This window comes from Bacillus sp. NMTD17 (assembly GCF_002998735.1).
In the GTDB taxonomy this organism is placed as follows: Bacteria; Bacillota; Bacilli; order Bacillales; family Bacillaceae; genus Bacillus.
Window position 1 is genome coordinate 460,417 of the sequence record NZ_PVRH01000001.1, and the last position, 57,671, is coordinate 518,087.

Here is a 57,671-nt window from a genome sequence, read left to right on the forward strand (position 1 = left end):
GGTTATGAACATGAAAAATCGGAATGGATGGCTTTATTTCTTCGGCGCACTTGGCGGCGCCTTATATGGCTATGATACAGGTGTCATTTCTGGCGCCATCTTATTTATGAAAGAGGATTTAGGGTTAAACGCGTTTACAGAGGGACTTGTTGTCAGCTCGATTTTAATCGGAGCGATGCTCGGTTCCTCTCTTTCTGGAAAGCTGACAGATCAATTTGGGCGGAAAAAAGCCATCATCGCCGCAGCAATTTTGTTTATTATCGGCGGATTTGGTACAGCCCTTGCTCCGAATACGGAAGTGATGGTCTTATTCCGAATTGTACTAGGGCTTGCTGTCGGGTGCTCAACAACGATTGTTCCATTATATTTATCTGAACTTGCTCCAAAGGAATCGCGAGGAGCATTGTCCTCATTAAACCAACTCATGATCACATTTGGTATTCTACTCGCCTATATTGTGAATTACGCTTTAGCGGATGCAGAAGCATGGCGCCTGATGCTTGGAATTGCGGTCGTACCTTCTGTGCTTTTATTATGTGGGATTTTATTTATGCCGGAAAGTCCCCGCTGGCTGTTTGTCCATGGACAGGCAGACCGTGCAAAAGAGATATTATCTAAACTCAGAAAGAGTAAGCAAGAAGTTGAAGAAGAAATTTCTGATATTCAACAGGCGGAAAGTGAAGAAAAAGGCGGTTTTAAGGAATTATTTGAGCCGTGGGTACGTCCAGCATTAATCGCTGGTGTCGGTCTTGCCTTTCTGCAGCAGTTTATCGGTACCAATACGATTATTTACTATGCACCAAAAACATTCACAAGCGTTGGCTTTGGCAATTCAGCGGCTATTTTAGGAACCGTCGGAATTGGGGCAGTGAATGTCGTCATGACGTTTGTGGCGATTAAAATCATTGACCGTGTAGGGCGTAAAGCGCTGCTCTTATTTGGGAATGCTGGCATGGTCCTAAGTTTAATTGTCCTGTCAGTGGTCAATCGATTTTTCGAGGGGTCAACAGCTGCAGGATGGACGACGATTATTTGTTTAGGGCTCTTTATCGTCATCTTTGCTGTCAGCTGGGGTCCTGTCGTTTGGGTAATGCTTCCAGAGCTGTTCCCAGTACATGTTCGAGGAATCGGGACAGGCGTCTCTACCTTCCTCCTTCATACAGGGAATTTAATCATCTCGCTTACCTTCCCAACTTTACTAAGCGCGATGGGGATCAGTAATCTTTTCCTCATTTATGCGGTCATCGGCGTAGGTGCCTTCTTATTTGTGAAATATATGGTGACTGAAACGAAAGGGAGAAGTCTTGAAGAAATTGAAGACGATTTAAAAAAGAGGAACCGTGCCTTCGTAGATGACGAAGGAAAAACGGTGTGAACAATGACCAGCTGCCCGCATGCAGCTGGTTTTTCTTTGTTAAACAAACGTTTAATCAAGAAAGGACAATCTCTCATCTTCTGAATGTGCTGCATATGACATACATATGGAACAGGCGAGCGAAAGGTGGAAATGAGATGAAAGGGAAAACGAGCATTGTCATGCTGACGTACAATGAACTGCATTTAACGAAAAAATGTATCGACAGCATCAAGCAGCATACCCGAAGTGACCAATATGAACTCATCATCGTTGATAATGCGTCAACCGACGGGACGAAGGAATATGTGAGAGAGCTGAACGATGTGATTTTCATAGAAAATGCAGAAAATCGAGGCTTTGCAAAGGGCTGTAATCAAGGAGCGAAAAAAGCGACAGGGGATAGCATTCTCTTTTTAAATAACGACACGATCGTAACGGAAAACTGGCTTTCTCCATTAAAAGAGGCGTTATTTGCATCAGAACGTATTGGGATGGTAGGACCTGTCTCCAATTATGTGAGCGGTCCTCAAATGGTCGAGCCATCGTATACAGATGTGAAGGAGCTCCCAGCCTTTGCGAAAAATTATACGGCTGCGAGAAAAGGTCAGAGAACATATGTACATCGGCTTGTGGGGTTTTGTCTGCTGGTGAAAAGAGAGCTCATTGAAGAGGTGGGGTTATTTGATGAGCGGTTCGTGTATGGATCATTTGAGGATGACGATCTTTGTTTGAGATCCTTGCTCAAGGGATATCAGCTGCAAATCGTCCACGATTCATTTGTGCATCATCACGGTCATGCAACCTTTCGTGCGAATCAAGAAACGAACATCTCTACACTGTTTGCTGAGAACAGGCTTCGGTTTTTAGATAAATGGGGCATTGATCTCAATCTGATGACCCCCCATCCGTACTTTGCGGCTCTGCTGCCTGAAGACGCTGCATGTGTACTTGATGTGGGATGCGGCGCAGGGGCCACAGGGCTTGAACTAATGAATCGGCAGTCTGTTGACATGTACGGGGTAGAGGCCGATCCATTAAAAGCAGCAATCGCAAAGGCATATTACGAAGAAGTCATCGAGGCAAAAGCGGATGAGTACCCATGGTTAGAGAAAGAGGCCTTTTTTGATGCCATCATTTTTTCTGATGTTTTAGAGCATGTGTCAGATCCTTGGAACATCATTGAACAAGCGCACGCATCTTTAAAACCGGGCGGCGTGATCATTTGCTGCCTGCCAAACATGATGCATGCGGAGGTGCTTCTCCCGTTAATGACAGGGGATTTTACGTATCAAGATGTAGGGATTTTAGACCGAACCCATCTGAGGTTCTTCACACCAAACACGATGCGTGCGCTTTTCCCAAACCATTTGTTTGAACGGGTGATCGAGCAGCGCATCAATGTTCAGATTGATCAGAACGTCCAATTGTTTTTTGACGAGGTGGCGAGAGTAGGAGCGTCACTTGGCTTTCAAACAAAAGCGTTGTCTGATCAAGTGACCCTATATCAGCTTTTAATTGTCGTGCGTAAAAAAGGCGGCTAACCGCCTTTTGCATTACCATTTGAAGCTTTTTGTTGCGCCTTCTGCCCCAAAGTTTAAAATGCTGACTTTGACATCATATTCGATATCCGCTTCTTGAAAGAGCGTATCCCATTCGTTTCGATGCTTTTCCCAATAGTCAGGGTATTTAATACGAAACTGCCGGCTTAAAAATATGGGATCAACGCCCACCTCTTTTTGCACATGATGGACTGCTTTTTGAATTCGCTGTTTGATTTTATTCGCAAAAAGAAGCTCATATCTTTTGATGTACTGCTCATCGTATGAATTTTCTGCAGGGTACTGATCCTCTGAGAGCTTTCCTTGGGTGTTGACATTAATTTTAAAGGAAATATGTCCATCCTTCAGATAGGGTTCAATCTTGGTTTTTGATTTCTTAATTTCATACGTGATCGGAAAGTCTTTGTAGGTGGCAGGTACAACGCCGCCTGAAATTCGGTCCATCACCCAATTTAAAGATTGGACATCCTTCGCAGGGATGAAGCCGATCAGCTTTCGTGTTTTTCCATCAATGATTCCTGCTCCATCATAAATCAGTTCACCGTCTATCGCATCTACACTTTGGACAAGGAAGCTAGCACCCATCTGGAAGTAATCAGATGCCCGGCCAATACGGGTTGGCAGCAAAATCTTTCCGTTAAAGCTTCGGTTTTTGGATGTTTCAAAGATATGTTCAACCGGAACCTTTTGCTGTGATTTCAATTTTTGGTTGATCACTTTTGACGCATCATCTCGTGACACGAGAAGGTAGCTGCTTCGCCGAACCTCATCATCTCGTATAAAGTGGTTGAGCGTTCCTTGAATATCGTGATGCTCTGCCTGATTTTTGCCGAACAAGAAAATTTTCAGATGATCACTATAGATCGGCGGGTCCTTTAAGGCGACATTACTGACAGCCTCCAGCACATTTTTCCCTTTTGAGACGACATTCACATGGCCAGGAGAATCAGCCTCTTGTGTCCCGCCCATCTTCGGAACCAGGTTTTGGTAGGTGAGCTTGACTCCTTGCTCCTCTTCCTCGTCAATGCCAACGCCGCGTACAAATGATAATTTTTCAATATCCTTTAAGTCCCAGCAACCTGCTGATAGAAGGAAAAGACAGCAGGATAAAAAGATGAACAATACACGCCTTCCTCTCATGCAGAACGACCTCCCCATTTTTTACGTATCATCAGCAGAACAGCTGTAATAAAAGGAATGGCTAAAACCGCGAACAATGCGTAGCCGAGTAAAGTAGAGAAGTAAAAGACTTCATTGATATTTCTCGGAAATAAAGAGAGGGCAGAGGTAATCAAAAACAGCAGCCAAAGCAGTCTCGTTACATTGGTCGTCTTAAAGACTGTGTGGCACCCTTTAATGGCAAATTGGAAAAAGCCAAGCATACAAATGAACTGCTGGCAAGTCCAGATCGTCAGTAAAAAAATATCAAATCGTTCAATGAAAACCCCTTCAAGTTCTAGTGCTTGAATGAGTGAGACAGTGGGCCAGGTGAGGGATTTCGTTTCTCCAACGGTCATGGAACCAATCACAATAAAGAGCGTGAGAGAGTAGATAAGTGAGGTAATTCCGACCCCGATCGCAGCGGCCCATTTCGCCTTCGACCATTTGTCTTTATAAATGAGTGGTACAACAAACAAAATGACCTCAAAGCCTGTAAATTGAATAAATGTTTGAGAGAACAAATTACTGAAATCTTTAAACCCGTTCGCCATCACCGGGCGTAAGTAATCAAAATCGAATATTTTCAAACTAAACAGCATGAGCCCAATATAAATGATCATCGTCATCGGATATATGTATGTCACCATTTTCACTATTGGAAAGATACCACTTTTCAAATGATAGATCGCCACAAGAAGAAAAATCATCACAATCACTGCCATGGGAGTCGATTGCAGCAGGAAAAACTGAACAACCTCTCCGAGAACACGCGCTTCAAAGCCGACAATGCCTAGTAAATAGGCAATCAGCATTAAATTAAAGAACGTGCCAAAGATTGCACCGGCTCCTTTAGTATTTGACTCAAAAATGGTGTCCGGTGCATTCTTTTCAGCAATCCATCCTAACAAAAAAGCAACGAAAGCAAAGATGACTCCCTGTATTAATACAATGATCCAGCCATCAGGGAACCCTGAATTGGCAGAACTGCGTGGAATGGTTAAAATTCCAGCGCCTATCATTGTAGAGCTGCACAGAATGGTGACTTGTAACAATGATAGCTTCTCAGCTCTGTACATCGTTTAATCTCCTTGTCTTTTGAGATTTTTTATTTTTGCTGTTTTCGGTCTCGATTTAAATAGCCCAATTGGTAAACGTACGTACGTATCCTTTAAATCTGAAAACGGTGAAGACAAAACAGGTGTGAAATAGTCAAAACCAAAGGTCTTTAATTGCATCAGGTGACAAAGCACAAATAAATAACACATGATCAAGCCATATAACCCAAACATCGCTGAACTGAAAATGGCCATAAAGCGCAAGATGCGCAGCGGGAAACTAAAGTCATACGAAGGGGCAGTGAAATCGGCCAAGGCGGTCAGCGACACAATAATCACCATTAAGGCACTGACGATATTGGCTTGGACAGCCGCCTGACCAATGATGACGCCGCCAATGAGCCCAATTGTCTGCCCGATGGCTCTAGGAAGCCGAAGTCCAGCTTCTCGCAGCAGCTCAATCGTAAAAGACATAAGAATCGCCTCGACAACAGGAGGAAACGGAACATTCTGCCGGCTGCCTGCGATGGTGATTGCCATTCGTGTTGGTAATAAACCGGGGTGATATGAGACAAGAGCGATGTAGAGCCCTGGTAAAAAAATCGTTAACAGTACGGCAAAATAACGAAGTAGGCGCAAAAGAGTCGCACTTGTCCATCTTTGATAATAATCCTCCGGTGATTGCATCAAGGCTGTAAGTGTCATAGGCATGATGAGGGCAAAAGGTGTGCCGTCGAGCAAAATGGAGACTTTGCCTTCAAGCACAGATGCAATCACCCGGTCAGGACGTTCTGTATTTTGAATCTGCGGAAAAATGGAGATGTGGCTGTCCTCAATCAGCTGTTCAATATAGCCGGTTTCAGGGATGTCATCCATTTTGATTTCGGTCATGCGTGATAGAACATCTTCTACTAATTTGGGATCAACAATATCACGAACGTACACAAGGGCAGCAGACTTTTTATTGCGAGTACCTACATTTACCTTTTGAATGACAAGGTTAGGGTCATTTGCCCGCTCACGGATTAAAGCTGTGTTTTTTTCAAGATTTTCAATAAAACCGATCCGCGGCCCTCTTACAAGGACTTCCGATTGCGGCTCTTCTACTTCTCTAAATTGAAAAAGATTCGTTTGGAGCGCAAGCGCTTGTGTTGCCCCATTTACAAATAAAATAGCCCTGCCGTTATATAACTGCTCGATGGCAAGGTTCATATCTTCCAGCACGTCATTTTGAATGCCAAAGAACGTTTTAGACAGGGACGGAAGCGTAGTAGAATCAACCTCGGTGATGTCCAGTTCCTTTTGCATGGGTGAAATGATTTGCTTGGAAAGCATCTCAAATTCTGTGAGTCCTTCAACGTACATGAGACATGCAGAGATAGCAGAAGGGCCAAATGAAAAAGAGTGGAACACGATATCATCACTTTTCCCGGCAAAGCTTTTGACGCGCTTGATGACGGACGCTATATCTTGTTCAATACGACTTTTCATAATACCTCACCCTCATGTCATGTTTTTTATAGAGTGACTCGGAATGAGGAGAATTATGCAAATAGAAAAAAAGAGAATCCCTGCAAATAGGAATTCTCTCGTCTGTTTATCTCGCAAGCCAGCCGCCATCAACAGCTAAAATATGACCGTTCATATAATCAGAGGCTGGTGAGCTAAGGAAAACAGCAGCGCCGGCTAGATCCTCAGGCTTACCCCAGCGCCCGGCGGGGATTCGTTTGAGGATCTCTTCATTTCGATTTTCATCGTCTCGAAGGGCTTGTGTGTTATTGGTCGCAATGTAACCAGGAGCGATCGCATTCACTTGTATATGCTGGTTCGCCCATTCGTTTGCAAAAGCCTTCGTCAGCCCTGCGACTGCGTGTTTACTTGCTGTATAAGCGGGGACAAAGATGCCGCCTTGAAACGATAGAAGGGAGGCGATATTGACGATTTTCCCTTGACCATTTTTCAGCATCTGCCGCCCAACCCTTTGGGTAAGGAAAAAGAGACTATTGATATTCACATCCATGACCGTATGCCAATCTTCCTCTGAATAATGAGCGGCCTGCTCTCTTTTAATGGTGCCAGCATTATTGATTAAAATATCGATCGTATGCTTTTGTAACATGGCATCGACAGCCTGCTTTGCCGTTTGAGGATCGGAAAAGTCAACCTGAACCGCATGAAATGAGCGGCCCGCCTGTTCGACAAGCGCTTTCGTTTCCTCAAGCGGTGTGTGATGGTATGTGCCGATGATATCTGCGCCTGACCGGGCAAGCGCCACAGCAATGCCCTGCCCAATGCCGGTTCCTGGACCTGTCACAAGGGCTGTTTTACCTTCAAGAGAAAAGAGGGACGCTACATAGGATGTCGTCGTCATCACATTACCTCAGCTGGTCCATTGGGACAAAGTCCATATCTTTGAACGTATAGTTCTCGCCCGCCATCGCCCAAATAAATGAATAATTCGCTGTACCCGAGCCTGAATGAATGGACCAGGCAGGAGAAATGACCGCTTCCTCATTTGCGACAACGAGATGTCTTGTTTCAGATGGCTCTCCCATAAAATGAAAGACACGAGCATCTTCTTCGATATCAAGATATAAGTACACTTCCATACGCCGATCATGAATATGAGCGGGCATCGTATTCCACGTGTTATTGGTTTCCAGCTGAGTGATTCCCATCATGAGCTGACAGCTTTGGATGCCGTTTGCGTGAATGACTTGATACAGGTTTCGTACGTTTGAAGCAGACGCTTCCCCTAAGTGATTTGGTGTTAATTCAGCGATGGCTGCTTTTTGTGTAGGGTACGCTTGATGAGCCGTGGCTGATACAAGATAGAACTTGGCCTCTTCGCCTGATGAACTAGCAAACTGTACATCTTCGTGTCCAAGCCCAATATATAAGAAATCTTTGTGCTCCAGTACAAAGGCTTCACCATCGACAGTGACCGTTCCTTGACCGCCAACATTTACAATGCCGATCTCGCGTCTTTCAAGGAAATACTCCGTACGTAAAAAGTCACCGGCATCTAATTTGAGCGGCTCTGCAGACGGCATGACTCCGCCAATCACCACGCGGTCCTCATGCGAATAGTAGAGCTTTAATTCACCACTGACGAATAGCGTAGGAATATGAAAATGACGACGAAGTTCCTCTGTTGTAAAACGTTTGACCTGCTCAGGGTGTACAGCATAACGATTTTCCATTTGAGATAAGCCTCCCTTTCCATCTGAAACAAAATATTGATGTTTTATTTGGTATCGGTTTCAAGGAAAATTCTAGAGGAAAAAGAGAACGCCGTCAACCGTTATTTTGAAATCGTTTTCTTTTTATTTATTTAGATGATTTTTTGCCCTCTTCATGCAAAAAAATCTTCTGAAATGCATGAAATTATGATATGCTCTTTTTAAGTTATTTGAAATCGGTTTCGAAACAAATGAGAAGATATCGATTGTGGGAGTTTTTTGAATGAAAGAGAAAAAGCAAACGAAAGTGACCATCAACGAAGTGGCCGCTTATGCAGGTGTTTCAAAATCAACTGTATCCAGATATATCAATGGCAGAACAAATGAAATTTCTACTGAAAAGGTCAAAAAAATTAAAAAAGCCATTGAGGAACTGCATTATCGTCCGAGTCAGCTCGCCCAAGGTTTGAAAGTAAGAAAAAGCAAGGTCATTGGGTTTATTGTAGCCGACATTACGAATCCATTCTCTGTAGCGACACTTCGCGGAGTCGAAGAAATTTGTGATGAATATGGATACAGTATCATGGTATGCAACACAGATAACCGACCAGAAAAAGAACGGGAAATGCTCCTCAAGCTGAATGCGCATTATATTGAAGGGCTCATCATCAATACGACAGGCCAGAACAATGACATTCTGCAGGATTTTAAGAAAAACGGTGTACCAATTGTCCTTGTTGACCGGAAATTGCCAGAACTAAAAGTCGACACAGTGACAACGAATAACCGTGATATCACGATCCGGTTGCTTCAACAAATGTATGAGAAAGGCTATGAGCACATCGCTTTCTTTACTGAGCCGGTCGATGGGATCAGTCCTCGTGAAGAACGAAAAGAAGCATATGAGCAGACAGCTATGAGTAAACATAAGAAGCCGCTCACTGCAGAAATTGATTTGAAGCAAAAGGAACAATTGCGAGAAGAGCTTGTCCGTTTTGTACAATCAAACCAACAGAAAAAAGCGATTTTAGCAGCCAATGGATTACTCATGCTGAAACTGATTAGTGAGCTTGTAGAGCTTGGGATAAAGATTCCAGAGGAGATAGGCATCGCAGGCTTTGATGATACAGAATGGTATAAGCTGATTGGGCCTGGAATCACAACGGTTGCCCAGCCATCTCATGAAATGGGGAAAGCCGCCATGCAAAAAATCAAGACTCGGCTTGAAGGGGATGAAAGTGCGCCCCAAACCATTCAGCTTGACGGAGAAATCATCGTAAGAAAATCTTTATAAACAACAGACAGAGAAGAGTATACATACGTGCATACTCTCTCTTTTTTAACTAATTTGAAACCGGTACCAAGAAAGGGGAGAAATGAGTGAAAGCATTGGATGCGGTCACATTTGGGGAATCAATGGCGATGTTTTACGCAAAAGAAGCCGGAGAGCTTCATCAAGTGCATACATTTCAAAAGGCGCTTGCTGGTGCCGAAAGTAACGTGGCAGTGGGTTTGGCGAGGCTAGGTTTTGATGTGGGATGGATGAGCAAAGTCGGAGCAGATTCACTTGGCACATTTATTTTAGAAGAGCTTCAAAAAGAAGGAGTCGATACAAGTGCAGTGATCCGTTCAAATGACGGGGCTCAAACAGGGATATTACTTAAATCCAAAGTGATGGATGGAGACCCTGATGTCACGTATTATCGTAAAGGCTCTGCTGCGAGCACAATGAGTCCAAGCGACTTTCCCACCAGCTATTTCAAACAGGCAGGACACCTCCATATGACAGGTATTCCGCCTGCATTATCCAGTGAAATGAGAGCGTTTTCTTTTTGTGCTCTTCAAAAAATGAAAGAAGCAGGCAAAACCATTTCATTTGATCCAAACCTTCGGCTGCAGCTATGGGAAGAGGAAGAAGATATGATCCATACGGTGAATCAAATGGCTTTTCAAGTGGATTGGTTTTTTCCGGGGCTTGCAGAAGGGCAAAGGCTCACAGGCTGTCACGAGCCGGAAGAGATTGCCGATGTTTATTTGCAAAAAGGCGTCAAGCTTGTGGTCATGAAGCTCGGTGCAGAAGGTGCCTTTTATAAAAGTGCAGCCAGTCAGGGGATTGTGAGCGGATTTTATGTGCCAGATGTCGTTGATACAGTCGGTGCCGGTGATGGATTTGCCGTGGGGGTCATCAGCGGCTTATTGGACGGTTTATCATATGAAAAATCTGTGACAAGAGGCAATGCTGTAGGGGCTCTTGCGGTGATGTCTCCTGGCGATAAAGACGGCCTGCCTACTCGGGAAGAGCTTCAAGCTTTTATGAAAGAAGCCAAACGATATCACAGACGGGAATATATGAAGGGGGACGAAGGATATGGGAAAGTCAGCAAGTTTGAGCGTTAAAGAGCGTCTCGCGGCTTGTAAGCTAATCGCAGTGGTGAGAGCGGAGAGTGAAGCGGAAGGCATTGAGATCATTCAGCGTTTAAAGAAAAAGGGCGTTCGTGCCATTGAAGTGACGTATACCACGCCCAATGCTGAACGCCTCATTGCATCCTTTCAGCATGAGCAAGATCTGATTGTAGGAGCAGGCACAATCACCACCCTTAAGCAGGCGCAGTCAGCCATTGACGCAGGCTCACAATTTATTGTCAGTCCAGGATATCTCCCTGTGATCGGAGAGCATCTCTCATTTCACGACACACTCTATGTACCAGGTGTCCTCACCCCAAGTGAAATCATGCAGGCAAAAGCAGATGGCTACTGCTTGCTCAAGCTTTTTCCAAGCGGTTCCTTCGGTTTATCCTATATGAAAAACTTACAAGGTCCGTTTCCAGAGATTGAATTTATTCCAACGGGCGGTATTCATCCAGCCGATGTGCCAAAATGGCTGAAAGCAGGTGCAGTGGCAGTAGGAGTCGGAAGTCAGCTTGAAAGCAGTACAGCAGAAGAGTTACAAGCGGTACTTTCTTCATAAATAGTTGATATCAAACGAACAACTGGCGGATGGATGCCGGTTGTTTGTTCGTTTATCTGACATAACAGCAGGTGAATGCTGACTCTTCACGTACAATGATCGTGAAGGAGTGATAGATGTATACATTCAACAAGATACACTCACGGATGGACAAATAGAGCAGCTGATTACCGCTCATATAGAAGAAATGAAAGAGCATTCCCCGCCAGAAAGCATTCATGCCCTTCCGTTAGCTGATTTGAAAAAGCAAGATGTCACAGTGTGGAGTGTGCGGGAAGGAGAGGAGCTTCTTGGCTGCGGAGCGTTAAAGGAGCTGTCAAGTGATCACGGCGAAATCAAATCAATGAGGACCGCAGCTCTCCATATGCGAAAAGGTGTAGCAAGGTATATGCTGAACCATCTTCTCCAAGAGGCAAAAAGGCGCGGCTATTCACGTGTCAGCTTAGAGACAGGTGCGATGTCTTTCTTCGAGCCAGCAAGAAAACTATATGAGAGTGTTGGTTTTTATATTTGCCCGCCTTTCGATTCATATCAAGAAGATCCAAACAGTTTATTTATGACAAAGGAATTATAGAGGTCGAGAGAGTATGCTTATAAGCAGCTCTTTTTTTTATGCGCAATATTTGAAAGGGGGAGGATGTGGTGAAAAGATTAAAGTGGATCGGGATGGGCGCCTTTCTCATTTTTTGTGTCGTATCTGTCATTTTTTTAACATTATTAGGTCAAGATTTATTTAAAATTGAAAGCGCTTCCAAAAAAGCGTCATCAACCTATCAATATCACTTTGTCCTTGTACCGGAGGAACTTGATAATGAATATTGGCAGCTGGTACAAAGGGGAGCTGCTGATGCGTCAGCCGTTCATCACGTGTATCTAGAATATTTGGGTCCGAAGCAAGCAGATATAGACGATCATCTGAAAACCATTGATATGGCGATCGCAGGGCATGTCGATGGCATTATGACACAGGGACTTGATGCGAAAAAATACAAACCGCTTTTTCAGAAGGCGAGGGAAAAAGGCATTGATGTTGTCACCGTCGATACGGATGCAGAGGGGAGCAAGCGTCAAGTGTATGTAGGCACGGACAATTATTATTCAGGCTTTATCGCAGGACAGGCACTCATCGCAGATACAAAAGGCGAACAGTATGTAGGAATTGTCACAGGCAGGCTTGATGCCGTTCATCAAAAGCAGCGTGTCAAAGGATTTCGAGATGCCGTCGCCGCTGAAAAACGTATTCATATTGCTGGAATAGAAGAATCAGCCATTACGAAGTCAGGGGCCTCCGGTGCCGCGTATAAACTATTAAACGATCATGCGAAGCTCACCGCATTTTACGGCACGAGTGCATTAGATGGTGCAGGCATCATTCAAGCAACAGCACAATATCGATCGCCCACAGATTTTTATGTGCTCGCATTTGACACATTGCCAGATACGATTCAGGCGCTCGATGATGGAAAGATTGATGCAGTGGTTGTTCAGCATCCTTATGAAATGGGCTATCAAGCAGTGGAATCGCTTGTGCGTTTGCAGAAAGGTGAAAAAGAAGAACCACTCCAGTACACAGGAACGAGTGTGATTCGGCGCGAGGATCTGCCGCTACAGCAAACAGACAGAAGGCAGGGGGTGCAGCCGTGAGAAGGATTCGAAGTAAATTGTTACTGGCATTTTTAATCCTTGTGTTCCTTGGCAACGTGGCCGCTTTTTTCGTCTATTGGAGCAGCTCGAATATCGTATCGGAATATAGCAGAAGCTTTCGTTCTTTTCTCCTGCTTAATGATATATCGACAGAGGCAAAAACGATGTATGAAAAGGTCAATGCGTATGCGATTGAAAAGGATCGGCAGTTTGCCAAAGAATATCTGGCCTCAAAACAGAAAATGAAATCCTATGATCAGGCATTGCGAAAGGATGCCGGGCTTCATGCGGCGATTCCTTCTATTGAAAAATACCAATATATGATGCGGACGCTCATCAATGAAAGTGATGCGACCATGACACATGTAAAAGAAGGGAAAATCAAAGAATATGCAGCAAGTGTAAAGGAGGTGAGAACCGTCTCCTCCTACATACAAGAGCAAACGATGACCCTGCTTGATGATGAATTGTCTGAGTATCAAGTACTCTATCAATCTCTGCAAAAAAGACACCAAACCTATGCACTCTTTACCTTATGTTTGTTTACGCTATCCATTGGGGTCGCATTATGGATGGCGTATATGATTGCTGGAGGGATATCAAGGCCGATCGTCCATCTGTCTCGAAGCGTAAAGGAAGTATCAGAAGGGAATTTTGATGGAGCGGACTTGCATGTCACCTCAAAGGATGAAATTTCTGTATTAAATGAGGCCTTTCAGCGAATGCGTCAAGAGATGAAAATGATGATTGAAGAGATGAAACAAAAGGCAGCCTTAAATCAAAAAATCAAAGACATGAAGCTGAAAACGCTGCAAAACCAAATGAATCCACATTTTTTATTTAATACATTAAACATCGTCTCACGCATGGCTTACTTAGAATCAGCGGATGCCACATCGAGGTTGATCCAATCCGTTTCCACGTTGATGCGGTATTCGCTGTCAGCTCTCAGTGCATCTGTTACGTTGGAGCAAGAAGTAAAAGTGGTCAAAGAATATTTTCATATACAAGAAACAAGATTTGCCGATCGTATTACATGCAAAACGACCATAGATGAATCATGTTTATCTGTACATATCCCAAGTCTCACCTTACAGCCGCTTGTCGAAAATGCCTTTATTCATGGCGTTGAACCAAAGGAGGAAGGCGGGCTTGTCGAACTCTCGATCTATCAAGAAGGCGGCTATGTGATGATTCGGATTCGGGACAATGGGATGGGGATCAATGAACAAGAGATAAGGAGATTGCTATCAGAAAAAGAAGAGGAAAGTCCAAACACCTTGAGTAAAGGGCACTCGACAGGGATCGGTCTTCGAAATGTGATGTCAAGGCTGCATTTGTTTTACGGGGTAAAAGATGCCCTACAAATTGATTCAAAGCCAAACGAAGGCACCACCATTCAATTGGCTATTCCGATGAAGGAGGGACCGGCATGCTGAACGTGCTGATTGTGGATGATGAAAAAATAGAACGACTAGCGATGCGGAAATTCATGACCGATTGGCTTCCAGAGTGTCATATAGCAGGAGAAGCTGAAAATGGAAAGAAGGCGGTTGAATTCGTGCGAACTGAGCCCGTTCATCTTGTGCTCATGGATATTCAGATGCCTGGAATGGACGGATTGACAGCGATCAAGCAGATCAAAGCGAGCAGTCCTCATACAAAATTCATTATGCTGACAGCGTACGATACGTTCGATTATGCCAAGCAAGCGATGCAGGAAGGGGTGAAGCAATATCTCGTTAAACCGGCTGACAAAGATGAAACCATCGCCGCCATTCGAACGGTTGCGGCAGAGATTCAGCAGGAGGCGTCTCAGCGGCAGGCGGTGGCGGCTGGTCAGCAGTCAAAGTGGCTCGAAGCTCATGTCATAAATGGTCAGTCCTATACCTCCACGGAGTTTCAACAAATGTTTCACGAATATGAAGCAGGTCTTGTCATCGCTGTTCAGCGGACAATCGGGGATCAACTGTTGATTGATTTACAGACATCTCCCCTTTTTCATACGGTACCGATTCAGGTGAGTGGTGAGCTGTTTACATGTCTCATTTATCGTCACCAAGCGCCTGGTCAGTTAAAGGCAGATGTCCTGCATGCGATTCGAACTGCCACAACAAACGATCAGCCTTCACCTGTCGTTGGCATGGGACACCCGGTCTCAAACCCGCTTTATCTTCAGAAAAGTGCAGCAGAGGCGAAGCTTTCCTATTATCAGCGAAAAAAGAGTCCCGGCGTTGTTCGTTATGGTTTTTACCAAACAGAAGAACAGTCCCATCCATTGATCCATCTGCCGGAGCTTGCAGACGATATGATGCAGGCAATGGAAGAAGGGAGAAGAGAGGATGCGCTGGCTTTATTCGATGCATTTGAACTGGAGGGAGCGACCATTTCACAACTAAAAGAGCTGCTGATTTTATTTAAATCACGGCTCCGAACAGACTGGCCAATATTAACGATCAGCACCGCAGCTGAATGCCGTGAGTGCTGTGAACACTTATTTGACGTGTACGAAGCGAGAACCCAGACTGTGAATGACATTGAGCGGGCAAAACGCTACATCAAAACGCATTTTTGTGAACAGATCACGCTTGAGCAGACTGCCGCCTATGTTGATTTAAGTCCAACCTATTTCACAAAGCGCTTTAAAGACGAGACAGGGCTGACATTTAAAGAGTATGTGACAACCTGCCGGCTGGATAAAATCAAAAAGCTTCTCAAAGACAGCTCGCTTAGTTTAAAAGAAATTACCTATCAGGCAGGATATACAGACCCCAATTACGTCAGCCGTGTGTTTAAGAAGATGGTCGGCTGTTCACCGAAGGAATATCGAAAACAGACCGTAAAAAAGTGAAGAATTTCATAAAAAAGTGAAGAAGTTTGCTGAAAAAAAGCGAGGATCTGCCATTATACTTATTTTGATAACGCTTACAAAATAGGGATGGGGGATCAATCATGAAGTTCAAATTAGGTTTTACGCTGTTAGCGCTCTGTATGCTTATTGTCACTGCCTGTAGTTCATCGACCAACTCAGATGCAAAAAAAGAGGGCGGAGCAGAGAAACTAGACATTTTCTCTTGGTGGACTGGAGCAGGTGAGGAGGACGGACTGAAAGCACTCATTCAATTGTTTGAAGAGAAAAATAAAGACATCCCAATTGAAAATGCAGCCGTCGCAGGTGGTGCTGGTACAAATGCAAAGGCTGTTCTGACTAGCCGGATGCAAGGGAATGACCCGCCAGCTACGTTCCAAGTACATGGCGGAGCGGAGCTGAATGAGAGCTGGGTCGCAGCAGGCAAAATGGAGCCGCTGGATGATCTATATGAAAAAGAAGGCTGGAAGGACAAATTTCCGGAATCACTCATCGACCTTGTCAGCAAAGATGGGAAAATCTATTCAGTACCAGTGAATATTCACCGAGGCAATGTGCTTTGGTATAACAAGAAGGTATTTGATGATGCAGGCTTAGAGCCGCCAACGACCTTTGATGAATTTTTCAAAACAGCAGATGCCTTAAAGAAAAAAGGCATTACACCGCTTGCACTTGGTGATAAAGAGCCTTGGGCAGCGACGCATTTGTTTGAGAGTGTGCTGCTCGGCGTTTTAGGCGCTGACGGATATCAAAAACTTTGGGCTGGCGACATGAAAATGGATGACGCAAAAGTGAAGGAAGCGGCAGACATCTTTGGGCGTATGCTCGAATACGTCAATAATGATCACAGCTCCCGTAACTGGCAGGATGCCTCGCAGCTCGTGGCAAAAGGGGAAGCAGCAATGAATGTCATGGGAGACTGGGCAAAGGGGTACTTTGTGAATGATCTCGATCTGAAGGTGAATCAAGACTTTGGATACGCGGCGACTCCTGGAACCGAGGGAAGCTTTATGGTGATCACCGATACATTCGGACTGCCAAAGGGCGTGAAACAGCCAGAAAACGTGAAGAAATTCTTATCTGTTTTAGGATCTGTGGAAGGACAGGATGCATTTAATCCGCTGAAGGGATCGATTCCGGCACGTGTGGATGCAGATGTTTCTAAATATGATGAATACGGAAAATCGGCGATGAAGGCATTTAAAGAATCAAAGCTGGCGCCGTCTCTCGCACATGGTTCAGCTGCTGAAGAAGGGTTTGTGACAAAAGCGAATCAAGCCGTGAATATCTTCGTCACGCAAAAAGACAGCAGCCAGTTTGTTTCATCTTTAAAAGATGCAATGAAATAAAGACGAGGAGGCGGCTAAGCACCGCCTCTTTTTTGAAAAGGAGTGTAGCTTCATGCGCATGGACACATCGCCGATCACAAAAGCAGCAACACCTAAAGTCAAACGTGTTCGGAAAAAATGGAATGGGGATCAGCTGCTTGCGCTGCTATTTTTAACCCCGTCGGCTGTTTTATTATTCATCTTTGTTTACGGCTTTATTGGCTGGACAGGGTATGTGTCATTATCAAACTGGACCTCGCTTGTTCCGAATTTCTCTTTTGCAGGTCTTCAAAATTATATCATGCTGTTTCAAGATTTCCGCTTTCAGTCAGATCTTCGAAATACGGTCTTTTTTACTCTATTTTTTATTGGAGCCGTCATTGCCTCTGGACTCGCACTTGCGATTTTACTAGATCAGAAGATCAAGGGTGAATCTCTATTTCGGAATTTATTTTTCTTTCCGATGGCCCTTTCCTTCGTTGTGACAGGGGTCGTCTGGCAATGGATTTTAAACCCGTCAACTGGGGTGAATCTGTTTTTAAAAACGCTTGGTATCCAGCCTAAGTGGTACACGGATACGAACATTTTAGCCGGATTTGTCTGGGGGAAAATTGAGTTTGGTGTCCCTGCGGCAATGATTGCAGTCGTGATTGCAGCGGTTTGGCAGATGACTGGATTTTCTCTAGCGATGTATTTGGCGGGTTTGAGAGGAATTCCAGAGGAAGTAAGAGAGGCTGCTAGAATGGATGGCGCAACCGAATGGCAGATTTACCGGAAGATTATTTTTCCTCTATTGAAACCGATTACTGCAAGTGTCATTATCATCATGGCTCATATTTCATTAAAGATTTTCGATTTGATTTACTCGATGACAGGACCGGGTGCAAACTTTGTCACAGATGTTCCGGGCGTTTACATGTTTGAAATGACCTTTAGAGGAAACCATTATGCAGGCGGTGCCGCCATTGCAATTGTTATGCTGATCTCTGTTGCTGTCTTTATCGTGCCGTATCTCCTGTCGAGCCGGAAGGGGGCGTCATCATGACAGCTAGATGGTTTGTCCGTCCAGTCCTTTATGCTTTATTGATTTTGTGCAGTCTTTTTTTTCTGATGCCAGTCTATGTCATGCTCGTCACAAGCTTGAAGCCATTAGGTGAAGTGACCCTTGAGAAAATGTGGGCACTGCCATCAACACTCGATTTTTCAAGCTATCAAATCGCATTTGAAAAGCTAGCGCCCAATTTAATGAATTCACTTTATCTTGTCATTCCGGCTACCTTATTGTCAGCTGTACTAGGAGCGATGAATGGCTATGTCCTATCAAAATGGCGTTTCAAAGGGTCAGAAGTGGTCTTTACGCTGATGCTGTTTGGGATGTTTATTCCATATCAAAGTATCCTCATACCACTCATTCAATTTTTGCGTGAAGTCGGATTGTATAATTCGATTCCAGGTCTGGTGCTTGTCCATGTCGTATATGGACTCCCGATCACAACGCTCATGTTCCGAAACTTCTATGTGAGCATCCCTGATGAAATGATTGAATCGGCAAAAATGGATGGCGCAGGGTTTATCGGGATTTTCAGACATATGATTCTTCCGCTTTCGATCACAGGGTTTGTTGTGGTCGCCATTTGGCAGTTCACAAATGTGTGGAATGAGTTCTTATTTGCAGTCACGATGACCACTGCGGAGCATCAGCCGGTGATGGTCGCCTTGCAAAATCTATCAGGCAGTCAAATTGTGCAATGGAACGTCCAAATGGCAGGGGCGATATTGGCCGCACTGCCGACACTTTTGGTCTATATTCTGCTCGGAAAATACTTTGTCAAAGGGCTTCTCGCAGGCTCTGTCAAAGGATGAAATATTTTTGTGTTATCGTTTTCATTTGGTGTACTGAAAGGATTGACTTCTCTTTAGATAGCGTCATAATAAAAGTTGAGACTTGCTAGTTTTCATCAAGCTTGGCAAGGATTATCAAAGGGTAGCAAAGGGAGGAGTCATCCTGAATGAAGCAGTCACCAATTTTTTTACTGCCTGAATTGAAGGAGAGAATATGGGGAGGTACAGCCTTAAGGGATCAATTTGGCTATGATATTCCTTCTGATCAAACGGGAGAATGCTGGGCAATTTCTGCTCATCCAAACGGACCAAGTGTCGTGCAAGACGGTCCATATAAAGGGAAAACGCTGATCGAACTATGGGACAATCACAGAGAATTGTTCGGGGGAATAGAAGGCGATCGATTCCCGCTGTTAACCAAAATTTTAGATGCAAACCAAGACTTGTCCGTTCAAGTTCATCCGGATGATGATTACGCGGAAAGACATGAAAATGGCGAGCTTGGAAAAACAGAGTGCTGGTATATCATTGACTGCAAAGAAGGAGCAGAAATGATCTATGGGCACAATGCAAGAACAAGAACTGAGCTTGTGACCATGATGAACAGTGGAGATTGGGAAGGTCTTTTGCGTCGTGTGAAGATTAAGCCTGGTGATTTTTATTATGTGCCAAGCGGAACCATTCATGCGCTGTGCGAAGGAACGCTTGTCCTTGAAACGCAGCAAAGCTCAGACACAACCTATCGGGTATATGATTATGAACGAAAAGATCAGGATGGCAATGAACGTGAACTTCATTTTGTGCAAGCCATTGATGTCACAACGGTTCCTCATGTAGACGGTTATACAGATGAATCAGTTGAAACACGCCGTGGGCTGACCATTCGAACTTTTGTTGAAGCAGAGTATTTCTCTGTGTATAAATGGGAAATTGATCAAACAGTAGAGCTTTCGCAAGATTATCCGTTTTTGCTGTGCAGTGTAATTCATGGAGAAGGGTCTTTAACGCATGATGGACATACATATCCACTGCCTAAAGGAGCTCATTTTATCCTGCCGGCTGAAACAGGGAGCTTCTCAATTGAAGGAACTTGTGAACTGATTGTGTCGCATATATAAAGGAAAAGAGGACTTCGAAGGGGTCCTCTATTTTTCTATTGCATAAATGACTTGAAAGAGTACTTGTTTTTGTCGATAAAGAGATTAGTAGACTATTATGCAAAGTTAAGAGAGGGACAGGGAACGTGAAAAAAACCATCAAGATTATGTTACTCGCAGCTGCCTTTGGTATGACAGTACAGACGGGCAAAGAAGCGCAAGCAGCCTCCTATGTCGATCAATCCATTTATACGATGAACACCTCAAAGGTATTTACAACAGAATCAGAAGTGAAAAAAGCAGTGGAAACATTGAAGAAGGACAAAAAGTGGACAGCCACTTATCAAACCTCAGGAAACACGTCGACCTATCAGCTCACTGCCTCAGGATATGAGTCGCAAACAGCAGCGAGTGCAAGTGCAGCTGCATTAAAAAAAGAGACGGGCATGAGCGGTACGGTGTCTCCAGTAGGTGACCGCCTGCCTTTACAAAAGGTCATATCTGACCCAGTCAATGATGAAGCTCAGGCAAAAAAGCTCTCGCTCGAGCTAACGAAAACATCAGGGCTCAATAGCACCTATGAAGTCATCAATCAAAGCAGACCTTCTTATCAGGTCATATCAGGAACCATTGATTCTGAAACGAAAGTCAAAAATATTCAAACCGAATTACAAAAGCAGGCCGGTGTCACCAGTACATACCAAACTGAAAATAAAGCTGGCACTGTGTATCAGCTGATTTCAGGCGGTATCGTTGGGCAAAGTAAGGCGAATACCATCCTGCAAGGCTTTCAAAAGGAGTCTGGTTTAAAAGCAGTGCTTCAAACGGTGACAGCAGGCAAGCCATATTACATCGTCACATCAGCTGCACAAGCCAGCCAGTCAAAAGCACAGACGCTCCTTACCCAGCTGCAAAGAGAAGCAAAGATCAGCGGGAAGATTCAAAAGACAGGCGCTTTAAAAAATGTTTATCGCTTGGAATCAGGCTATTTCAAAGACAACAAACAAGCAACCTCAGCTGCGGGTCAGATCAAGAAACAAACCGGCGCTGCAGGGACTGTGCAGCGAGTGGGAAAAACAAAAAATTATATCGTGAAACTCAATCAACTGAACGATACAGCATACGGAAAAACGGTAGCCTTTTTCAAGAAAAAGAAATGGCGCTACACATCCAAAAAGATCTCTTCTACACAGCCATATCAAGTAGTGACTGGAAACCTATTAGGAGATGATCAAGCGAAAAAAGCAGCGGCTTTCTTCCAAAAGAAAAAGGTATCTGCGACAACGAAAAAAACAGGTAAGGTATCTGACAGCACGTATCGACTTGTCGTCAATCAATCAGCGGAGCAAGCCAAAATAAATAAAGGTGCCGCATATTTAAAAACGCAGAAGGTGACAAGCAGCATCACAACAGGTAAGGGACAAGCTGTCAGCAAAACGTATAGTCTCAAGACAACACCTGTATATGAGCAAAGTAAAGTCAAACAGGCTCAAGAGATTATCAAGAAAAACGGCGTTGCCAGCAGTACAAAAACGCTGACAGAAGCGGTTAAGCAATACCGGATCACGACAGAGCCGACGGTGAATCAGACAAAACTGAATCAAGCGTTAAGCTATTTAACGAAACAAAAAATGAAAGCAGCTGCTCAAAAAACAGGTACAACTGATTATGGTCAATATCAGATTAAAACCGGTGTCATTTCCACAGCTGCATTGCGCGACCAAGGCCTGGCATTTTTCAAAAAACGGAATGAACCAGCTGCTTATAAAACAACAACGAAACCAACCTACAAAATCAACATTACGCAGCAATTCACAGGATTACCAACTGTAAATGCGGCGATTGCTTTTGTGAAAAGCCAATATGGCTGGACAGCCACAGCCGTAAAAATCAAAAATGGCCCAATGGTCATGCAAACGAACTACAACCTCACTGTCAATGAGATGGTGAACAAGCAAATGAAGGTGTCACCACAGACAGACGGTGCAGCCTATGTCTATGCAGCATATGTAGACCCGGCGACGTCAACTGTGAATACAGACGGCTTAAATGTTCGTTCTACACCTGATTCGAGCTCTGCAAGCAACATCGTGGCGCAGCTGAACAAAGGAACAAAAGTAAGACAGCTTGGGAAAGAAGGAAACTGGATCAAGATCAGCTTGGGCTGGAGAAATGCAAGTTCAGCAGAGGTGCAAAAATATGTAGACCCAGCCAATATTGCTGAGGGCACTCAATCTTATTTTCAATTTCTGAAACTCTCTGAAGCTGCGAATCTCAATCCGGCAGAAGTCAATTCCAAAATTCTAGCAGGTAAAGGGATTCTTGCAGGTAAAGGACAAGCCTTTATTACGGCAGCGAAAACGTATCATATCAACGAAATTTATCTCATTTCTCATGCGTTGCTTGAAACGGGTAACGGAAGTTCGATTTTAGCGAATGGTACGATGTTTAATGGGAAGAAAGTATATAACATGTATGGCATTGGCGCATACGACAGCAATCCGAATTACCTCGGTGCAAAGTATGCGTATGAACAACAATGGTTCACGCCAGAGGCAGCGATTATTGGCGGGGCAAAATTCATTGGCAACAGCTATATCAATCACGCCACATACAAGCAAGATACGATTTATAAAATGCGCTGGTCTAGTGCAGCGACTCATCAATATGCAACAGATATTGGTTGGGCTTATAAGCAAGTCACTCGTATGTATAGCTTGTATAACTTACTTGATAACTATACGCTCTATTACGACATCCCGGTTTATAACAAATAAAAAAACGTCCGTGCTTCCTAATGAGAAGCCGGACGTTTTTTGTGTAAGAGCTGCTGTTCAATAAATGATAGAAGCTGCTGACTAGACTCGCCCTTTGAATATTGGTTCCATTCCTCAGCGAAGGTTTTGATTCGTTCTCTGTGATCTGATTCGTTTAGATGAAGCAGCTCCTTCAAGAGCATGTCTTGAGTGACGCAAGCCTTTCCAGGAATGATGTCCTCATACCGATCAACTAAGCCGCGTTTCGCTCGATAAGTGTCTAAGTCATAAGTGAAGAACAAAACAGGCTTTTCAAGCAGCGCATATTCAAACACAATCGACGAATAATCTGTCATGAGTACATCGCAAGTACAAAGCAATGGATAGAGCGGCTGATCAGACACATCAAATATCCATTCACCGTCTGTTTCCGCCTTTGCTAAATGTTTGACCGCAGGATGAAGCTTGACGAGCAGAATATAGTCTCCATTTAGCTCTGTTTGCAATTGCTCTTTTGAAAAAGGCAGGACAAGATCGTCCATTGCAAAGTCTCGATAGGTCGGTGCATAAAGCAGGATCTTTTTCCCTTTAGGAAAATCATTCGGCTTCAAGGAAGGCAGGCACTGGTCAAAGTACACATCCGTCATCGGTACACCTGTTGGTAAAAAACGTTCATCATTGACCCCAAACGAAGACTTGAAAATCTCGCGCATGTGATCTGAGCCTGTAACGATATAATCGAAAGACGCATAGACTCGTTTAAAGCGTTTGATATCACGTGGACTTCGTTCCGAATTTGATGCATCTTCAAGACCGAATTTTTTCAACGCCCCATTGGCATGCCATACTTGAATACAGGTGGTAGAAGGCCGTTTTCTGAGTACACTTGTCATGAGAAAGTAATTATCTGTCACGACAACCTTGCTTTTAAACATCGTATAAATACATTGAATGAGATGGAGAGGATTTTTTTCATGAAAATAGCGAAATGACAGATGAGACCCGTCCTTTTCTATCGCAGAAGCATGCTTCGTATAGAGGACTGTAAGCTTCATCGTCATGTTCGCCTGTTGTTGATAAGTATCAATGAGAGCAGCTGCATTCTCTTGAAATGAAACAAGCAGCGTCACCTGGTTTTCACGCGGTTTCACGCCGCTCATCAGCCATCCAATTAAAGAAACGAAAGCTGCATAGCATGAAATGATCATTGAGCGTATATCCATCATTGGTCAGTCTCTCACAGCTGCTTCGTCTGATCCTTTACTTGCTCAGGATAGTAACGTTTTTTTCCTTTGTTTTCTTTCAATACGGCAAAAGCGTATTTAGGAATGTTCAGCATTCGTTTCCATCTCCATGGATTCACAACAAGTCTGTACAGCCATTCTGTATTTGTTTTAATCATCCATCGTGGTGCACGCTTCACCGTTCCGCTAAATACATCAAAGCTTCCGCCTAAACCGATGCAAACAGCCTGCGGGAATAAATGACGGTATTCATAAATAAAGTTCTCCTGATTTGGATAACCTAAAGCAACGAACACCATATCTGCTTTCGAGCGGGCGATTTGCTTCGCTACGAAACGTTTATCGGCTTGATAGCCGTCACAGCTGCCCGCGATGACCACATTTGGGTATTCCGTATCAATTCGCTGTTTAACAGCCTCAAGCACTTCTTTTTTCGCCCCATATAAAAAGATACTTTTAGACTGCTTGTTTGCTAGATCAAGCATAGACATGAAGACATCAAAGCCAGCAATTCTTGACTTCAGCGGACTTTGTGTCAAACGTGACATCAAGACGACGCCTACACCATCCGGCAGAACATAATCCGCAGAAGAGACGACTTGATGGTACGCACGATCCTTCATAACAGTATAGCCAATCTCTGGATTGACAGTCGCAATCATGGCGCCTCTTCTTTGAGAAATATGATGGTGATTCATATAGCTGATAAATTCATCTAGGTCGCCGTTTACATAAGAAAGGTTAGAGACCACTTCTGTTTGCATTGTTTAGACCTCCTTTTTCATCTTGTTATCTATGAACGTTCATTGTAAATTCATTCTTCGTCTACTCATCATTTTATCACAGATGCTCCATGAAATATTAACAATAACTTTACAAACCTTTAAATTTCATGACATTTTCATCAATTCATATGAAGGATGCTGCGAGAAACATTGATTCTTCGGACTTTCCCTTCTCCGCCCAATAAATTGGAAATAGTTTGTCTTTACATCTGCTTAACGTTTGATGGGCGCTGTGATATAATGAGGTTCCGAAGAGCGAAAAAATACGAACGATGATAATAGGATTACGGATAAACATTACTGCATGAAAGCAGTTGAATAAGGAATGAAGAAAGGAGTTCATGTTTGCAATGAAGAAAGTTATTACTTACGGTACATTTGATTTATTACACTGGGGGCACATTAAGCTGCTCGAACGTGCAAAGCAGCTTGGAGATTACTTAGTGGTGGCCATTTCGACAGATGAGTTTAACTTACAAAAATCAAAAAAGGCTTATCATAGCTACGAGCATCGAAAGCTGATTCTTGAAACGATTCGTTATGTAGACGAAGTCATTCCAGAAAACAGCTGGGATCAAAAAGTCCGTGACGTGCAGGAGCACGATATTGATGTGTTTGTCATGGGAGATGACTGGGAAGGTAAATTCGATTTCTTAAAAGAGCATTGCGAAGTCGTGTACTTGAAGAGAACAGAAGGCATCTCGACAACTCAAATTAAGGAAGAAATTGCTGGACTTTAATTATTTAAGATAGTGCTTCTTATCTTTTGGTGAGAAGTGCTTTTTTATGTTAACATATCGTTTAAAAATTTATTTAAATATCGACGGAATAAATGGACAACAATGAAAGGTTGAGTGTTTTGATCCAAAAATGGTTTAACAAGCTTAGAAAAAAGACACATGATAATAATCAAAGTCAACCGCAACAACAATTGCAAATTCCTGATATGGAGTACTACTTTATTACTGGAAGAATTAAAGAAAAATATGGTGGTATGACGAAGTCGTTATTGCTACGTGCGAACTTATTTGGGTTAAAGAATGTTTCAACTCATTTTTTAACCTTTTCATATGATCAAGAATTTTCTCAGAAAGTGAAAGGGATCATTGATAAACAGAAAGTGGATCCTAAAATGACAAAAATCCAAAATATGTATGTGGATTTTCTTATTCCAAATTGTAAACCAAAGGAACAGTATCAGCCATCTTATCACGCTGACAACATCAATAAAGTGGTATGTGATCAAGAAGATCCTTCTGTTCGTTTTATTAGGAATGAAAAATCTAATCAAATTGAGATGGTTGATTATTTTCTTCCAAATCAGCAATTGGAGAAGCGAGAGGAATATAATTCACAAGGGCAGTTGCATAAAGTTTCCTATTTCTCTCAGGAAACTGGAAATGTCTATCGAGAACTATTCATTTATGAGCACACTTATGTTTATATGAAAAAAGAGTATGCGGATCTTAAGGAAGAATCTAAAAGTAAATTGAGAGACATCATTTGGTATGCCCATGAAGGGATAAAAACCTTTAAAAATGAAAAAGCATTAAGACAAGAGTGGCTTACGACTATTCAGTATAAAAATGATCGAAAAAAGCTCTTTTTAGTTGATAGCCGGAAACAGGATAAGTATGTGTTCCAATTGAAAAAAAGAAGTTCTTCTTATTTTTCAGCAATTATTCACAGTAAACACTATGAAACAGAAAAGACAGAATTACGTTCTGATTATAATGAATTATTTACCCAAATAAGAAAACAAAAAGTAGATGCCGTCTTTTTTATCACTGAAGAGCAGAAAACAGACGTAGAGAAACAATTTGGTCATCAAAATATCTTCTTTTTAACACCACATACATTAGATCGTTCGTCACATCAAGTACAAGATCACTATACTGCGGATCCGAATAAGGTTCTGATGATGGCGAGATTAACTAAAATAAAAAATGTCATAGATGCCATCCGTTCATTTGAATTTGTGATAAAAGAAGTACCAAATGCGAGGCTTGAAATCTTTGGTTCAGGTCCTCAAGAAAAGCACCTAAAACAAGAAATTAAAAGGTTAAACTTAGAAAAGAATGTCTTTTTAAAAGGATTCACTCAAAATCCTGATGCTGAATTTAGAACAGCTAGAATGTCTATCTCTACCTCTGTCTTTGAAGGCTGTCCATTGTCCATCATGGAATCAATTGTTAACAATTGCCCTGTGATTACCTATAATTACGATTATGGTGCTAGCACACTTGTGAAAAATCAGTTTAATGGCTTTGTTGTTGAGCAATATGAAGTGAAACAGCTTGCTAACAAAATCATTGAATTGTTGAAAAACGATGAACAGTATCAGATTTTTTCAGAAAATTGTCAGGAGATTGCAGAGGTATATTCAATCCCTAACTATTATGAAAACTGGATAGCGGCACTTCACAAAATGATAGAAGTGCGAGAAAAAAGAGACCAAATTCAAAGGATGATGAAGCCTATTCATTTCAAATTAGTGAAAATTGGTGTTGAACATCATATTCTTTCATTGGATTTGCAAATGGAAGGTGTCATTGAAAAACGAAAAAAGGTTATATTAGAACTTGTCGGTTATGATCGGCGTAACCATGCTGAGCTATTCTCTAAAAAAGTCGAAAGTTTAAAGGTGTCCTTCCCAATTGGACATGCATCCATACAAGCGGCATTGAAACGAAACAAAACAAAATATGTTGATTTCTATATGAGAATGAGAGACGAAGAATACAACGAAATCAATAAGCGTTTGCCAATTGCCGAGCATTTACTCAATGAAAAAGATGTGTCAAAAGTTGACGGTGTTTCTTACAAGACAATTAAAGGGAATTATTCTTGGAAGGTGAATAAATAAATAATAGAAACTTTTATTTATCATACATCGTTTTATAAGTATGAGAAGAAGCATAAGATTTCGATGAACAGAGGAGATAAATGATTAATGATTGAAGAGAGCGTTCAGAAGAATAGTGTTGTTGAAAGTTTAAAGAACCACGACGAAAAAATAGAAATTTTATTGAGGATAGATGATGATAGGCCGTTAGAAGGTCGATTATTTTACTTACTCATGAGAGAAAGGATCTCAAAGCAGGAAGTTTACCTTCCTCTTAAACATCTAGTGGAAAATCAGTTTAAAATAGAGATTCATGAAGATTCTTTCTCGAATCAAATGGAAGAAGGGCAAACGTATAACTTATATGTGACGGATTTTTCTGAAATGACTGATAGCAGTGAGAGCGAAGATGAAACCGAAGACTCCTCATATGATTCCGATGGAGATGACGAAGAGGCTGAATTGGAAGAGGGAGATGGCCAATTCCTAGATGAAGACGACAATCCCTATTATAAGCATCGTCTAAAGCTTGATGTGGAAATGCCTGAACTCTGTTTCATAGAAAATAAAAACGCTCTGCTGCTTGCTGTGCCATATCGTACAGATAAAGGTAATGCTTCTATTAAGGTCAAGCGAGAGATGAAGATCACGAAAACAAACCAGATAGCACTCGATGAGACCAATCTTCTTACTGTAAGTGGATATTGTGGTGTCATAAGTGCTGAGCACTCTTATCGAATCAAAAAAATCCAAATTCTTTTCAAAAGGGACGAAGTAGAGCATCGATTCCCCGTAAACTATCAGCAAAAAAGTGATATTGATGGTTATAGAACGGATGGGGAGATGCCGGAAGTATATCCATTCAATGTTGAAGTTCCTTTAGGAGTATTAACCTATTCTACAGACGAGAGATATATCTATAGAATGTATTTTGAATTTATATGTGAAGTTAACGGAACAGAAGAGACTTTAACAACACCATCTCTTGTGCTTGGAGATCGGTCTAATCAATTAAAAGGGCTCGTCCAAATACAAAAGAAGAACAATGTCCCGATTCGGTATGAGGTGTATCGAAAGAAAAAGAGACAAACGCTTGGTATCCGAATTAATGATTATACAATGAAAACACGTGCGAAGTACTACGTCAAAAGCAAGTGGAAGAAATTCAAAAAGAAAATTGGCAAAATCAAAAAAGTCCGTAATCGCCTTGTAACAAGGACCTTTAAAACGACCTTTCAGCTGGCGAGTAGGCTGTCTGTGAAAAAGAAAACGGTTGTTTTTGAAAGCTTTAATGGAAAACAATTCAGCTGTAATCCGCGTGGGATCTATGAGTATATGAAAGAAAATCACCCTGAATATACGTTGATCTGGAGCGTGAAAAAAGGGCACGAAGCACCGTTTAAAGAAAAGGGCATTTACTATATCAATCGTCTGTCATTGAAATGGATTTTTGCGATGGCAAGAGCCGAGTATTGGGTCGTCAACAGCCGATTGCCGCTATGGATTCCAAAACCAGAGCATACAACATACTTGCAGACATGGCACGGTACGCCGTTAAAACGACTTGCGATGGATATGGACGAGGTGCATATGCCTGGAACAAACACGAAGAAATACAAAAAGAATTTCACGAAAGAAGCATCGAATTGGGACTATCTCATTTCTCCAAATGCTTACTCGACTGAAATCTTTACACGTGCATTCCAATTTCAAAAGACCATGATTGAGTCAGGATATCCGAGAAATGACTTCCTTCATAATCAAAACAATGAAGAAACGATGAGAGCACTCAAACAAAAAATGAACCTGCCGCTTGATAAAAAATTGATCTTATACGCACCGACATGGAGAGACGATCAATTTTATAAAAAAGGGCAGTACAAATTTGATTTAGACCTTGATCTGCATGAGCTGAGAGCCGCTATCGGAGACGAATATATTATCATTTTGCGTATGCACTATCTAGTCGCTGAAAACTTTGATTTAGGACCATATGAAGGCTTTGCCTATGACTTCTCTCATTACGAAGATATTAGGGATCTTTATATGATTTCTGATCTGCTCATCACTGACTACTCTTCTGTGTTCTTTGATTATGCAAACCTCAAACGTCCGATGCTATTCTATGTGCCAGACATTGAAACATATCGTGACAAGCTGAGAGGCTTCTACTTCGACTTTGAACAAGAAGCACCTGGACCTCTTGTGAAAGAAACAGCGAGCGTCATTGACTGGGTAAGAGAAACAGAACAGCCAACCTTTACTTTGCCAGCTTCCTTCGCACCGTTTTATGAAAAATTCTGCTATTTAGAGAGCGGGGAGTCTTCGAAGCGTGTGGTGGAAGTATTTCTAAAGTAATAGCAATAAGATAAAAAGCTGTCGAGAATATAGGGCTACTAGCCCCATAGCTCGACAGCTTTTTTAAAGTGTTAGGTTTGTTAACTTTTGATAAAGTGCTTCGCGATAGCTTTTATGTTGATAGAAGAAACCATCCATTCTCTCTTTGTGTATAGTTTCCATTTGGAAATCATTTTTCGCTAAGTTAGCGATTTCCTTAATAACTGACGAACTATTTGTAACTAGGCGTCCGAAGCTGTCATCTAAATCCAAGTCTAGTTTGTTATACAGGTGGTTTCCACAAATAAACTCTGCATAATCGGGTATAAAGAATAAAACAGCTCGATTTATAAATGCAAAATCAAATACAAATGAAGAAAAATCGGTCATGAATAATTTGTAATCACTTAGATTGATATCTTTTGTTACAAATTTAATTCTTGGATGATCTGTTTTGAATTCATTTATAACAGAATTAAAAATAGGATGTAACTTTAATTCAAAGTATAGGTCTTCTTTTTCAAGTAAATCAGTAAACTCTTTAGAAGAAATTAATGTATTTATTTCTGTATAATAAGAAGAATTCTTAAAAGCTTCTTCTTTTATAGCCCATTCTCCACCTTTAGAGGAGTTAACTAATGAGACTCTCCAAGAAGGAGCAAAAATAATTTTATTGCTGGTAGGTTTAAGACTTTTAACAAAATCAAATCTGGCCATCCCAGTTTCAATTATGCTTTCTGGTCTGTAATTGTAATTCTTAATTAAATTTTGTTTTTCAAAATTACTGGAGACTACAAATTTATCTATTTTATTCTTTTCACTTGAGTAGATCCAAGGAGTGTGCGCATGTAGAATACCATGCTGTAAGTAAACTAATTCAAAGTCTAGACGGTCATTAATAAATTTCATTCTCTTTTCTGAAAAAGCACTATACTCTTGAACTGTCCTGAATGATGTTAAAATTTTAGTAGCATTTAGAAATAAATATTTATGCTGTCGAGACCTGAATTTAATGACATTTTTTCTTTCTTCTTGATTAAACATATTTTCTAGATCGATACTATCGCCATCGTATACATAATATCTTTTTATACCGTCTTTTTTGTGGAAATCATGCTTAAACTGATAATATGCATTATCTATAATATTCTTTCTGTCATTATATAGCCAAATGCCTTTTTTCTTTTTGTTTATTAACTTTCTAGCTAAATATAGCTTTTTGTCATGTTTTCTAACTATTTTATCAAACTCTTTTGTATATGAATTAGCCTCGTCCTTATTAGCTTTTTTAACAATGATTTTTTGTTGTTTAGGCAAGAATCTTAAAGCATAACCTTTCTTGAATGCTTTATGCTTCATAAAGCTCTGAAATACGACGTCATTGATAAAATAAAAAGAAACAGGATAATCGTAATTTTTATAATTGATGCTGAATTTCAAATCTAATGCTTGTTCATTGAGCTCTTTTTTCCAACTGAATCTATGGAATTTATTTGTTTTCATTCTTGTTTTGTAGTAGCCATGGTTAGATGAAGAGAGTCTAGGCACAAAGGGTTGTCCGTTAACTTCAATCTGTAATCTTAAATCTAAGAATTCATTAAGCGGACTTTTAATAAAACCAGCTACTAATAATTGATCATCCTTAATAGTGAATTGGGTCATAACTAACTCAAACCGGTGCTGTTTAAACAGTAGCTGATCATCGCGATAAACATAGATACCTTGAGAATCATATTTTATATTAGGCTTAGGTTGTTTCAAACTTAACAAAGAGGCTTTATGATATATATCAATAAAATCATGATTTAAAATTATTTTATCCTCAAGCTTTTCTATGATATTAAACATCCGTTTTTTCCAATCTGAAAAGTCCTCTTGATCTAGATGAAATGGTATTAAGGATTTTGACTTAAATCTCCAATTCAATTCGTATAAAATCATACTTTGGACATAAGGGTGCACAACATTATTATCTGAATATGAATCCATCATTTTTTCGAAGTACAAGAGAAGCATATTGTAAGAGTGTACGGGGCTTCTGTACTTCATAACTGTTGAAGATTGGTGTGTGCGATATATATATCTTCCAGTGGAACAAATTCCAATTCTCCCGGTTTTCATTAAATAAGCCGTATTAAAAGTTGCATCTTCAGCATATGCGAGATCTGTGTCGAAATAAATGCGTTCATTAGGAGGTAAATTCTTTACACAAACGTTTATGGTTGTTTGATTTATATTAGGATAAACAGACACATCATAAACACCGGTTTTCGAATAGTTCTTTGTCCTAGGATGATCTTTCACTTTGCCGTTCACCAGAGAATATAGAGGGTAAGCGACAATTGAAACCTCATCTTCAACTTGATTAAAGTAGTTATATAATTCTTGAATTGTGTTACTTCCAATTAAATCGTCTGAATCTAAGAAAAGAATATACTTGCCCGTTGCTTGTTTTAAGCCGATGTTTCTAGCTGCTGAAACGCCAAGATTTTCTTGTCTATAAATCTCCATGTTTTGGTACTGCTTTACATATTCATTGCAAATATCAAAGCTGCTGTCTGTGGAACCATCATCCACAAAAATGATCTGGATTTTTGTGAAATCATGTGTCTGCTTCATAATTGATTTAATGGTATCTTCTACATATTCCTCTGAATTAAACAAAGGAATAATTACAGTCATATCGTAATTAAAGTTCATTTTCTTCCTCACTTTTGTCTTAATGTATGGGTAAATCAATTTAATTGATAATCAGATAGATATTATCTTAAAAGTGATTAATATCCTATAAATAGATTACAACAAATTAGAATGAATGAACAGATCATTAGTATTGTAGAATTAAATTTAGGGAAGACCTAGTGATGGATTTGTTAATCAGTGAAATAATTCTCAACATCTGTTACAATTATGAGCGGTGCTTTTTAAAAAAAGTAATTCCAAAAACTTATATCTAAGGAAGATTAGAATGAACGCAATGTTGACGATACTAAAGGAGCAAATCAGCTCATTTCCGCTGATTATGCGACTTGCTGTTTATGAAACAAAATCAAAATATCAGATGAATTATTTAGGTGTTTTATGGCAGTTTTTAAATCCATTGATTCAAATGCTGGCTTACTGGTTTGTTTTTGGTCTGGGGATTCGCGGAGGACAGCCAATTGTCATTGGAGGGATGGAAGTTCCATTTATCATCTGGATGCTTGCGGGGTTAATCCCTTGGTTCTTCATTAGTCCGACGATACTTGATGGATCAAACAGTGTGTTTAAACGCATTAATATGGTATCGAAAATGAATTTCCCGATTAGTGCGCTGCCGTCTGTGGTGATTATGTCCAACTTGTTCAGCTACTTTGTCATGATGGGTGTCTATCTGATTGTGCTCATTTCCTATGGCATATATCCTGATGCGCACTGGCTGCAATATATATACTATCTTATTTGTATGATCGCGTTTATGTTTTCGTTTAGTTTGTTTAATTCCACGATTAGCGTACTCGTGAGAGACTATCAATTTCTTTTACAATCCGTGACACGTTTACTTTTCTTTTTGCTGCCGATTTTTTGGAATATCTCAGAGAAGCTCACTGGAGACAAAGCATGGATCGGGGATATATTAAGATTGAATCCTCTTTTCTACATTATTGATGGTTTTAGAAATAGCTTGTTAAAGGGAGAATGGTTCTTCCATGATGTGAAATATACGCTTTATTTTTGGCTGATCACGCTGCTTCTTTTAACAGTCGGTTCATTGCTTCATATGAAATTTAGGGATAAATTTGTCGATTTTCTTTAAAAAGTAAGGAGATTATACGATGAAACTAAAGGTTTCGTTTCGAAACGTATCCAAGCAATACGTCCTATATAAAAAGCAGTCAGATAAGATTAAGGGGCTGTTTTTACCCAATAAAAATGAAAAAGGTTTCTTTGCTATTCGTGATGTGTCCTTTGATGTATATGAAGGCGAGACAATTGGTTTTGTAGGGATCAATGGATCTGGAAAATCAACGATGTCGAACCTTCTTGCGAAAATCATTCCACCAACAAGTGGTGAAATTGATATGGACGGACAGCCTTCTTTAATTGCCATTGCGGCAGGGCTGAACAATCAGTTGAGCGGGAAAGACAACATTCGCCTAAAGTGCTTAATGATGGGGCTGACGAATAAAGAAATAGACGAGCTGTATGAAAAAATCGTAGAGTTTGCGGATATCGGTGATTTTATTGATCAGCCGGTAAAGAGCTACTCAAGCGGAATGAAATCACGTCTTGGCTTCGCCATTTCAGCGCATATTGATCCAGATATATTGATTATTGATGAAGCATTGTCTGTTGGAGACCAAACCTTCTACCAAAAATGTGTGGATCGAATCACAGAATTTAAGGAACAAGGGAAAACGATCTTTTTTGTCAGTCATTCCATTAGCCAAATTCAAAAAATCTGTGACCGGGTGGCTTGGATGCACTATGGTGAGCTTCGCATGTTTGATGAAACGAAGAAGGTTGTGAAAGAGTATAAGGAGTTTGTTGACTGGTTTAACAAGCTTTCCAAAAAAGAGAAACAAAAATACCAATTGGAACATAAGGAAGGTAGAAAAGGCGTTCAAAAGACGGAAAAAGTCACCCGTTATAAAGAAAGTGGGAAACGACGTTCATTTTTTGGACCAGCCTTTCAAGTGACGATTATTGCTGTTTTAACTATCTTACTTGCTTTATCTATGTTTTCGGATCGCCCGCTTCGTACGCTGGCTACATTTGGTGCAATCCCATCAGATCAGACAGGAACGTCTCATACAAAGAATCCGCAGACGAAGGGATCGCCTGATATGAAAAAGGTCGATCGACAGGCAATTGTCACGTCAGATCCACTCACGGTCTACAAAGATCAAGCCATGAAAAAAAAGGCGGATGTCACTTTACCATTTGGGCAAGAGGTACAAGCTGTCGCTGAAAATAAACAAACCGTTCAAATCAAAAATGCATCAGAGACGTATTTTGTCAAACCTGATGGGCTTCAACATGCAGAGGAATTAAAGTCTTTATCCATTGGACCAGGTCAGTTCAATTCCTATGTATCGCCCGCATCTGCAGGCTCATATGAGTATTTACTTTCTTTCCTTGGAAAAGAAGAATCTGTGCTTAAGCAAAGAATGCAAACCCTGAGTTCGATCAAAAGTGAACAAGGTGCTGCTATTGAGCGGCTGACCACGGAGAAAACTGATTATGTGATTCAAAATGGACAGGCGAATACGATGGTATTCCGTGAGATCATGTCAATCTCTCCTTCAACACTTGGACTGACAGAACAGAACGTTTGGCTGAATGAGAAACAAACGAAATTCGCAGTGAAGGGCGAAAACAACTTGTTTGTCATTGATAATGAACAGCATACACTGACGATTTCAGTGATCAAATAAAAAGCTGCCGATCCCGGCAGCTCAGATTGTAGAGAAACTCATGTTTTTCTACAATCTTTTTTATTTTCAGCGTAATTATGATGGATGAGATTTAATGAAAAAGGCCTCCCACACACCTAACCTAGCGAAGCTAGGTTAGGTGTGTGGCAATCTTCTTCATGTTCTGACACGCAGCTGTGAGAAGCACTTGCTCACTCACATTTTGTTTTCCCCTCAACCGGCAGTAGCGAAGCCCGTGCAGTTGTTTTGAATCTGCAAAGCTTCGCTCTATTTTTTCTTTTCTTTTTTTATATAGCTCTTTTCCAGAGGCAGACAGACGATTTTGTCTGATCTTTTCTTTGTGTTCCTCCCATACATGTCTTGAGATCACTTTTTGATGATTTTTCGATCTTGTACAGCTCTCAAGGAAAGGACACGATACGCATTTTTTAGGGTCTGATTTGTAGAACCTATAACCTTTTCGATCAGTTGTCGTATATAATAGCTTCTCGCCATTTGGGCAGATGTAGTGATCAGATTCAGAATCATACTGAAATTTCCACTTCTCAAATAATCCTCTTGTTGGATGAAAGCGTCTATGTGCGATGACACCAAAAATATGGCGATCCGATAAACCTTTACAGATTGAGGTTGTCAAATAACCAGAATCAAGGGCAACAGCTTCTACTTGAAAACCAAATCGGGCGATTTGGTGATCCAATCGATCAAGATACGGAATAGAATCATGGATATTGCCGGGGGTGACATGGGCATCCGTGATAATATTGTACTTCATATCCGTTGTACGGTGGTCTAGGTAGAAAAAGCCTTCCGGTTTATTTTCACGATAAAGATAGCCACTTTCAGGGTCAGTCATACTTTGACGAATGTCTTTTTTTGTTTTCACCTCCTCTTTTATCTTTAAGGGCTTTTTTCCGTGTGCCACCCGATCTTCTTGGATCGCTTCTTCTAATTCATTTATATAGTTCTGGGTATCTTGTTCAATCGTTTTTCTCGTATATTTATGTTTATTGGCATTGGCTTTAAGATGAGTTGAATCAGTAAAAAGAACGCGGCCTCCTACCATATCATGATTGATGGCTTGAAGCACAATTTCATCAAAAATATCTTGGAAAATCGTTGTATCTTTGAATCGAGTACGACGATTCCAGCTAATGGTCGAGTGATGAGGAACGGGGTCATTGATGTTCAAACCTAAAAACCATCTATACGCCATGTTATAGTAAATTTCTTTTTCAAGTTGTCTTTCAGAACGGATACCGTACAGGTATCCGATAAACATCATTTTGAACAAAATAAGTGGATCAAGAGAAGGGTGACCTTTATTCTCGCTATAATACGGTTTTACTTTATCTACGATAAATGAAAAATCAATGTACTGATCAATTTTACGAAGCAGGTGATCCTCTTCGACCAGTTGATCTAGCAATACAAATTCGGCTTCGTGCTGAGAAGAATTTCTAGTGTGGAACACGAGAAAAAACACCTTCCTTTAGTATGCTTTTATCTATTATAAAATGGAGGAATGGAAACTTTAAGAAAAAAATAAAGCTGTCGAGATTTTCTCGACAGCCTGAGCTGCCGATCCCGGCAGCTTTTTTTAATTCATTTCTTCTTTTTCGAGAAGCTGTTTCATAAATGGAATGAGTTTCTTTTTTAGATCCTCATCTTGAAGGGCGAACTCTAGAGTCGTCTCGATGAAGCCTTGCTTTTCACCGACATCGTATCGTTTTCCTTCGAAATCATAGGCGAATACGCGCTGAATGTCATTCAGCTTTTGGATGGCATCTGTCAGTTGAATTTCTCCGCCTGCACCAATTTCTTGCTGATCAAGGTACATAAAGATCTCTGGCGTGAAAATGTAGCGTCCTAAGATGGCTAAATTGGATGGTGCTGTACCTTGCGGCGGCTTTTCAACAAAGTTTTTCACTTGGTAGCGGCGTCCTTCTTGTGTAAGAGGATCAATGATCCCGTAGCGATGTGTATCGTTGTCTGCCACCTGCTGAACACCGATCACAGATGAAAGAGTCTTTTCGTATTCATCCATCAGCTGGCGAAGTCCGGGTGTTTCGGCTTGAACAATATCATCACCTAATAAAACGGCGAAAGGTTCATCACCGATAAAGTTGCGTGCGCACCAAACGGCGTGTCCAAGTCCTTTAGGTTCCTTTTGACGTATGTAATGAATGTCAGCAATGTTAGAGGATTTTCTCACCTTTTCTAAAAGCTCGCTCTTTCCTTTTTCCTCCAGGTTGCGCTCTAGCTCTGGTGCAAAATCAAAATGATCTTCAATGGCTCTTTTCCCTTTTCCAGTGACGATAATAATGTCTTCAATTCCTGATTCAACAGCTTCTTCAATAATATATTGAATGGTTGGTTTATCAACGATTGGCAGCATTTCTTTAGGCATAGCTTTTGTTGCAGGGAGGAAACGTGTCCCAAGACCTGCAGCTGGGATAATGGCTTTACGTACTTTTTTCAATGAACTTTGCACCTTCCTTACATATTGAAAAAATGATTTGACTTCATTTTTCATCTTTCATAAAGTGTAACTTACAAATGATAGAAATGACAAATGATTTACGATAAATGTATGATGATCTGATACAACATCTATTGTAAAGAGTCCGTGTAAATTTTTATGTTGAAAAGGGTAAAGGCGATGTAAAGATTGAAAATTGAATGATTAGGATTCGTTTCTATTCTTTTGTATAATAAACATATGATAAATGAGAAGGAAAGAGGCATCGACTATTGAAAACATTACATGTAATGACTGTATTCGGGACGAGACCTGAAGCGATCAAAATGGCCCCCCTTGTCCTTGAACTAAAAAAACATCCGCAAATCAAATCCTCTGTCACTGTGACTGCTCAGCATCGGCAAATGCTTGATCAAGTGCTGAAAGCCTTTGACATTCAACCGGATCATGATTTAAATATTATGAAAGAACGCCAGACGTTATCTGAAATTACATCAAATGCACTGTTAAAGCTAGATCAATTATTCCAAGAAGAAAAACCTGATATTGTCCTTGTTCATGGGGATACAACAACAACCTTTGCTGGAAGCTTGGCCGCATTTTATCATCAAATCTCAGTTGGACACGTTGAAGCGGGACTAAGAACTCACAATAAGTACTCGCCATTTCCAGAGGAATTGAACCGTCTAATGACTGGGAGTATTGCCGATATTCATTTTGCACCTACACATGAAGCGAAACAGAATCTTCTAACAGAAAATAAAAAAGAAGAAACAATTTTTGTAACTGGGAATACAGCCATTGACGCCCTGCAAACAACGGTTACTGAGCAGTATCAACACCCTATTTTAGAGAAAATAGGCACGGATAAAATGATCTTGTTAACGGCCCATCGCAGAGAGAATCTTGGACAGCCGATGAAAAATATGTTTAGAGCCATTAGACGTGTTGTAGAAGAATTTGAAGATGTTCAGGTCGTTTATCCTGTTCATTTAAACCCTGCCGTACGTGACGCAGCTCAGACAGAATTCAGTGATCTCGATCGTGTACACTTAATTGAACCGCTCGAAGTCGTTGATTTCCATAACTTTGCTGCCGCTTCGCACTTTATCTTAACGGATTCTGGCGGTGTACAAGAAGAAGCACCTTCTCTAGGGAAGCCAGTACTAGTACTCCGTGATACAACAGAACGCCCAGAAGGCGTGAAAGCCGGTACGCTTAAGCTAGCAGGTACAGATGAAAACACCATTTACAAAATGGCAAAAGAGCTCCTAGTAGACCAGAAAGAGTATGACAACATGTCGAAGGCGTCTAATCCTTATGGTGACGGACAAGCATCGAAACGAATTGTTGAGATGCTTCTATACCAATATGGCTTGACGAATACAAAGCCAATGTCTTTCTAAAAACTGATGATAATTACAGTTTAAGGGAATTTGTCGAAAGGTGTTATATTTTCTAAAACATTCATTAAAAAATGATAAAAATGTGGTATTATAATGGCATATATTAAGATATGAATGGTTTTTTTGTAATATAATTTACAATCTATTCATATTGAAATATTGCCATTTTTTATTTGACATGATTGAGAGGGGTATTAAGTATGATTTATGCAGAAATATTAGCTGGTGGGAAAGGCTCTAGAATGGGTAATGTCAATATGCCAAAACAGTTCTTGCCGTTAAATAATCGCCCTATCATTATTCACACTGTTGAAAAATTCCTATTAAATGATCGTTTTGAAAAAATTATCATTGTAACTCCTAAAGAATGGATTAACCATACGAAGAATATACTGGAAAAATACATACATGCTGATGATAGATTAGTAGTAATCGAGGGTGGAATAGATCGAAACGAATCGATCATGAGTGGGGTTCGTTTTATTGAAAAAGAGTATGGACTAAATTCTGATGATGTCATTGTTACACACGATTCAGTAAGACCATTTTTAACCCATAGAATTATTGAGGAAAATATCAATGCCGTTCTAGAACATGATGCTGTCGATACTGTTATACCTGCTATAGATACAATTGTGACTTCAGAAGACGGTGCAAATATCACTGATATACCTGTACGTGACAACATGTATCAAGGCCAAACACCTCAAAGTTTTAAGATATCTCTCTTAAAACGGCTGTATGGCGAACTAACAGAAGAACAGAAAAAAGTGCTTTCAGATGCTTGTAAAATTTGTATTTTAGCAGGGCAGAAAGTGAACTTAGTTCGTGGCGAGGTATTTAATATAAAAGTAACGACACCATACGATTTAAAAGTGGCGAATGCTATTTTACAGGAGAATATAAAAAATGATTAATCAAACATATCGATTGGTTTCTGCTAGACAATTTGAAGTGACTTATAAGGACAAGGAATTTACGTCTGGCCAAGTCGTTGTTAGACCGACCCATCTGTCAATATGTGCCGCAGATCAGCGCTATTTTACAGGAACAAGAGGGAAGGAAGCAATGGATAAAAAACTTCCGATGGCTCTGATTCATGAGGGTGTAGGGAAAGTAATGTATGATCCTACAGGGACGTTCAAAGTTGGCACAAATGTGGTGATGGTTCCGAATATACCAAATGAAGAAAATGAATTTATTGCAGAAAACTACTTGCGCTCAAGCTATTTTAGATCAAGTGGTTTTGATGGGTTTATGCAGGATTATATGTTCATGAACCCAGATCGCCTTGTAGCTTTACCGGAGCAAATGAACCTTCATGTTGCCGCTTTTATTGAATTGATCACTATTGCAGTTCATGCGATGAGTAGATTTGAAAGAGTGGCTCACCAAAAGCGAGATGTATTTGGGGTTTGGGGCGATGGTAATCTAGGATTTATTACCTCCTTAATTCTAAAAAAACGTTATCCAACTTGTAGAGTATACGTTTTTGGGAAAAACCAATATAAGCTAGAGCATTTCTCTTTTGTTGATGAAGTTTACCAAATTAATGACATCCCAAAAGAAGTTCGTGTTGATCATGCATTTGAATGCGTCGGTGGACGTGGCAGTGAAAGTGCAATTGAACAAATTATTGATTTCACTCAACCAGAGGCCTCTGTTGCTTTATTAGGTGTGTCTGAATACCCTGTGAAGGTTGCCACAAGAATGATTCTTGAGAAAGGAATTATTCTCATTGGAAGCAGTAGAAGTGGTAGTAAAGATTTTGCAAATACAGTAAATCTACTAAATGAATTTCCTGAGATAATAGATTATTTGGAGACATTGATTGGAACAGTCCATACAGTGAGAAGAATAGAGGACATTGGAAAGGCATTTGAAGAAGATCTGACTTCTTCTTGGGGGAAAACAATCATGAAATGGGAAATCTAAAAACGATGCACATGACAAAAATTCTGAAATTCTTTTTCCAAATAGTCTATACGATTTTTTCTAAGTTATGTCAAGTGATTCAGCATAAAATTGTGATTGCTTCTTATAGAGATAATGAGATAAACGAAAATTTCAAAAACGTCTATGATGAATTGAAAAGTCACCCCCGTTTGAAGATTATTCTCTTATTTAGAAAGTCGGAAGGCGGGTTTTTGGGTAAGCTTTACTATACTCTTTATTTATTCAAATCTCTGTATCACATTGCTACTTGTAAGGTGCTCTTATTAGATGATTACTATTATCCTCTTTATTTAATTAAAAAGCGGCCGGAAACAAAGGTAGTTCAAATTTGGCATGCCTGTGGTGCGTTTAAAAAATTTGGTCACAGTATTAAAGACAAACAGGGAGGACCTTCATCTGAATATTTAAAAATAGTTCCTGTTCATTCTAATTATGATTATGCAATTGTTAGTTCAGTAGAAGCAATTGCTCCATTTTCTGAAGCATTCAATATGCCAAAGCAGAAAATTTTGGCAACAGGTGTCCCGAGAACAGATTTTTTCTATTCTGAAGAACACATACATGAAGTGAAAAAGAGGTTTCATAAAGAATATCCCGAATTAAAGAATAAAGTGAAAGTATTATACGCTCCAACTTATAGAGGAGGAGTAAATAAACAATATGGTGAGCAATTTCTATTGAATCAAGAAACGCTTTTTAAGCATTTGAGCAGGGAGCATTATGAGTTTTTAATTAAGGTTCACCCTTATATGCAAAAAGGTGTTTTTGGAGATGTCAATTTATCTGAAAAGTTTTCTTTGTACGAATTAATGATTGTTTCTGATGTATTGATTACAGACTACTCTTCAGTTATTTTTGAATATAGTCTTTTGAATAAGCCAATGTTTTTCTATTGTCCTGATTTAGAGACTTATGTGAAGGAAAGAGATTTTTATTATTCATTTCCAGAGTTTGCACCAGGACCTATAAGAACTAAAGTAGAGCCTCTGATAGAGGATTTGAGGAATATAAAGTTACATGAAAAACAAATGAATTATCATTCATTTTCAGATCGTTTCATGAATCGTTGTGATGGACATTCTACAGAGCGAGTTGTTTCACTAATACTAAGTTTAATAAATGAAACAACGAATGAAGGAGAGAGAGTTTTTGAAATTTAAACTAGGGACACTATTTAAGAAAAGGAGTGTTCAAAAAAATCTTGACCATGTAGAGGAAGTGAGTGAAGAAAAGGTATTCTCACTGTTCGATAAAGCAGAAGATGTAATCGTGAATAAAAATATTCCTCAAAGAGCAATCACACAGTTTCAATGGAATGAATCATTTTTAACGATTGAGGGATATATGTACATTAATGACATTCCCTTACAAAGGGAAGATACAGTAAGAAAAAAGTTATTGATTGTTCAAAAAGGGGATATTATAAAATCCATTCCTTTAAAAAATCAAAGATTAAACGAAACGAATAGACAAAGGCTAGGGCTTTCAGAAGAATATGAATGGGCTGGTTTCTACCAGGAAATAAACTTTTCAAAGGTAAATACGGGGAAGCCATTACCGCAGGGAAACTTTCATTTATATTTAGAATTAGAAGTGCTAGATGAAAATAATATCAAGTACCATGAGACCCACACGCTGGGCAACATCAATCAATTTCTGAAGCAGGATATCTATGCTACGAAAATGGAACACTTTTCAGCTAAGAAAAGAGTGAAATATAATTTCATTGTCACATATGATGAAGAGGAAAAAACCGCACATGTATCATCCCATAAACTCCAAGAAATTGACCAAGGTGCAATAGAAACTACTATGAAAAATGAAAATCGAATCATGCGTAAAATGAAGCGTGTAATGTTTCAAATCTTATATCAACTATTTTGTTTCCTGCCATTACAACAGAAGAAAATCACTTTCGCGTCTGATAGCCGCATTGATTTATCAGGAAACTTTGAATTTGTCTATCAAGAGCTTTTAAATAGAGAAGAAACGTTTAATTTTCAGTTTTTCTTAAAAGAAAGCATTAATACTAAAAAAAGCATAGCGGAATATATACGAATGGCTTATCATTTTGCTACAAGTCGGCATATTTTAATCGATGATTTCTACCCAATCATCTATCCATTGAAAATTCGTAAAAACGCGGATCTTGTCCAATTATGGCATGCAGTGGGCGCATTTAAGACGTTTGGTTACAGCCGAATAGGTCTGCCAGGCGGACCGTCACCAACATCAAAAAATCATAAGAATTATACAAAGGTTATTGTCAGTTCTGATCATATCCGCAAGCATTATGCGGAAGGCTTTGGGGTAGATATTGAAAATGTCATTCCGACTGGAATACCTAGAACAGACTTTTTTTTCGATGAATTAAAAAAAGAAGAAGTCAGATCTAGATTATATGAAGAATATCCTTTTTTAAAAGGGAAAAAAGTGATTTTATTTGCCCCGACATTTAGAGGGAATGGTCAGCAGTCTGCACATTATCCGTTTGAAGTATTAAATTATGATCAGCTCTATCAAGAGCTGAATGATGAATATGTCTTTTTGTTTAAGATTCATCCTTTTGTTAAAAATCAAATAAACATTCCTTATCAATATAGTGAATTTTTCTATGATTTCTCTGATTTTAGAGAGATTAATGAATTGCTTTTAATTGCAGACGTTCTGATAAGTGACTATTCATCTGTTTGTTTCGAATATGCATTGCTGCAAAAACCAATGATTTTCTTTAGCTATGATGTGGACGAGTATATTAGGACACGTGATTTTTATTATGAGTATTTTTCCTTTATTCCAGGACCACTTGCTAAAACATGTAATGAGCTAGTGTCAATTGTTAAAAATAATCAGTATGAATTCGAGAAGTTAGATTCGTTTGTACATTACTTCTTTGATGATTTGGATGGTCAGTCGAGTAAAAGAGTAGTGGATGCAATCTTATTAGAGCAAAAAGAAAGTCTTTAAAAAGAAAACACCTTTCTCCATGTAGACTAACCTAGTCAAATGGGACATAAAAAAACACCCTTCAAGTGATACACTTAAACTAAGTGCTGATTTGGAGGGTATTTTTTATGAAAAAAAACAAATATTCAGCTGAAATAAAATGGGCGGTTGTGAAAGATAAATTAAGCGGACAGTTTACCAATCAACAAATTATGGATAAATATCATACCAAGAATGTATCTCAGATTAAAACATGGATGAAGTGGTATCGAGGAAATCAGTTACATCAATTCGATCAGCCAATCGGAAAACAATATAGCTTCGGGCATGGACCTGACAATGTATCCAAAGAGGAAAAAGTGAATAGGCAGGTTGAACAGCTTAAGATGGAGAATGAAATTCTAAAAAAGTATTTGGAGATCGTAGAGGGGTTGAAAAGGGAGTAACCTTGTATTTGATCGAGAAATAAAAGGGAGAAATATACAGTAACGTCTGTCTTAAGTATTTTGCAGGTCGCCAGATCGACCTATTATCGTTGGGTATCCGAAGGAATACGTAAAAAATAACAAGTGGAGAAGGCTGTTATTACCTTATGTACCGAAACATCGTTCCGGTACGGGCACCGTAAGATCCGAAAGCTACTTCAGCGTCAATATGGTATCAAACGAAACCGAAATACTGTACAGCGTATCATGCAAAAATACCATCTTCAATGTCGTGTGAAGCGTAAAAGGAAATGGAAATCACAAGGGGAATCTGTCATCATTGCCTCAAATATATGAAATCGGAACTTCACCGCAATACACCCGAATGTAAAATGGGTAACAGATATTACTTATATTCAGTATGGACCGAGAACGCTCTACCTTTCGACCATTATGGATTTGTACAACAACGAAGTTGTTGCCTATACCCTAGATGACCACCAACAGACGTCACTCATATTGGACACATTGAGGGCGGCTTTAGAGAAAAGAAATTTTCCTAAAGGTGTACTTGTGCATTCAGATCAAAGAAGTGTATACAGTTCGTAAGCATATCAAAAGGAGCTGGGGGCAAGGAACCTCACAAGCAGTATGTCCAGACGAGGTAACTGTTGGGATAACGCAGTAATTGAATCATTCCATTCTAGCTTAAAATCAGAGGAATTTATGTTTACAAAGTTCAACTCTATATCAGAAAAAGGTGTCAGACAACGAATCGACCGTTACATCAAGTATTATAATGAAGAGCGTATCCAAGAAAAATTAGGCTACCACGCACCAAAAACATTTGGTAGCATGTCAGCCTAATAAGGGTGTTTTATTTGTGTCTCATTCTGCTATGTCAGTCTAATGAAAGGTGTTTTTTAATTATGAGGCTTCCAAACTTTCCTTCAATTCCTTCTTCACCTTAGCCAGACTGTTATCATCAAGCTGATAATAATAGATGTTATTGATGCGTGCGCCTGTTCCTTTCAGCTCATGCTGCTCCACACGCTGTCTTGCGTCACGGTAGTCATTCATCATCGTCCACATATCATCAAATGACATGTTGGTCTTCATATTGTTTTCCACGACTTTGAACATATCGCCGAACTTCGTAATAGATGAAATGTTTGCCCCTTTTGCAATGATGCCTTCAATGACTTGGCGCTGCCTTTGCTGACGTCCAAAGTCACCCTTTGGATCTTGCTTTCTCATTCTTGTGTAGGCAAGGGCTTGATCACCATTTAGATTAATTTCTCCTGTACCAAATGAATGGCCGTCATAGCTGAAAGCAAATGTGCTGTTCACTGTAATGCCGCCAAGTGTATCGACAATATCCTTAAAGCTTTCCATATTGACTTTCACAAAGTAATCAACAGGTACATCAAGCAATTCCTCTACTGTATCTGCTGCCATTTGTGTGCCGCCGAATGCATAGGAGTGGTTGATTTTATCCATTGTGCCTTTTCCGACAATTTTTGTATACGTATCACGCGGGATACTCACCATCTCGGTCGTTTTGGTTTTTGGGTTAACGGTCATGTATATTAATGTATCCGCACGGCCTCGGTCATTTTTTCTTTCGTCCACACCCATGACTAAAATAGAAATCGGGTCTTTCTTATTTAAATCGACATCTTTGTCACGCTTATCTGACTTCTTTAAATTCTCCTGAATGCCTGCCACGGTTGATGCTGCTGTATTCCAAAGATGATATGCATATCCGCCAGTTGCTAATACGAATAAGCCAATAATCGATAAAACAATCCAAAGAACCTTCTTTTTCTTTCGTTTTCTTTCAGCTCTCATAATGTCCCTCACCTTTTCTATGATTCTTCCATGATTATAGGTTTACGAATCTTGATAAACAAGTTATTTTTTTACTCTGAACCTAGATATAGACGTTGTAACAAAAAAAAGGTTTCAAAAAACCTTAAATTTACCTTAAAATATTAAGTTATAAGACGATACAAAGACATGAGGTGAAAAAAATGAAGAAAATCGTCGTTTTACCGTTCTTAATACTACTACTTGGTATCGTGCTCACAGCATGTGGAACGGCTGAGCAGTCCTCGGGAGAAAACAAGACAAGCAGTTCAACTCCTCAGGTGCTGGAAGAAAAAGCTGAATTTATTGGAATGGCTGATGCACATACAGTCGAAGTGAAAAAAGTGAATACGACCTTAAGCTATGAATTTACGGATAATTTTAAAGATGTGTTAAATGAATTCAAACCAGGAGACACAGTAGAAATCTCTTACTTTATCAATGACAGTGGTCAAAAGGAAATCCAAGAAATTAAAAAAGTTCAATAGAGAGTTGGTGGGATCATTAAATTGAAAAAATTAAGTCTAACTTTTACAACGTTCATCTTACTATTGCTTGTATTTATGCCAAATGATGCTGCAGCGGCAAGCTCAACAATTTCTGTTAAATTATCAAACTATGTTGGGAATAAAACCAACTTTAACATATCATCATCAGGCTTATACAAAGTAACTGGTACAAATGTATCTTCAATCGCTCGATATGATGGTAAGAACCGTTATGAGGTAGCCAATAGTATCGCTTCAGCAGGTTGGAAAAATCCATCTACCATTGTCATTGTAAATCGTGACGCGTTTGCAGATGCTATTTCCGCTACACCTTTAGCTTATAAGTTGAATGCACCTATTTTATATACGAATGCCGAAAAATTAACAAAAACCACTGAAAAGCAAATTAAAAAAATGAGTCCTGATAATATTCTCATTATCGGTGGTACAACAAGTGTTTCTTCAGCAACTGAGAAAACATTGAAGAAATACGGAAAGATCAAAAGAATCAGTGGTAAATCCCGATACGCCGTTTCCCAAAATATCGCAAAAGAGATGGGGAACTATAGTCAAGCTATAGTGGCAACAGGAAGCATTTTTACTGACAGTGCGTCAGTAACACCATACGCTGCAAGAAACGGCTATCCTATTCTGTTAACGAAGAAAGACAGTTTACCAACTTACAAACTTCCAAAAAATGTTGTCATTGTTGGTGGAGAAAAGAGTGTTAGTAAAAAAGTTGAATCTCAAATTAAAAAAACGTCCACAGTGAAAAGAATAGGTGGAGCAAATAGATATGAGGTCTCAGCAAATATTGTAACTGAATTAAACATGAATGCTAATAAGCTATACCTAGCAAATGGTTCTATCTTTACAGATGCTATTACATTTTCGCTTTTAGCAGCCAAGAATAACAGCCCAATGGTACTTGTAAAAGAAAATAGTCTAACATCACCTGTGACATCAATTGTCAAAAAACAGGGGACGTACTCGTTTCAATTGTCTGGCGGAATAAAATCCATTTCAGCAAGTGTACAAGCAAAATTATCAAAAGAATTTTATTTGAAGAATAATAAGGATTATCAATTGAATGTTTCTAACGGGAAAATTTCAATCAAAGGCATCAAGACGTTTGGATCTTCAGTAAGAGTTGTTCCAGAGAAATATTCAACTACAAATGTCATTCGAGTTGCTGGGAAAGCATACTTGGGGAACATGAATTTTGCTGTAGAATCAGGCTATATTCGACCAACAAATGAAAACATCCCTTTTGAAGATTATCTTAAAGGGGTTGTACCGAATGAAATGCCAGCAAGCTGGCATGTTGAGGCATTAAAAGCACAGGCTGTTGCAGCACGTACATATTCTGTAAACAGTATAGGGAAGGTTGTACCAGATACTACAGCATTCCAAGTATATGGAGGATTTAACTGGTATACAAACTCTACGAAAGCTGTAGATGCTACAAAAGGCAAGGTACTAAAATATAATAATAAACTGATTTCTGCAACCTATTATTCTAGTAATGGGGGCTACACTGAGGCTAGTGAAGAAGTATGGTCAAGTGCATTTCCTTACCTGGTCGCAAAAACAGATACAAAAGATCCAAAGAATGCTTGGACACTTAAACTATCAAAAAAACAATTGAGTACATCACTAAGTACGTCATCACCAGCATCTTGGTGGAGTAAGACAACAGAAACAAATGCAAGTCAGTTGAAAGGCTTGAAGAGCTGGATTCTAAAAAATAAAGAAACGTCAGCTTCAGACATCAAGATAGCTAATATTTCTAGTGTAACCTTTTCTGGAAAAACAAAAGGGCAGAGAGCAAAAACAGCCTCTTTGAAAGTCAGCTATCACTTAAAAAATAAAACGGGTTCCTATAGTATGAATAAATCAGCGACACTTAGCTTTAAAATGACTGAATTTAGATCAATACTTGGTGCCACTAATTTAAAAAGCACGTATGCTTCGGTGAAGAACAACACCAATGATTTCACTATCTCAGGAAAAGGATATGGACATGGAGTTGGGATGAGCCAATATGGAGCGAAAATGAGAGCTGAATCAGGAAGCTCATACTCAAGTATTTTGTCATTCTATTATCCGGGTGCAAAATTAACAACAAATTAAAACATCAAAGGAGGTTATAAACGTGCGCTCTATCATAAAAGTTGTATTTTTAAGTGTAATAACCATGTGTTTGTTTCTTCCATCTGCACTTGCTGACAATTCAGTCACAAGAATTGATGGAAAGAACCGGTATGTTGTTGCGGTGAATGCGGCGAAAAAAGGCTGGGCAACATCAAGCACGGCTGTTCTTGTAGGGAAAGATGCATATGCGGATGCATTAAGTGCGGTTCCTTATGCATACCAAAAAAATGCACCTGTTCTTTTTACAAACAGTAGCAGTTTATCTACAGATACAAAAAAAGGCCTTCAAGGTCTAAAAACAAAGAATGTGACTATTCTCGGTGGAACAAAGAGTGTCTCTAGCAAGGTGACAACTCAGCTAAAATCAATGGGTATCTCTGTGAAACGTATTAGTGGTAAGAACCGTTATGACTTAGCAGCAAATATCGCCAAACAAATGAAAAGCTCTAGTACGGCTGTTGTAGCAAACGGCTTTGCTTATGCAGATGCAGTTGCGATTGCACCTTATGCTGCAAAGCAAGGCTATCCAATCTTATTAACAAATGATAAAGGTTTACGTTCGGAAACTTCATCGGTGATGAAAAGCCGAGGGATTAAAAAGACCATTGTCATTGGTGGGGAGTCTAGTGTAAATAAATCAGCTTATGCTAAGTTGCCTTCACCTGGAAGAATTGGCGGAGCAAATCGTTATGAAGTCGCAGCAAATATTGTAAAGAAATACAATATGAGTACAAGTAATACGTATATTAGTAATGGTTTTGCCTATGCGGATGCCGCTTCAGGAGCTAGTATTGCTGCTAAGCAAGGTAAAGCTTTTATTTTCACAAATGAAAAAACATTACCGAAAGCAACTAGACAAATCATTGGTTCAAAGAAGATCACTTCATTTAGTGTTCTAGGTGGTACATCAACTGTGACGAATACTGTGATTTCCCAATTGAAAAGTCCAGTTGTTGGGAAGAAAGTGTTTATTGATCCTGGACATGGAAACCAAGATTCTGGTGCCACTGGATATGGTCTTCTTGAGAAGAACGTGAACCTTGATGTCGCTAAGCGTCTCAATACAAAATTAAATAGTTCTGGAGCACTGCCCGTTATGTCACGTACATCAGATACATTTGACAGTCTTCAAACGCGAGTAAGTAAAGGTGCTTCTGCGAACGCAGATATCTTTATTAGTATCCATGCGAATGCAAATGACAACAGCAGCGCAAATGGAACAGAAACGTATTATGACAAAACATATGCGGCTTCGAACAGCTTGAAACTTGCGCAAAACATCCAGCCTAAAATGGTTAGTGCACTAGGTACAAGAGATCGTGGTGTGAAAACAGCAGGTTTCTATGTTATTAAGTATTCAAAGATGCCGAGTGTCTTGCTTGAAACTGGCTTTATCACTAGCCCAGTTGATTCAAATATTTTGAAATCGGCGACATATAAAGATCGATTAGCTTCAGGTATTTCAAGTGGTGTGTCAGGTTATTTTAAATAAGAAAACATAAACATGAGGGATGCCTAAGTTGCTCCTCTTAGGCTGCTCGAGAACGTCTCTCGGCAGCCTTTTTGATCAATCGTACAAGAGCAAGAATTTATTTTAAAGTAGATGTTTTCATATGGTATCAAATGTATGTACTAATCATGATCTTGCTACAAGAGATCAACTTGCTTCTGGCATTCTCTTATTTTGACACAAGATGAACTGACGGATGAGTGTCAAGTTAAAAATACATTTCATTTTTGGTTATCTTTGTTATAATTGAAACATAGAAGGTGAATGGTTTACGCATGAATCTTCAAGCGACAGCAAATCGACAAATCATGAAGAGGTGACGATCTTGAAAAAATTAATCACAATGCCGTTTCTAGTATTGCTTCTAGGTGTATTACTTACAGCATGCGGCACAACAAATCAATCAAGCGACAACAATAAGGATGACAGCAAAAAGGAAACAACCGAAGCGGCTGATCAAAAGAAAGAAAATGCTTCAGAGGAAAAAACAGAAGATCAGTCATCTAATGAAAAAGCAGATGATCAAAGCAAAGAAACAGCTGCTCAAAAAGAAGAGCAAGCTGGTCAATCTGATGAAGCGGCAAAAGACAGCTCAAGTAAAGAAATCACAAAAGAAGAACCTGCTAAGGATCAATCAAAAGCTGATTCTAAAACAAAGAAAGAATCAACAACAAATAAGAAAAATGAAGTCACCAAAGAAGGCACATATGTCGGTTTGGCTGATGGACATACCATTGCTGTGAACATTGATGGCAAAGAAGTAGCTATTCAGTTCGGAAATGCGTTTTCTAAACAAGTGAACAGCTTAAAAGAAGAATCAAAAGTGAAAGTAACCTATACAAAAGATGCAAACGGAACCCTTCGATTAAAAACCATCGAATCCGTCAAAGCAAAATAAAGAAAGACCCGGAGACCCGCAGAATTGCGGGTCTTTTTTACGTTGAAAAGGGCATAACTTGATATAAGTGCACATTCTTAACACAGTTTTACAAGACTTAACAGCGCATTTACATTTGCTTAATGTTGCTCTGATAAACTGACTTTCATAGAACATCTCTTTACACAACAACTACTTTAGATGGTGAGGTGCAGGTCAGTGAGTGCAGAGAAAGCGATGAATCTTTATAGAGAATATGAAGTGAGACGAAACCACTCTTTTGCCTTAACAGAACATATGGTTCGTTATTTATTTGCAAAACGTTTCATAGATTTAATGTTCTCGTTCATCGGATTGATGTTGAGTACGCCAATCATTTTGCTGTTTGCTCTCTTGATTAAGCTGGAAACACCGGGATCAGCCTTTTATATGCAGGAGAGGGTCGGGAAAGACGGTGTTTACTTTAAATTATGGAAGCTCAGATCGATGAGAACCGACGCTGAAAGCGGAGGAGCGAAATGGGCACAAAAAAATGACCCGCGTATCACCAAAGTGGGAGCCTTCATTCGTAAAACAAGAATCGATGAACTTCCGCAATTTATCAACGTGTTAAAAGGAGAAATGAGTATCGTAGGTCCGCGGCCGGAAAGACCGATGTTTACCGCAGAATTTAATCGGACGATTCCAGGTTTTACGAAAAGATTAGCGGTCAAGCCGGGATTGACAGGTCTTGCTCAAGTAAATGGCGGATATGAAATGAGTCCGAGCGAAAAATTAACGCACGACTTACAGTATATTCAAAACTTGACATTTTCTCTCGACACGAAGATTATGGTAAAAACGTTAAAAGTCATCATGACGGGTGACGGAGCCAGATAAGTAAAGTAGGGAAGAGAAATGGCAAGTATGAAAAAACGCATGCTAGGCGGGGCAAAATGGACAAGCTTGTCCGCATTCATCATTACGATTATCCAAATCGCACAGTTCGCTTTTTTAGGGAACGTGATGTCACTGAAGGAGTTTGGACTCGTTGGCATGATCACAACTGTCACAATATTTACGCAGATTTTACTTGATCTAGGGATTGGGGCAGCGATCATCCAAAAGGAACAAACAACAGAACGTCAATTATCTACATTATATTGGATCAATTTGCTCACTGGAATTGTCTTATTCTGTTTACTCATTCTAGTAAGCCCAATGATTGCCGCCTTTTATAACCGGCCAGAGCTGGAGGGTTTGCTCAAACTATTATCCATCATGTTTCTGATTGCACCAATTGGCCAGCAATACCAATACATGATGCAAAAGGACTTAGCCTTTAAAACATTAAGTACCATTGAAGCCATTGCAACCATGATATCGCTGTTTGTTTTACTCGCTTTGGCCTTCTTCATCAATCCGATTATTGCCTATGTCATTTCTCAAGTGCTGCTGCAATCAGGAAAAGGGCTAATGTATGCCGCAGCTTATTGGAAGAAGTGGCGCCCAGCACCTGTTTTTGCATTAGGGGAAGTGAAAGAATTTTTCTCATTTGGAGCATTCCAGCTCGCATCCAGACTGGTCAATCGAGCAGGATCGAACATAGACATGATTTTAATTGGCCGTTTTCTTGGAGCAGAAGCATTAGGTATTTACAGCTTGGCGTATCAAATTGTAACGATCCCGGTGCTGAAGATTAACCCAATCGTGACGAGAGTGGCTTTCCCTGTTTTCGCAAAAAGTCAGCGTGATCACTCCATGCTGCGAGAGGGCTTCCTCAGTATGACGAATATGCTCGCATTGATTAGTTTTCCATTATTAATCGGTCTTGCTGCCGTATCAGATAGCTTTATAGAAGTAGTGTTTGGAGAGAAATGGCTCGTAGCCGTTCCGGTTCTTAACATTTTGTGCATTGTCGGCCTTTTGCGTGTGCTGATGAATCCAAACGGTTCAATACTTCTTGCCAAAGGGAGAGCGGACTTAGCCTTTTATTGGGATACGGGGATGCTCATCGTGTATGGATGCGCCTTATATGCAGGTGTCAGCACAGGCAGTCTGCTCACAGTAGCTTGGGTTTACTCAGGTGTCAGCCTGCTCAACTTTATTGTTGGCAGATGGCTCATGGCGTATGTCATTCAGCTTGATATGAAGGTGTATTTAAAATCACTTGGAAAGCCTGCTGTCATGACGCTGTTGATGGCCGCCTGTGCGGTTTTCTTGCATCAAGGCATGAAGCTGACGTCAGCGGATATTTTACTTCAATTAGGATTGACGATTTGTGTCAGTGCTGCATTGTATGGCTTGCTGCTCATCAAAATGTATCCGCAGGTGGCAGTTAAATTATTGAGAAGAGGTCGTTCGTCATGAAGGTGCTATGGCTGACAAGTGTATATCCTAGTGAAAAACATCCAAGTGAAGGTGTATTCCATGAAACGCAAGTGCAAGAGCTGCTCAAACAAGGAATACAAGTGACCGTCGTATGTCCCAATCCGGTAATTCCACCGGTTTTGCGGATGCTGAAGGCGTCCTATCGGCAGAAAAAAAATCTGCTTGAACAGGAAGTGAGAAACGGAGTGACAGTATACAGGCCGCCCTATACAGCGCTCCCTGGACAGCTGAAATGGGCACAGCCGAGTAAACGAATAGCGGCTTCTGTTCTAGGCGCCATGCAGCGTTTTCAGCTGTCACCAGATTTTATCCATGCGCACTTTGCGATGCCGTCTGGCGGAGCGGCGGCTGTGATTCAGAAAGAAACGCAAATTCCTTATCTTTTGACCTTACATGGCAGTGATGTGAACGTGTATCCGGGCTATAGCAAAGGGGCACATGCAGCCTTTGAAACGGCGGTGAAACAGGCATCTGCTGTTCTGACGGTGAGCGAGGAGCTTGCTAAAAAGACAAATGACATGACAAAGGTGGAAGCGCAATGTCTCCCGCTCGGTATTCCGCTTCAGTCATTTTCTAAAACGGAAGAAGATCAACAAGGCATCAGGAAAAAGTTAGGCTTACCCCTTCACGACAAGCTCGTTGTCTTCGTCGGGCGATTAGTCAAAGAGAAGGGCTTACTTGAATTAGCTGATGCTGTCAGCGGCATGGATGGTGTGAAAGCAGTCTTTGTTGGAAAAGGCCCCCTTGTAAAGGAGCTGGAAGAACGGGCTGGAGCATCCATTGTACTCCCAGGACAGGTGCCGAATGAGCAGGTGAAAGACTACTTAATGGCAGCTGATCTGTTTGCACTTCCTTCCTATAGTGAAGGAATGCCTACCGTCGTCCTAGAGGCGCTTGCTTTAAAAGTACCTGTCATTGCGACACGAGTCGGTGGTCTCCCATCTTTATTTTCTAGCTATCAACACCTGCTCGTTGATCCGCGTTCGACGAATCAGTTAAAAGAGGCCATTCACGCCTATCTTTATGAAAACAGATGGAATGAGCAAGTGAAGAACGATCTTCATCAAATCGTTCACACAGAATATTCATCAGCAAATAATGCGAAACAGCTCATACAGCAATATGAAAAGGTGCTTAATCAATCAATATCCATCGTTTAAACAAGATGAAATGTGCAAAGAATGATAGATAGATAAACCGCTTGGAACGGACAATATGCTTTTACTGAGAGGATGAAAAATGTTGAAGAAAATTGCTGTGATTGGAACAGGGTATGTCGGGTTAGTATCGGGTACTTGTTTTGCTGATATCGGAAATCGTGTCATCTGCTGTGACATCGATGAATCAAAAATCAACAGCTTAAAAAGTGGTGTCGTTCCCATTTATGAACCGGGTTTAAAGGAATTGATTGAAAAGAATACGGAGGAAGGAAGACTGTTTTTTACAACCAATATTCCTGCCGCTATCAGGGAATCAGAGATTATCTATATTGCTGTAGGGACACCGATGACAGCACAGGGGGAAGCAGATTTAACGTTCGTGAAAGCCGTCGCTCAAACAATTGGTGAATCCTTGAATGGATACAAAGTCATTGTGAATAAAAGTACGGTTCCCGTGGGCACAGGTCGTCTTGTTAAGGCCATAGTAGAGAAAGCTTCACGAAGTAAATACCCCTTTGACGTTGTGTCAAATCCAGAATTTCTTAGAGAAGGCTCTGCTATTAAAGATACGATGAGTATGGAGCGAGTGGTCATAGGGTCTACAAGCTCTCATGCATTGGAGATCATTAAGGAGTTACATGAACCATTTCAAACAGCAGTGGTTGAAACCAATCTAGAAAGTGCAGAGATGATTAAATACGCAGCAAATGCGATGCTTGCAACCAAAATTTCCTTTATCAATGATATTGCCAATATTTGCGATCGGGTGGGCGCAGATGTTGAAAAAGTATCAGAAGGCGTTGGCCTAGATAGCCGAATTGGGCAGAAGTTTTTAAAAGCTGGAGTCGGGTTTGGAGGTTCCTGCTTCCCAAAAGATACCAAGGCGCTATTAAAAATAGCTGAAACAGTAGGCTATCGTTTTAAACTAATTGAATCAGTTGTCGAAACAAATACACATCAACGAGCGTATCTCGTAAAGAAATTGATGGATGTCTATGGTGAAATAAAGGGGAAAACGATCTCTGTATTAGGATTGGCATTTAAACCTAATACAAATGATTTAAGATCCTCTCCTGCTCTTGATATTATTCCAATGCTGCAAGATCTAGGAGCTTATGTAAAAGCGTATGACCCAATTGCTCACTTAGAAGCGAAGAAGATCCTTGGGAACCAAACGATATTTAGTGACAATCTATATCAAACAATAGAACATTCAGATGCCTGTTTAATCTTGACTGAATGGGAAGAAGTATTAAAAATGGATATGGAGAAAGTCAGAAGACTACTTCAACGTCCAGTTATCATTGATGGACGTAATATATTTGAACCAGAACAAATGAGAAAAAACGGTTTTATTTATCATTCGATCGGTCGTCCTCATGTACAGGATGTTAAGATGTTATTAGAAGCTTGATTTTAGGAGGAACTTGGATGAAGAAAGTATTGGTTACTGGAGGTAGTGGATTTATAGGTTCACATACTGTTGAAAAATTAATAGAAAAGGGATATGAAGCCATCGTGCTTGATAACTTTTCAACAGGTAGGAAGGAAAATATTGCACATTTATCTGTTCCATGTATTGAAGAGGATGTAACAAAACCAGAAGTGATTGAAATCATTAAACAAATCGCACCAGACTACATCATTCATCTTGCTGCACAAGTAAGTGTCGCAGTATCGGTCAATGATTATATATATGATCAAGAAGTGAATATTAAAGGATCTTTGCATGTGATCAAAGCGGCTTCAGAGGCTGGTGTCAAGAAAGTGGTATTTGCCTCATCAGCAGCTGTCTATGGAGATCCAGTGTATCTGCCAGTAGACACCGCTCACCGGCTAAAGCCTGGTTCGCCTTATGGGTTATCGAAACTCACAGTAGAGCGATACTTAGAAATGGCAAAATCACTGTATGATGTGGACTATTGTATTCTTCGGTACAGCAATGTTTATGGTCCGCGACAAGACGCACTTGGCGAAGGTGGAGTTGTCTCTATTTTCTCTGATAAGTTTGCAAAAGATGAGGCTCCTTTCATTTTCGGAGACGGGGAACAAACAAGAGATTTCATTTATGTAGGTGATCTAGCAGCAGCGAATGTTGCGGCTTTAACAGCTCAATCAAACGTTTGTTTAAATATTTCATGTGGTGATTCGATCACTGTGAATGAGCTGTTTCAAACGATGAAGCGGGTGACGAGGTCGCATCTTGAACCAATTTACAAGCCGCAGCGTGCAGGAGATATTGTGCATAGTACATTGGCAAATGAGGAAACGAAACAAGTCTTAGCATGGGAGCCTGTTGTGAGTTTACAGGAAGGTTTGGCTCGTACCATTTCCTACTATGAACAGGAAGTCAAGGCTTAATCCCTCAAATCGGATGGGTTGCTTAGGAGGAAAATGGGTATGAGTGTGAAACAAACAGCATGGCAAATCATGATTGGATGTATTTTGTTTGCAGCAGGGATCGGGCTTGTACAAATGGCAACCGCCCAGCCCGTCGGGTTAAAGAAGATGGTGGCTGTTCCGGTTATACTTTTGATCCTGTCGGCTGCTCTCGTGTTGATGAAGCTATACATGAATGGTGA

The 57,671-nt window shown here is 40.3% G+C and carries 45 protein-coding genes and 1 pseudogene (1 of these 46 running past the window's edge); 35 read left to right on the forward strand and 11 right to left on the reverse strand.

Annotation, left to right across the window (positions count from 1 at the left end):
- Window positions 1–10: 10 nt before the first annotated feature.
- Window positions 11–1,375: a sugar porter family MFS transporter gene (locus C6347_RS02340; RefSeq protein ID WP_106071353.1), complete on the forward strand. Its 1,365-nt coding sequence runs from the start codon at window positions 11–13 to the stop codon at window positions 1,373–1,375.
- Between the two features lie 137 nt (window positions 1,376–1,512).
- Entirely contained in the window at window positions 1,513–2,898 is a 1,386-nt protein-coding gene (locus tag C6347_RS02345; RefSeq protein WP_106071478.1) for a bifunctional glycosyltransferase family 2 protein/class I SAM-dependent methyltransferase, read from the forward strand.
- 12 nt (window positions 2,899–2,910) lie between these two features.
- Here the strand turns inward: C6347_RS02345 and C6347_RS02350 are convergent, their stop codons facing one another.
- The 5 genes from C6347_RS02350 to kduI all read right to left on the reverse strand — a co-directional run bounded on the left by C6347_RS02350 (window position 2,911) and on the right by kduI (window position 8,335).
- Entirely contained in the window at window positions 2,911–4,056 is a 1,146-nt protein-coding gene (locus C6347_RS02350) for a Ger(x)C family spore germination protein (RefSeq protein WP_060597440.1), read from the reverse strand.
- The gene (locus tag C6347_RS02355) at window positions 4,053–5,153 is read right to left on the reverse strand and encodes a GerAB/ArcD/ProY family transporter (protein ID WP_060597437.1); all 1,101 of its coding nucleotides are present in this window, start codon (window positions 5,151–5,153) and stop codon (window positions 4,053–4,055) included. Before C6347_RS02355 ends, C6347_RS02350 begins: the two co-directional genes overlap by 4 nt.
- Window positions 5,154–5,156: 3 nt before the next feature.
- A complete protein-coding gene (locus C6347_RS02360; RefSeq protein ID WP_106071354.1) occupies window positions 5,157–6,623 on the reverse strand; it encodes a spore germination protein in 1,467 nt (488 codons plus the stop codon).
- 106 nt (window positions 6,624–6,729) lie between these two features.
- Window positions 6,730–7,503, reverse strand: a complete 774-nt coding sequence (kduD, locus tag C6347_RS02365; protein WP_106071355.1) for a 2-dehydro-3-deoxy-D-gluconate 5-dehydrogenase KduD — start codon at window positions 7,501–7,503, stop codon at window positions 6,730–6,732.
- Window positions 7,504–7,507: 4 nt separating this feature from the next.
- Complete coding sequence (gene kduI / locus C6347_RS02370) at window positions 7,508–8,335, reverse strand: 5-dehydro-4-deoxy-D-glucuronate isomerase (protein WP_106071356.1); 828 nt, start codon at window positions 8,333–8,335, stop codon at window positions 7,508–7,510.
- Window positions 8,336–8,597: 262 nt separating this feature from the next.
- Between kduI and C6347_RS02375 the strand changes: the two genes are divergently transcribed.
- From C6347_RS02375 to C6347_RS02430, 12 genes are all read left to right on the forward strand, one after another.
- Window positions 8,598–9,608, forward strand: a complete 1,011-nt coding sequence (locus C6347_RS02375; protein WP_106071357.1) for a LacI family DNA-binding transcriptional regulator — start codon at window positions 8,598–8,600, stop codon at window positions 9,606–9,608.
- Window positions 9,609–9,694: 86 nt separating this feature from the next.
- Window positions 9,695–10,711 carry a sugar kinase gene (locus C6347_RS02380; RefSeq protein WP_106071358.1) on the forward strand — a complete coding sequence of 339 codons (1,017 nt, stop codon included), beginning with the start codon at window positions 9,695–9,697 and terminating at the stop codon, window positions 10,709–10,711.
- Window positions 10,683–11,282, forward strand: coding sequence for a bifunctional 4-hydroxy-2-oxoglutarate aldolase/2-dehydro-3-deoxy-phosphogluconate aldolase (locus C6347_RS02385; RefSeq protein ID WP_106071359.1), 600 nt, complete (start codon window positions 10,683–10,685; stop codon window positions 11,280–11,282). The genes C6347_RS02380 and C6347_RS02385 overlap by 29 nt, the downstream gene beginning before the upstream one ends.
- 112 nt (window positions 11,283–11,394) lie before the next feature.
- A complete protein-coding gene (locus C6347_RS02390) occupies window positions 11,395–11,856 on the forward strand; it encodes a GNAT family N-acetyltransferase (protein ID WP_106071479.1) in 462 nt (153 codons plus the stop codon).
- A 92-nt stretch (window positions 11,857–11,948) separates the two neighbouring features.
- Window positions 11,949–12,926, forward strand: coding sequence for a sugar-binding protein (locus C6347_RS02395; protein ID WP_106071480.1), 978 nt, complete (start codon window positions 11,949–11,951; stop codon window positions 12,924–12,926).
- Complete coding sequence (locus C6347_RS02400) at window positions 12,923–14,365, forward strand: sensor histidine kinase (RefSeq protein WP_106071360.1); 1,443 nt, start codon at window positions 12,923–12,925, stop codon at window positions 14,363–14,365. The genes C6347_RS02395 and C6347_RS02400 overlap by 4 nt, the downstream gene beginning before the upstream one ends.
- The gene (locus tag C6347_RS02405; RefSeq protein ID WP_060597427.1) at window positions 14,359–15,777 is read left to right on the forward strand and encodes a response regulator; all 1,419 of its coding nucleotides are present in this window, start codon (window positions 14,359–14,361) and stop codon (window positions 15,775–15,777) included. Before C6347_RS02400 ends, C6347_RS02405 begins: the two co-directional genes overlap by 7 nt.
- A 101-nt stretch (window positions 15,778–15,878) precedes the next feature.
- Complete coding sequence (locus tag C6347_RS02410) at window positions 15,879–17,144, forward strand: ABC transporter substrate-binding protein (protein ID WP_060597425.1); 1,266 nt, start codon at window positions 15,879–15,881, stop codon at window positions 17,142–17,144.
- A gap of 52 nt (window positions 17,145–17,196) precedes the next feature.
- Window positions 17,197–18,168: a carbohydrate ABC transporter permease gene (locus tag C6347_RS02415; protein ID WP_181185425.1), complete on the forward strand. Its 972-nt coding sequence runs from the start codon at window positions 17,197–17,199 to the stop codon at window positions 18,166–18,168.
- Window positions 18,165–18,986: a carbohydrate ABC transporter permease gene (locus C6347_RS02420; RefSeq protein WP_050944374.1), complete on the forward strand. Its 822-nt coding sequence runs from the start codon at window positions 18,165–18,167 to the stop codon at window positions 18,984–18,986. The genes C6347_RS02415 and C6347_RS02420 overlap by 4 nt, the downstream gene beginning before the upstream one ends.
- A 146-nt stretch (window positions 18,987–19,132) precedes the next feature.
- On the forward strand, window positions 19,133–20,083 hold the full coding sequence (manA, locus tag C6347_RS02425) for a mannose-6-phosphate isomerase, class I (RefSeq protein ID WP_066031653.1): 951 nt from the start codon (window positions 19,133–19,135) through the stop codon (window positions 20,081–20,083).
- A gap of 125 nt (window positions 20,084–20,208) precedes the next feature.
- Window positions 20,209–22,839, forward strand: coding sequence for a glucosaminidase domain-containing protein (locus C6347_RS02430; RefSeq protein WP_106071361.1), 2,631 nt, complete (start codon window positions 20,209–20,211; stop codon window positions 22,837–22,839).
- 17 nt (window positions 22,840–22,856) lie between these two features.
- Here the strand turns inward: C6347_RS02430 and C6347_RS02435 are convergent, their stop codons facing one another.
- On the reverse strand, window positions 22,857–24,044 hold the full coding sequence (locus C6347_RS02435; RefSeq protein ID WP_106071362.1) for a CDP-glycerol glycerophosphotransferase family protein: 1,188 nt from the start codon (window positions 24,042–24,044) through the stop codon (window positions 22,857–22,859).
- Window positions 24,045–24,055: 11 nt separating this feature from the next.
- The gene (locus C6347_RS02440; protein ID WP_060597421.1) at window positions 24,056–24,826 is read right to left on the reverse strand and encodes a WecB/TagA/CpsF family glycosyltransferase; all 771 of its coding nucleotides are present in this window, start codon (window positions 24,824–24,826) and stop codon (window positions 24,056–24,058) included.
- A 371-nt stretch (window positions 24,827–25,197) separates the two neighbouring features.
- Here C6347_RS02440 and tagD point away from each other — a divergent pair, with 371 nt between their 5' ends.
- The 3 genes from tagD to C6347_RS02455 all read left to right on the forward strand — a co-directional run bounded on the left by tagD (window position 25,198) and on the right by C6347_RS02455 (window position 30,050).
- Window positions 25,198–25,587 carry a glycerol-3-phosphate cytidylyltransferase gene (gene tagD, locus C6347_RS02445; protein ID WP_008343212.1) on the forward strand — a complete coding sequence of 130 codons (390 nt, stop codon included), beginning with the start codon at window positions 25,198–25,200 and terminating at the stop codon, window positions 25,585–25,587.
- Window positions 25,588–25,706: 119 nt separating this feature from the next.
- Window positions 25,707–27,713, forward strand: a complete 2,007-nt coding sequence (locus tag C6347_RS02450; RefSeq protein ID WP_066031656.1) for a glycosyltransferase — start codon at window positions 25,707–25,709, stop codon at window positions 27,711–27,713.
- An 87-nt stretch (window positions 27,714–27,800) separates the two neighbouring features.
- Window positions 27,801–30,050 (forward strand): CDP-glycerol glycerophosphotransferase family protein, encoded by a 2,250-nt coding sequence (locus tag C6347_RS02455; RefSeq protein WP_066031657.1) that lies wholly within the window; start codon window positions 27,801–27,803, stop codon window positions 30,048–30,050.
- Window positions 30,051–30,113: 63 nt separating this feature from the next.
- Here C6347_RS02455 and C6347_RS02460 read toward each other — a convergent pair whose 3' ends face one another.
- Window positions 30,114–32,729: a bifunctional glycosyltransferase/CDP-glycerol:glycerophosphate glycerophosphotransferase gene (locus C6347_RS02460; RefSeq protein ID WP_106036468.1), complete on the reverse strand. Its 2,616-nt coding sequence runs from the start codon at window positions 32,727–32,729 to the stop codon at window positions 30,114–30,116.
- Window positions 32,730–32,997: 268 nt separating this feature from the next.
- On the opposite strand from C6347_RS02460, the gene C6347_RS02465 reads away from it, so the two are divergent.
- Entirely contained in the window at window positions 32,998–33,825 is an 828-nt protein-coding gene (locus tag C6347_RS02465; protein ID WP_060597419.1) for an ABC transporter permease, read from the forward strand.
- A 19-nt stretch (window positions 33,826–33,844) separates the two neighbouring features.
- Window positions 33,845–35,446: a teichoic acids export ABC transporter ATP-binding subunit TagH gene (gene tagH / locus C6347_RS02470; RefSeq protein ID WP_106036469.1), complete on the forward strand. Its 1,602-nt coding sequence runs from the start codon at window positions 33,845–33,847 to the stop codon at window positions 35,444–35,446.
- Window positions 35,447–35,576: 130 nt separating this feature from the next.
- Here the strand turns inward: tagH and C6347_RS02475 are convergent, their stop codons facing one another.
- Together C6347_RS02475 and galU are read right to left on the reverse strand one after the other, a co-directional pair.
- Entirely contained in the window at window positions 35,577–36,920 is a 1,344-nt protein-coding gene (locus C6347_RS02475) for an IS1182 family transposase (RefSeq protein ID WP_106036470.1), read from the reverse strand.
- A gap of 126 nt (window positions 36,921–37,046) precedes the next feature.
- Window positions 37,047–37,928: a UTP--glucose-1-phosphate uridylyltransferase GalU gene (gene galU / locus C6347_RS02480; protein ID WP_106071363.1), complete on the reverse strand. Its 882-nt coding sequence runs from the start codon at window positions 37,926–37,928 to the stop codon at window positions 37,047–37,049.
- Window positions 37,929–38,200: 272 nt separating this feature from the next.
- On the opposite strand from galU, the gene wecB reads away from it, so the two are divergent.
- The 6 genes and pseudogenes from wecB (at window position 38,201) to C6347_RS02510 (ending at window position 45,528) form a co-directional block, all read left to right on the forward strand.
- On the forward strand, window positions 38,201–39,334 hold the full coding sequence (gene wecB / locus C6347_RS02485) for a non-hydrolyzing UDP-N-acetylglucosamine 2-epimerase (protein ID WP_106036471.1): 1,134 nt from the start codon (window positions 38,201–38,203) through the stop codon (window positions 39,332–39,334).
- Between the two features lie 200 nt (window positions 39,335–39,534).
- Window positions 39,535–40,251, forward strand: a complete 717-nt coding sequence (locus tag C6347_RS02490; protein ID WP_066031663.1) for an IspD/TarI family cytidylyltransferase — start codon at window positions 39,535–39,537, stop codon at window positions 40,249–40,251.
- Window positions 40,244–41,269 carry a ribitol-5-phosphate dehydrogenase gene (locus C6347_RS02495; protein ID WP_066031664.1) on the forward strand — a complete coding sequence of 342 codons (1,026 nt, stop codon included), beginning with the start codon at window positions 40,244–40,246 and terminating at the stop codon, window positions 41,267–41,269. The genes C6347_RS02490 and C6347_RS02495 overlap by 8 nt, the downstream gene beginning before the upstream one ends.
- Complete coding sequence (locus tag C6347_RS02500; RefSeq protein WP_081311473.1) at window positions 41,257–42,450, forward strand: CDP-glycerol glycerophosphotransferase family protein; 1,194 nt, start codon at window positions 41,257–41,259, stop codon at window positions 42,448–42,450. Before C6347_RS02495 ends, C6347_RS02500 begins: the two co-directional genes overlap by 13 nt.
- Complete coding sequence (locus C6347_RS02505) at window positions 42,440–44,257, forward strand: CDP-glycerol glycerophosphotransferase family protein (protein WP_223254327.1); 1,818 nt, start codon at window positions 42,440–42,442, stop codon at window positions 44,255–44,257. Before C6347_RS02500 ends, C6347_RS02505 begins: the two co-directional genes overlap by 11 nt.
- Before the next feature lie 107 nt (window positions 44,258–44,364).
- A pseudogene (locus C6347_RS02510) lies at window positions 44,365–45,528 on the forward strand (IS3 family transposase).
- Between the two features lie 60 nt (window positions 45,529–45,588).
- Here C6347_RS02510 and tagU read toward each other — a convergent pair.
- Window positions 45,589–46,512 (reverse strand): polyisoprenyl-teichoic acid--peptidoglycan teichoic acid transferase TagU, encoded by a 924-nt coding sequence (tagU, locus tag C6347_RS02515; RefSeq protein WP_066031668.1) that lies wholly within the window; start codon window positions 46,510–46,512, stop codon window positions 45,589–45,591.
- 182 nt (window positions 46,513–46,694) lie between these two features.
- On the opposite strand from tagU, the gene C6347_RS02520 reads away from it, so the two are divergent.
- From C6347_RS02520 to tuaE, 10 genes are all read left to right on the forward strand, one after another.
- A complete protein-coding gene (locus C6347_RS02520; RefSeq protein WP_066031669.1) occupies window positions 46,695–47,018 on the forward strand; it encodes a LytA in 324 nt (107 codons plus the stop codon).
- A 21-nt stretch (window positions 47,019–47,039) separates the two neighbouring features.
- The gene (locus C6347_RS02525; protein ID WP_066031670.1) at window positions 47,040–49,151 is read left to right on the forward strand and encodes a SpoIID/LytB domain-containing protein; all 2,112 of its coding nucleotides are present in this window, start codon (window positions 47,040–47,042) and stop codon (window positions 49,149–49,151) included.
- A gap of 22 nt (window positions 49,152–49,173) precedes the next feature.
- Complete coding sequence (locus C6347_RS02530) at window positions 49,174–50,664, forward strand: N-acetylmuramoyl-L-alanine amidase (RefSeq protein WP_066031671.1); 1,491 nt, start codon at window positions 49,174–49,176, stop codon at window positions 50,662–50,664.
- Window positions 50,665–51,007: 343 nt separating this feature from the next.
- A complete protein-coding gene (locus C6347_RS02535; RefSeq protein ID WP_066031672.1) occupies window positions 51,008–51,580 on the forward strand; it encodes a prolipoprotein diacylglyceryl transferase in 573 nt (190 codons plus the stop codon).
- A 198-nt stretch (window positions 51,581–51,778) separates the two neighbouring features.
- Entirely contained in the window at window positions 51,779–52,438 is a 660-nt protein-coding gene (locus C6347_RS02540; RefSeq protein WP_066031673.1) for a sugar transferase, read from the forward strand.
- Between the two features lie 18 nt (window positions 52,439–52,456).
- A complete protein-coding gene (gene tuaB, locus C6347_RS02545) occupies window positions 52,457–53,908 on the forward strand; it encodes a teichuronic acid biosynthesis protein TuaB (protein WP_066031674.1) in 1,452 nt (483 codons plus the stop codon).
- Window positions 53,905–55,089 (forward strand): teichuronic acid biosynthesis protein TuaC, encoded by a 1,185-nt coding sequence (gene tuaC, locus C6347_RS02550; protein ID WP_106071365.1) that lies wholly within the window; start codon window positions 53,905–53,907, stop codon window positions 55,087–55,089. The genes tuaB and tuaC overlap by 4 nt, the downstream gene beginning before the upstream one ends.
- Before the next feature lie 79 nt (window positions 55,090–55,168).
- A complete protein-coding gene (tuaD, locus tag C6347_RS02555; RefSeq protein WP_066031676.1) occupies window positions 55,169–56,503 on the forward strand; it encodes a UDP-glucose 6-dehydrogenase TuaD in 1,335 nt (444 codons plus the stop codon).
- Window positions 56,504–56,520: 17 nt separating this feature from the next.
- Window positions 56,521–57,450 (forward strand): NAD-dependent epimerase/dehydratase family protein, encoded by a 930-nt coding sequence (locus C6347_RS02560; protein ID WP_066031677.1) that lies wholly within the window; start codon window positions 56,521–56,523, stop codon window positions 57,448–57,450.
- Window positions 57,451–57,489: 39 nt separating this feature from the next.
- On the forward strand, window positions 57,490–57,671 hold the beginning of the coding sequence (tuaE, locus tag C6347_RS02565) for a teichuronic acid biosynthesis protein TuaE (protein WP_106071366.1). The gene runs 1,276 nt beyond the window's last position; 182 of the gene's 1,458 nt are visible here — the first part of the coding sequence; it begins with the start codon at window positions 57,490–57,492; its stop codon lies off the right edge, out of view.

Bases quoted from the DNA above. Each gene is read 5' to 3' on its own strand.
- C6347_RS02340 (WP_106071353.1), top strand. From the start codon at position 11: ATGAAAAATCGGAATGGATGGCTTTATTTCTTCGGCGCACTTGGCGGC.
- C6347_RS02345 (WP_106071478.1), top strand. From the start codon at position 1,513: ATGAAAGGGAAAACGAGCATTGTCATGCTGACGTACAATGAACTGCAT.
- C6347_RS02350 (WP_060597440.1), bottom strand. From the start codon at position 4,056: ATGAGAGGAAGGCGTGTATTGTTCATCTTTTTATCCTGCTGTCTTTTC.
- C6347_RS02355 (WP_060597437.1), bottom strand. From the start codon at position 5,153: ATGTACAGAGCTGAGAAGCTATCATTGTTACAAGTCACCATTCTGTGC.
- C6347_RS02360 (WP_106071354.1), bottom strand. From the start codon at position 6,623: ATGAAAAGTCGTATTGAACAAGATATAGCGTCCGTCATCAAGCGCGTC.
- kduD (WP_106071355.1), bottom strand. From the start codon at position 7,503: ATGACGACGACATCCTATGTAGCGTCCCTCTTTTCTCTTGAAGGTAAA.
- kduI (WP_106071356.1), bottom strand. From the start codon at position 8,335: ATGGAAAATCGTTATGCTGTACACCCTGAGCAGGTCAAACGTTTTACA.
- C6347_RS02375 (WP_106071357.1), top strand. From the start codon at position 8,598: ATGAAAGAGAAAAAGCAAACGAAAGTGACCATCAACGAAGTGGCCGCT.
- C6347_RS02385 (WP_106071359.1), top strand. From the start codon at position 10,683: ATGGGAAAGTCAGCAAGTTTGAGCGTTAAAGAGCGTCTCGCGGCTTGT.
- C6347_RS02395 (WP_106071480.1), top strand. From the start codon at position 11,949: ATGGGCGCCTTTCTCATTTTTTGTGTCGTATCTGTCATTTTTTTAACA.
- C6347_RS02405 (WP_060597427.1), top strand. From the start codon at position 14,359: ATGCTGAACGTGCTGATTGTGGATGATGAAAAAATAGAACGACTAGCG.
- C6347_RS02410 (WP_060597425.1), top strand. From the start codon at position 15,879: ATGAAGTTCAAATTAGGTTTTACGCTGTTAGCGCTCTGTATGCTTATT.
- C6347_RS02415 (WP_181185425.1), top strand. From the start codon at position 17,197: ATGCGCATGGACACATCGCCGATCACAAAAGCAGCAACACCTAAAGTC.
- C6347_RS02420 (WP_050944374.1), top strand. From the start codon at position 18,165: ATGACAGCTAGATGGTTTGTCCGTCCAGTCCTTTATGCTTTATTGATT.
- manA (WP_066031653.1), top strand. From the start codon at position 19,133: ATGAAGCAGTCACCAATTTTTTTACTGCCTGAATTGAAGGAGAGAATA.
- C6347_RS02435 (WP_106071362.1), bottom strand. From the start codon at position 24,044: ATGATGGATATACGCTCAATGATCATTTCATGCTATGCAGCTTTCGTT.
- C6347_RS02440 (WP_060597421.1), bottom strand. From the start codon at position 24,826: ATGCAAACAGAAGTGGTCTCTAACCTTTCTTATGTAAACGGCGACCTA.
- tagD (WP_008343212.1), top strand. From the start codon at position 25,198: ATGAAGAAAGTTATTACTTACGGTACATTTGATTTATTACACTGGGGG.
- C6347_RS02455 (WP_066031657.1), top strand. From the start codon at position 27,801: ATGATTGAAGAGAGCGTTCAGAAGAATAGTGTTGTTGAAAGTTTAAAG.
- C6347_RS02460 (WP_106036468.1), bottom strand. From the start codon at position 32,729: ATGAACTTTAATTACGATATGACTGTAATTATTCCTTTGTTTAATTCA.
- C6347_RS02465 (WP_060597419.1), top strand. From the start codon at position 32,998: ATGAACGCAATGTTGACGATACTAAAGGAGCAAATCAGCTCATTTCCG.
- tagH (WP_106036469.1), top strand. From the start codon at position 33,845: ATGAAACTAAAGGTTTCGTTTCGAAACGTATCCAAGCAATACGTCCTA.
- C6347_RS02490 (WP_066031663.1), top strand. From the start codon at position 39,535: ATGATTTATGCAGAAATATTAGCTGGTGGGAAAGGCTCTAGAATGGGT.
- C6347_RS02495 (WP_066031664.1), top strand. From the start codon at position 40,244: ATGATTAATCAAACATATCGATTGGTTTCTGCTAGACAATTTGAAGTG.
- C6347_RS02500 (WP_081311473.1), top strand. From the start codon at position 41,257: ATGGGAAATCTAAAAACGATGCACATGACAAAAATTCTGAAATTCTTT.
- tagU (WP_066031668.1), bottom strand. From the start codon at position 46,512: ATGAGAGCTGAAAGAAAACGAAAGAAAAAGAAGGTTCTTTGGATTGTT.
- C6347_RS02520 (WP_066031669.1), top strand. From the start codon at position 46,695: ATGAAGAAAATCGTCGTTTTACCGTTCTTAATACTACTACTTGGTATC.
- tuaB (WP_066031674.1), top strand. From the start codon at position 52,457: ATGGCAAGTATGAAAAAACGCATGCTAGGCGGGGCAAAATGGACAAGC.
- tuaC (WP_106071365.1), top strand. From the start codon at position 53,905: ATGAAGGTGCTATGGCTGACAAGTGTATATCCTAGTGAAAAACATCCA.
- tuaD (WP_066031676.1), top strand. From the start codon at position 55,169: ATGTTGAAGAAAATTGCTGTGATTGGAACAGGGTATGTCGGGTTAGTA.
- C6347_RS02560 (WP_066031677.1), top strand. From the start codon at position 56,521: ATGAAGAAAGTATTGGTTACTGGAGGTAGTGGATTTATAGGTTCACAT.